Origin of the sequence: Caballeronia telluris, from assembly GCF_001544495.1 — a bacterium.
Lineage (GTDB): Bacteria > Pseudomonadota > Gammaproteobacteria > Burkholderiales > Burkholderiaceae > Caballeronia > Caballeronia telluris.
This window is the reverse complement of record NZ_FCNZ02000006.1, coordinates 173,015-230,685: the sequence shown is the minus strand read 5'-3', so window position 1 is coordinate 230,685 and position 57,671 is coordinate 173,015. Positions and strand designations below refer to the sequence as shown.

Genomic DNA, 57,671 nt, shown 5'->3' with positions numbered 1-57,671 from the left:
GCCAGGCGACGGTGATCGCGAACGGCGTCGCGGCCCATTCGAGCGCTTGCGAGAGCGCGTTCGTCAGATTTACCGCGGCCTGCTCGTTGGTATGGTTCGCCGCGATGGAAACGGTGATCGCCTCGTGCACGCAGACGGCCGCCACCGCGAAGCCGATCGCCGTGCAGGCGGCAAACGCCGGGCTCTTGCTCGCGTGCGCGGGCGTGAGGCTCAGGGCGCGCAGCCGCTCGATCAGCGGTTCGACGAAGAACGCGAGAATCAGGCCGATGAGGAGCGCCGCGGCGGCGTCGCGCAGCGTGAAGTGGCCGAAGACCGACAACATTCCCTGCCAGATGAACTCCGGCGCGGCCGAGCAGACCGCAACCCAGAGCGCGAAGAAGAACCCGTTCGATACTCGGCTGAGCGACAAGGCGGATCTCCAGGCAGGTGAACAGGCCGTTAGCGCATCAAGACGTCATCAAGTCGATGGAACCGGCGGCGGCGATGCCGCGACGACCGCCGCCTCGAGCGCGCGGGCCACGCGCGCGCGAAGGTCCGCATCGTCGGAAGTGCCCTGTCGCCCGAGCGCGTCTGCGACGCTCACCACCTTGTCGGCTTCGTAGTGCCGGCCGCTGCCGATCAGCGACTCGAAGTCGTTGGCGCGCCGGTTGATTTCGAGCGGATCCGCATCGACGAGCAATACCGCATGGGCGAGCACCGCGTAAAGCGGCTCGTCGCGCGTGCCCGCAGCCTGCGGCACGCGACGCCAGTATTGCGCAGTGCCGGCGATCTTGCGCGCATCGCCGGCCGGACCCCATGCGAGGTTGAAGCGGCCGTCGCAAAAGGAGCCTTCCACTTCCCGCCAGTTCGTCTCGATGCCGAGCCCGTGCAGCGCGCCGGCCAGGATCGCGCAGAGATGCAGATAGACGGCGTCGGCCATCGTGCCGATCGTGCCCGCGAGCGGATACGCGAGGCTCAGGTTCAGGATGCCCGGCCCCTGCGGCACCAGCCCGCCGCCCGACAGGCGCAGCCACACCGGACAGCCGCGCTGCGCGAAGGCGTCGCGGGCCGCGTCGAGCGTGGCGTAGCGCCGATAGCTGCGCGGCACCACGAGCGAAACCGGCGCCTCCCACAGATGCGCCACCGCGCGTCCCGCAGCCGCATGCGCAAGCAGCGCTTCTTCGGCGTCGAGCGGATTGCCGGCATCGGCGGCGGGTTTGACGATTTCGAAGGGCATCGGTCGGACGATAAGCGCGGCGAATGGACGAGATGCAAAGAGGCGAAGAGGCGAGCGGCCTTGGCCGATCGCCCGACACATCGAACATGGTAACGAAGAACCGCGCCATGCGGCCGCGTCTTTGCGCGCCGGCGCACGACGGCCGGCCAGAGAAAAGCGACGGACACGGCGGCGTGCCGTGTCCGTCGGTTCAGCGCAATCAGCCCGCCAGATGCTGTTTCAGCAGCGCATTGACGTCGTTGGCTTTTTCCATCTGGCTCATGTGACCGGCGTCGTCGAAGACCTTGACGGTCGCGCCCGCCGGCGCATTCGCGGCGTGCGCGGCGGGAATGATCCGGTCCTGCCCGCCCCACACGACGAGCACCCGCTTGCCCGTTCCCGCGAGCTTCGCGCCGGGCTGCTCGCCCTGCCGGCCGTTCGCGAAGAGACTGGCGCCGAGCGCGCCCAGCGCTTCGCTGACGCCGTCGAGCCGCTTGTACTTCAGCAGGTCGTCGAGCATCTGGCGGCTGACGAGCCCCGGATCGGCGAAGAGCAGTTCGACCACCGGTTTCAGGTCGCGCCGCGACTGCGCGCTGACGAAGCCCTCCGTATAGGCGTTGTTGACCTCCTCGCCCAGCCCCGCAGGCGAAATCAGCGCGACGGACGACACGCGCGCGGGCGCGTCGACGGCCATCTGCGCGGCGACCCCGCCGCCCATCGAATGGCCGACGAGATGCGCCGCTTCGATGTCGAGCGTGTCCATGAAGCGCAGCACGAACTGCGCGAGGTCTTCGAGCGTCGTGCCGGGCAGCCTGGGCGTCGACTGGCCGTGCGCGGGCAGATCGAGCGCGACGACCTTGTTCTTCTCGGCGATGGCGTCGAGATTGAAGAGCCAGTTATCGAGATCGCCGCCGAAACCGTGGATGAAGAGCACGGTTTTGTCGCCTTCGCCGCGGCTCGCGTATCGCACGCGGATGCCGTCGACTTCGACGAAGTGATACGCGGCGGCGGCTTCGTCGTCGACGCCTTCTTCGTCGACGGGCGTCACGTAGCCCGCCACGTAGGCGTCGATGTCGGCGTCGCTCACTTCGGCGGGCGCGAGCACGCCGAGCAGCGCCTTCACCGGCAGCACTTCGCCCGCCTGCGCGACCTTGCGGCGCAAGGTGCCCGCGTCGGGCGCCTCGACCGCGTTGGCGATCTTGTCGGTTTCCACGTCGAGGATCGGCAGGCCGACGCTGATCTGCGCCCCTTCGTCGACGAGCCACGCGTTCACCGTGCCTTCCTTCATCGAAAGGCCCCACTTCGGCATGACGATCGGAGTGATGTCGGCCATCAGTGTTTCCCTCCCTTCATGGTCTTGCGCGCGGCGTCCGCGATGTGCGCGGCGCTCGGAATGTACAGGTCTTCGAGCGTCGGCGAGAACGGCACGGGCGTATGCGGCGGCGCGACCATTTCGATAGCCGCCTTCAGCGCGCCGAACGCCTGCTGCGCGACCTGCGCCGAAATGTCCGTGGCGATATTGCAGCGCGGACTCGCTTCATCGACAACGACGAGCCGTCCCGTGTTCTCGACCGATTCCAGCACGGTGTCCATGTCGAGCGGCGAAAGCGTGCGCAAATCCACGATCTCCACTTCGATGCCTTCCTTCGCGAGCATCGCGGCCGCTTCGAGCGCGCGATGCACCATCAGCCCGTAAGTGACGATCGACACGTCCTTGCCGTCGCGCACGATGTTCGCTTCGCCGAACGGAATCGCGTAGGAGCTTTCGGGCACTTCGCCTTCGAAACCGTACAGGTTCTTGTGCTCGCAGAAGATCACCGGGTCGTTGTCGCGGATCGCCTGAATCAGCAGGCCTTTGGTGTCGTAAGGCGTGGAAGGACAGACGACCTTCAGCCCCGGAATGTGCGTGAAGAGCGGCGTGAGCATCTGGCTGTGCTGCGCAGCCGCGCGAAAGCCCGCGCCCACCATCGCGCGGATCACGACGGGCGTTTCCGCCTTGCCGCCGAACATGTAGCGGAACTTGGCGGCCTGATTGAAGATCTGGTCGAAGCAGACGCCCATGAAGTCGATGAACATCAGTTCCGCCACCGGCCGCATGCCGCACGCGGCCGCGCCGATCGCCGCGCCCACGTAGGCGGATTCGGAAAGCGGCGTGTCGAGCAGGCGGTCGCCGTGCTTGGCGTACAGTCCTTTCGTGACGCCGAGCACGCCGCCCCACGCGTCCTTTTCGCCGTCGGCGCCTGCTCCGCCGACGATATCCTCGCCGAGCACGATCACGCTCGGGTCGCGGGTCATTTCCTGATCGAGTGCTTCGTTGATCGCCATCTTCATGCTCAGTTTGCGGGCCATGATGGTTTCCTCTTTGCCGTGGGTTCAGTAGCTGACGTACACGTCGGTGAGCAGGTCGGCGGCGCTCGGCTGCGGCGCATCCTTCGCTTCCTGCACCGCGCGCTCGATCAGCGCGGCGACGTCACGGTCGATCGCATCGAGTTCCGCGCGCGTGATCACTTCCGCCTGCGTGACCGTGTGCGCGAACTTCTTCAGGCAATCCTTGTTCGAGCGGATATCGTCGAGTTCGCCGGGCGCGCGATAGGTCTGCGCATCGCCTTCGAAGTGGCCGTAGAAGCGGATCATCTTGCATTCGAGCAGCGCCGGTCCGCCGCCTTCGCGCGCGCGCCGGATCACTTCGCCCGCCGCTTCGTGGACGGCGAAGAAGTCGGTGCCGTCCACCGTCACGCCGGGAATGCCGAAGCCCGCCGCGCGGTCGACGTAGCTGTCCACCGCCGTGCCGTACTCGCGCGACGTCGATTCCGCATAACCGTTGTTCTCGATGACGAAGATCACCGGCAGGTTCCACACGGCCGCGAGGTTCAGGCTTTCGAGGAACGTGCCCTGGTTCGACGCGCCGTCGCCCGCGAAGGTGATGCCGACTTCGCCCTTGCCGCGAAACTTGGCTGCGAGCGCCGCGCCGCAGATGAGCGGCGCGCCCGCGCCGAGAATGCCGTTCGCGCCCATCATTCCCTTCGACAAATCGGCGATGTGCATCGACCCGCCCTTGCCGTTGCACGAGCCGCCCTTCTTGCCGTAGATCTCCTTCATCATCGCGACGGGATCGACGCCCTTCGCGATGCAGTGGCCGTGTCCGCGATGCGTGCTCGCGATGCGGTCGCCGTCGTTCAGGTGATGCATGATGCCGACGCCGGCCGCTTCCTCGCCGGCGTAGAGATGGACGAAACCGGGGATGTCGCCGCGGCCGAAGTCCACGTGCAGGCGCTCCTCGAAATCGCGGATCGTGCGCATCTTCCGATAGACGCTCAACAGCTCCTCCTTGCCGAGCGGCAGCGCCGCGTCCTGCTGCGTTGAACCGACTGTCATGTCTGTCTCCTTCGTTGGAAGTGGTGGGGCAGAAAACGGTTACGACGGAACGCGCGCGATCTGGCGCATCAATCCGGCGCGCGCGGCATACCGCATGCACGCGGCGACGTCGATGCTGGCGAATGCGCCTTCGCGCAGCGTGACGGTGACTTCGTCGCTCGCGGAGAAGGCCAGCTCGCGCTCGCCGTCGAGGGCGACGATGCCGGAGCGCTGGCGCACGCGTTGCGGGACGCCATCGCTAAGACGTTGCCAGCTCGCGATCGGCACGGCGCACATCAGGCCGGGCGCGATCGGCGCGCAGAGATCGAATTCGCCTTCGCCCGGCGCGGCGAGTTCGACGGCGAGGCCGCCCGGATCGTGGCGCCCGACGGGTTCGAGGAGTCCGGCGATGGCGGAGAGGCCAATCGCCTGCGGATCGGCGTAGGACACGTAGACGGCGGCGAGCGTGTCAATCTTCCACAGCGCGCGGGCGCCGATGAAATGCTCGTGCGAGATGACGGCATCGACGAGCGCGATGTCGCGGCGCACGTTGCCTTGTGGATCGCGGATCTCGATGTCGAGCCGCTTGTTGTGGACGAGCGCGTCGGTCGACGGGATGCGGCCCGCGGCGTAGAGACCGGCGGCGAGCCCGGCGATGGTCGGCTCGCGCATTTCGGGGAAGGCGTTGTTGGTGCCGGTCGAGAGGCCCGCGACCGGCACCGCGCCGCACTCGCGCACGACCGCGCGATGCGTGCCGTCGCCGCCGAGCACGACGATTGCCGCGACGCCCGCCTCCCGCATGAGTTGCGCGGCGCGGAAGGTATCGTCGACGCGGGCGGTCACCGGCATGTCGAGCCAGTCGACCGCGGCGAGCGCGGCGTCCGGACCCTGACGTCGCGACAGATGGCGTTCGAGCATGACCTTGAGGCCTTCGCGGTCGGGCATCATCATGACGCGCTCGATGCCGCACGCCGCCAGCGCGCTCAGGAGCCGCAGGACGATGTTGACGCGGTCGGCGAGTTGCAGGCTGCTCGCGTTCGCGATCACGCGACGAATGTCGCGCGCGGAAATCGGATTCGCGATGATGCCGACGAGCGGCGGCCGTACCGGCGCGGGGTTGCGCATGCGTGTCTCCTTTGTCGACCGGAGTTGGGGCTTTAGCGCCTACTCGGGTCACATGCAAGTTGTTGCGGTCTTGTTTGCGGCTTTACAAGGCAAGGGGTATGCCAATCGGTTATTGGCGTTCCAAGGCGGGAAAGTCGAGGGATTACCCGAAGAAATCGGGCTTGCTGAAGACGCCGCTGTGACAGGTGTCACAGCGGCAGGTGTATCGGGGGGAGTACAGGCGTAACGGCGTCAGTGCGCACCACCATCGCGCTGATTAGGCGAACGAATCCCAAACCGCGCCATGCGTCGATACAGCGTCATCCTGCTGACGCCAATCTGCCGCGCCACCGCGCTCAGGTTCCAGCTCGCCGCGCGCAGGTACTGCATTAACAGCATGCCTTCGGGCGGCAGCAGATGCGAATCGAACTCCGCTTCGGGCGTACTTAGCGCGGCGACCGCCGGCAATGGCGGCACCACTGGCTCAGCGAAGTTCTCCGGCAGATCATCGACGTCGATATGCCCGTCCGAGCACACCGCACGCGCATAGCGCAGCGCGTTGCACAGCTCGCGCAGATTCCCCGGCCAACGATGCCGATGCAGCCTGTCACGCGCCGATGGCGAAAGCGCGACCTTCCCGCCCGGCGCTTCTGCCAGAAGCTTCTGGATCAGCCAGTCGAGATCGCTGCGCTCGCGCAGCGGCGGCAGCGTGAAGCGCGCACCGTTCAGCCGGTAGTAGAGATCTTCGCGGAAGCGACCGCTCTTCATTAGATCGTCGAGCGGATGATGCGTCGCGGAAACCACGCGCACGTCGACCGACACCGGCCGCGACGCGCCGATCGCCAGCACTTCGCCCTCCGCCAGCACGCGCAAGAGGCGCGACTGCAGTTCGCGCGGCATGTCGCCGATTTCGTCGAGGAAAAGCGTGCCGCCGTCGGCTTCCTGGATCAGCCCGCGCTTGCCCTTCGGCCCCGCGCCGGAAAAGCTGTTCGGCAGATGGCCGAACAGTTCGCTCTCGATCAGCGTCTCCGGAATCGCCGCGCAGTTGACCGCGACGAACGGCCCGCCGCGTCGCGCGCTCGCCTGATGCAGCGCCTTCGCGAAATATTCCTTGCCGGAGCCAGTCTCGCCGTTGATGAGCAGGTTGATCGGCGAATCGACGAGCTTCGCCGCGCGTTCCAGTTGACGGTCGAGCGCGGCATCGCCGCCGGAAAGCGCGGCGAGCGGCGGCGGAATCTTCGCGGCATGCGCAGCGGGCGGGCCGCCCTTGGACGCCGCGCCCCGCTGCCAGAGCGGCGCGGGCGGCATCACGCTCAAGTACAGGAGCGCGCCGCTCTTCGCGAGCGCGAGCGCGCGCAGTTCGCTCGGACGCGAGTAGACGAAGCGGCCGAGGTCGTCGAGCCGCGCTTCGAACAGCGACTCGAACGCCGTGCCGATCAGCGAAGGCAGCGATGCGTCGCGCAGGCCGTGCTCGGCCGCCAGCATTTCGTGCGCGCGCCGGTTGTGCCCGACGACGCGTCCACTCGCATCGAGCGCGATCAGGAAATCAGGATCGACATCGAGGAATTCCGGCGCCGCGTTCAGCTTGAGAATCCAGTCCTGACGGTGTGCGCGCAGGAAATTGGCATTCTCGATGTGGCTCGCGTAGATGCGCACCAAGTGCAGCGCGAGGCTCTGGCTGTCGCGCGCCTGCGGCGAGGTCAGCGCGGATATGTCGAGGATCGCGGTCAGGCTGCCGAGCGAATCGAAAAGCGGCGCGGCGGTGCAGGTGAGCGGAATGTGCGTGGCGTCGAAGTGATCGACCTGATGGACCGTCAGTGCCTGGCCGGTCGCGAGCGCGGTGCCGACCGCGCAGGTGCCCGCGCCGTTCTCGCTCCATTGCGCGCCGAGGTAGAGACCGGCGCGGCGCAGGCTCGCGTCGGTGTTGGCGTCGCCGAGATAGTCGACGGTGACGCCTTGCGCGTCGGTCAGCAGCACGACGTAGCCAAGGCCGGCCACCTGGCTGTACAGCGTCTGAAGACCGTGGCGGGCGATGCGGGCGAAGTCGTCGATGCGCTGCTGGTGCTCGCGCAGCCGCGTCTGCGGCAGGATGCGTGCCTCCTGCATCCGCGACGGGTCGAGTCCGTACTGATGCACGCAGCGCCGCCACGACGACTCGATGATCGCCTCGTGCGTGCGCGCCGCGACCACCGGCGCATTGCGCGTGGTGGCTTCGACGACCGCCTCGATGTGCTTGCGTTGCCGCATGTCCATCGTGCTCTCCTTGGTGTCTCCTTTTCCGGCGCGGCGCGGGCGCTTCTTTCGAGCGCCTCGGTTGCCCGCATTCATCGTCCGGAACGGACTCCTACTGTATCCGAGTGCGTGATGCTTGGGCAAACCGCACCGCAGCACGCGTTTAATTCACACGAAAGCTTTCGCGTTCGTAATACGCGCCAAGCACGCGCCAAGCCTTTGATAGACTCGGGTCATCGCCGATGCGTGCCTGATAACTGGAGACAACGATGACGAAGATCGCGTTCGAGGACTTCGAGCGGCAGGTGGTGCAACACCACCTGATCAAGGGGAACGTCTACGAGAACGGCGCCGCGCTGGTGGAGCGGGCGAACCGGTGGATCGCGGAGCACGGCATCGACGTGCTGAACGTCGAGAGCCTCTCGACGTTCGGCGCCGGCGACGATACCAGCGTCAGTCACTGGTATTCGGGCATCCGGGTCTGGTACAAGTCGGAATAAGCAGCGGGACTCAGCCGCGCCCGACGAACGGCATCTTGGTCGCCATGACCGTGTGAAACAGCACGTTGGCTTCGAGCGGCAGATTCGCCATGTACAGCACCGACTGCCCGACGACGCGCACATCCATCATCGGCTCGGGCTTGATCTCGCCGTTCGCCTGCGGCACGCCCTTCTCCATGCGCTGCGACAGTTCCGTCTTCGCATTGCCGACGTCGATCTGGCCGACCGCGATGTCGTACTTGCGGCCGTCGAGCGAAGCCGTTTTCGTCAGTCCGGCGACCGCGTGCTTGGTCGCCGTGTAGGCAAGCGAATTCGGACGCGGTGCGTGCGCGGAGATCGAACCGTTGTTGATGATGCGCCCGCCCATCGGGTCCTGCGCGCGCATCACGCGAAACGCGTTCTGGATGCAATAGAACATCCCGTTGAGATTGATGTCGACGACGCCCTTCCACTGCTCGGGCGTCCAGTCCTCGAACGGGCCCGGCGGGTTGCCGACGCCAGCGTTGTTGAACAGCAGATCAAGCCGGCCGAAGCGCTCGACCACGGAGGCGAAAAGACGCGCGACCGCTTCCGGATCGGCGACATCGGTCGGGAATGCGACCGCGCGATCTTGCGCGGCCGCTTCGGCGACGACCGCTTCGAGCGGTTCCGTCCGGCGTCCGACGAGCGCGACGCGCCAGCCGTCGCCAAGCAGCGCGAGCGCCGCCGCCCGGCCGATGCCGCTGCCCGCGCCCGTGACGATCGCGATGCGTGAGTTCTGTGGGTTCTTGTTGCTTGCGTCAGTCATTGCCGAAGTCTCCAGGGGTGCGCACCGTGGTGCCAAAGACCCGACATTACCAAACGTGAGCGCAATTCACACGCAGATGGCCTCTACCGCTTGCCGCAAAACACGGCCGTGAGCACGAGCGGCACCACCTGATGCACGACGGCGTCGCTGCCCGACGCGCGCACGCGTTCCTCGACCGTCTCGGCCGGGCCCTGCACCACGACGCCATACGCCGATTCGGTCAGCGGCTGACCGGTGCCCTGCTTGAACATCGCGTCGCCGCGCTCGTAGCCGAGCACCGCGTACACGCGATAGCCGAACGCGGTGAGGTCGCTGCCGCGCGTCGGCCGGAACGCATTGACGGAGTTTGCTTCGACGCGCATCGGCGTCGCTTCGATAGATTGCGAGCTGACGAGCGGCGCGATGAAAGTGTGCGCGCTCGACTTGCAGTCGAGCGGACGATCGAGCGCGTGCCCGTATGCGGCGACCGGGAGGGTCGCCAAAGCGAGCGCGCCCGCGAAGAAAGTGAGGCCCTGATTCATGGCGGCTATGCGTCGAACGTTTTCTGACGAAACGAGGCGTCAGGATCGATGCAACAAGCGCGCCAATTTCAACTTTCGAAACGGCGCCGGAGACCTGGCGCGAGACTCGCCCGGACGATTCGCCGATGACGCGAGCCGGGCGGGTATCTTCAGCTTCCCGCGTTTGCCGCCCCGACGTCTGTACGGCAAACCTCAGTCCCTTTTTGCAATGGCGTCGTCACCGGATTGCAAACGCCTGCTCGTGCGCCGCTGACTTCGTCAGCTCACGCGCTCGCCGCGCTTGAAAGTGGCGCGCGGCACCGGCAACGCACCCGCCGCGACCACGCGCACGAAATCGGCGCGCAGTCCCGGCGCGATGGCGCCGCGATCGGTCAAACCCGCTGCGCGCGCGGGCGCCGACGAGACCGTCGCGATCGCGCGCGGCAGTGTCCAGCCGGCCTTCTCGACGAGTTCGAACGCGCCGATCAGGAGCGATGACGGCACGTAATCCGACGAGAGGATGTCGAGCAAGCCTTCCTCCGCGAGCGCGAGCGCCGACACGTTGCCCGAATGCGAGCCGCCGCGCACGACGTTCGGCGCGCCCATGATCGTCGCGATGCCGTGCGCGTGCGCCGCTTGCGCCGCCGCGCGCGTGGTCGGAAATTCGGAGAGCACGATGCCGTCGCGCGCGGCTTCCTCGACGTGCTCCACGAGCGTGTCGTCATGACTCGCGAGCGCCACGCCGAGCGACTTGCAACGCGCAACGATCTGCTCGCGATGCAGCGCGGCGAAACGGCGCTGATCGGCGGCGAGCGTTTCGACGACTTCGTTCGCGCGCTCGTCGGTCATCTTGCCGTTGCGCTCCTGATAGCGGCGCCACTGCACCGGATCGTGCCACTGTCGCTGTCCCGGCGTGTGATCCATCACCGACGCGAGTTGCAGGAGCGGATGCGCGCTCAACGAGTCGAAAATCTCGACGACATCGGGCGTCGCCAGTTCGCAGCGCAGATGCAGGAAGTGATCGGCGCGCAGGAGGCCGCGCCGCGTGAAGCTGTCGATCGACCGCGCGCAATTCGTCTGAATGTCGCGCTCGCGCAGGCTGTCCTGGCGCGAGCCGATGCCGAGCGCATCGAAGACGGTCGTGATGCCGGCCGCCGCCACCTGCGCGTCGTGCACCAGAATGGCCGCCTCGTGATTCCACAGCACGCCGGGGCGCGGCGCGAGATGCTTTTCGATGTTGTCGGTATGCAATTCGACGAGTCCGGGCAGCAGGTAATCGCCGTTCCAGTCTTCCGCCTCGCGCGCCGACGTGCCGCCCGGCGCGACCTCCGCGATGCGGCCATCCTCGATGCGCACCACGCCGATGAATTCTTCGTCGCGCGTCACGATGCGCGCATTGCTGATCAGCATGTCTGAAAGACTCCGGTGTTGTGTTCGACTTGCGCAGGCAGCGCTTCGAGCCTGACGGTTCGGGTCGCGACGCGCTCGCGCGTGTCCTCGTCGTGGAAGATGCCGACGATCGCCGCGCCCTTCTCGCGCGCCTCGACGATCAGGCCCGCGACCACGTCGCGGTTTTCCGCATCGAGTGAAGCGGTCGGTTCGTCGAGCAGCAAAAGCGGCTGCTCGGCGATCAGCCCGCGCGCGATGTTCACGCGCTGCTGCTCGCCGCCGGAGAACGTCGCGGGCGCGAGCATCCAGAGCCGGCGCGGTACATTGAGCCGTTCGAGCAGCGCGCGCGCACGCGCGCGCGCCTCCTCTTCGGCGACACCGCGCGAGATCAGCGGCTCGCTCACCAGATCGAGCGACGACACGCGCGGGATCGCGCGCAGAAATTGGCTGACATAGCCCATCGTCGTCGTGCGCAGGCGGATCACGTCGTGCGGCGCGGCGTCCGTCAGCGAGACATGGTGCGAGGGACGGCTGTCGTCGCGGATCGCGATGGAGCCGCTCGTCGCGAGGTAGTTGCCGTACATGCAGCGCAGCAGCGTGCTCTTGCCCGCGCCCGAAGGTCCGGCAAGCACCACGCACTCGCCGCGTGAGACGTCGAGCGATACGCCAGAGAGCGCCGCGATGCGCACGCCGCCCTGTTGATGAAGCGTGAAGCGCTTGGTGATGTCGCGGGCGCGCAGCATCAGCGCCGTGTTTTCGGCGAACGCGAGTTCGTGTGAAAAATCGGTATTGGCGTTCATTCGTCGCACCTCAGACGGGCAGCACGGACGCGACCAGCGTCTGCGTATAGGGATGTTGCGGATCGTCGAGCACCTGATCCGTGAGGCCGCTCTCGACCACGCGGCCGTCCTTCATCACCATCAGCCGATGCGCGAGCAGACGCGCCACGCCGATATCGTGCGTGACGATCAGCGCGGCGAGATGCAGCTTGTTCGTGAGCGTGCGCAAGAGGTCGAGCAGTCGCGCCTGCACGGAGACGTCGAGGCCCGCAGTCGGTTCGTCCATGAACACGAGGCGCGGACCGGTGACGAGATTACGCGCGATCTGCAGGCGCTGCTGCATGCCGCCGGAGAACGCGGAAGGCAGTTCGTCGATGCGCGCGGCATCGAGCTCGACGCGCGCCATCCAGTCGGATGCCGTCTCGCGCAACTTGCCATAGTGGCGCGCGCCGATCGCCATCAGCGGCTCGCCGATGTTCGCGCCCGCCGAGACGCCGTGGCGCAGGCCGTCGCGTGCGTTCTGATGCACGAAACCCCATTCGGTGCGCGAGAGAAGCCGCCGCCGCGCTTCGGGCAGCGCGATCAGATCGAGCGTTTCCGCGTCTTTGGTGCGATAGCGCAGCATGTGAGCCTGCGATGGCGTGCGCAGCGCGAGCGCGTTGAGCAGCGTGGATTTACCCGAGCCCGATTCCCCGACGATGCACAACACTTCGCCGGGATACAGATCGAGATCGATGTCGATGCAGCCGCCACGGCCGTCGTAGCGTTTGGTGAGGCCGCGTGCGGTGAGGAGCGGTGTCATGGCTTGCTCTCCACTTCATCGCGGCGGCTGTGGCAATAGTCGCTGTCGGAGCAGACGAACATGCGCTTGCCCGCATCGTCGACGATCATTTCGTCGAGGAAGCTTTCGCGCGAACCGCACAGCGCGCATTCGTGATCCCAGTGCTGAACGCTGAACGGGTGATCTTCGAAATCGAGGCTCTTCACTTTCGTGTAGGGCGGGATCGCGTAGATGCGTCGCTCGCGGCCCGCGCCGAACAGTTGCAAAGCGGGGTTCATGTGCATCTTCGGATTGTCGAATTTGGGGATCGGCGAAGGCGACGTCAGATAGCGGTCGTTCACGAGCACCGGGTAATCGTAGGTCGTCGCGATGCTGCCGTGCTGCACGATATCCTCATAATATTTCACGTTGATGAGACCGTAGTCGGCGAGCGCATGGAGCTTGCGGCACTCCATCACGCGCGGTTCGAGCTTGAAGAGCGGCTCGGGCATCGGCACCTGATAAACGATGATCTGTGCGTCGGTGAGCGGCGTCTCGGGAATGCGGTGGCGCGTCTGCACGATGGTGGCATCGCCGGTGTGCGTGGTGGTCGCCACCCCTGCGGTGCGCGCGAAGAAGCGCCGGATGTTGACCGCGTTCGTCGTTTCGTCGGAGCCCTGGTCGATCACCTTGAGCGTATCGTCGCGGCCGATGATCGCGGACGTCACCTGCAAACCGCCCGTGCCCCAGCCGTAGGGCAACGGCATTTCGCGCGACGCGAACGGCACCTGGTAGCCGGGCACCGCGACCGCCTTCAGGAGCGAGCGCCGGATCATGCGCTTGGTCTGCTCGTCGAGGTAGGCGAAGTTATAGCCTTCGGCCAGTTCGTTGGACTCCTGGCGGGCGTTCATGCGGCTTTCTCCTGTTCCTTGCGCTGTGCGCCGCGCAGACGCCGCAGCAATTCCAGCTCCGACTGGAAATCGACATAGTGCGGCAATTTCAGATGCTGCACGAAACCCGACGCTTCGACATTGTCGCTGTGATACAGCACGAATTCCGGGTCTTGCGTCGGCGACCCGACCGTCTCGCCGAGGTCCTCCGCACGCAGCGCGCGGTCGACGAGCGCCATCGCCATCGCTTTTCGCTCCGAGTGGCCGAACGCGAGCCCATAGCCTTGCGTGAACGCCGGCGGCACGTCGCCGCTGCCCGCGAACTGGTTGATCATCTGGCATTCGGTCACTTCGATATCGCCGATGTCGACGGCGAAGCCGAGTTCGTCGATGTCCATCTCCACCGCGACTTCGCCGTTGCGGATCTCGCCCGCGAACGGATGGCTGTGCGCATAGCCGCGCTGCGTCGCATAGCCGATCGCGAGCAGGAAGCCCTCGTCCGCACGCGCGAGATTTTGCAGGCGGGTCGTCCGGTCGACGGGGAACGTCAGCGGTTCGCGCGAAAGATCGCCGGGTTCAGCTGCATCGGGCGACGGCGCTTCCTGCTCGATCAGGCCTTCCTTGTCGAGCACCGCGAGCACGCGCGGCATGGGCTCTGCCTGTACCGCCGCCGTTTCAGAGCGGGACGTGTCGGCGCCTTCCGCGAGCAGCGTGAAGTCGAGCAGACGCTGCGTGTAATCGTAAGTGCCGCCGAGCATCTGGCCGCCAGGAATGTCCTTGAACGCAGCGGAAATGCGCCGCTCGATGGACATCGCCTCGGTATCCAGCGGCAGCGTGTAGCCGAAACGCGGCAGCGTCGTGCGGTAGGCGCGCAACAGGAAGATCGCCTCGACCAGATCGCCCGCAGCCTGCTTGATCGCGAGCGCGGCGAGTTCTTCGTCGTAGACCGAGCCTTCGCTCATCACGCGCGCGACGGCGAGGCGCAACTGCTCGCGAATCTGCGCGACCGAAAGTTCGGGCACCGACGGTTCGCCGCGACGCTTCGAGGCGAGCAAGTCCCACGAGCGCTCGATGGCCCGTTCTCCGCCTTTGACAGCGACGTACATCAGTTCACCTCCACGTGAGTCGTGCGCGGCAATCCGACGAGCGAGCCGCCGGCGACGAAGTAGCAATCGATGCCGCACGGGAAGAGCGCTGCGAGCGCGGCGCGTTCGTGCCAGAAGCGCGGCGGCAGGCCGTCGATGGCGACCGTGCGCGCTTCGCGGATACCCGGGCCGCGCCACGTGAGCGGCGTGCCTGCGTCGAGCGAATCGACCTGGATGAAGAGCGTCGCCGCGTTTTCCGGCGACTCGGGCTCACCCGCCGCGAACGAATCGAGCGACGGCATCGTGCGCGCGTCGTTCACGTATGCAAAGACCGCCTGAGCGCGATTGGCGGTCAGCGGCGCGCCCGTGTGAAAGCGCACGGCATCGCCGAGCGCACGGTCGTCGTCGTGCAGATACACGGGCGTCGAATAATCGGCGAGTGCGAGCAACGATGCGAACGCCGCCCGCTGAACGCGGGCGCGCGGCGCGGTTTCTCCGAGCGCCGCGTCGATCGACACGATGCTGCCCGGCCGCGCAAGTGCGTCGAGTAGCGCGCGAAAGACCGCCTGCGAATCGTGCACGACGTCGCGAAAGCCCGGCAACAGCGACGCCATGTCGATGATCATGCGATCCGTTCGATTCGTTCGATTGACTGCGTGCATCAGTCTCCCCTCACCATCGTGAAAAATTCGACCTTCGTGCGGGCGGCCTGCGCCTCCTTGTCCGCACGGCGTTCGGCGACGCGCGCCGCAAGCGGTGCGATCACGCGCTCACGCAGACGCGCCTCGAAGGCGGGCACCTGCAACAGCGCGTCGACGAGCGCGGCGAGTGTCGCGCGCTCCTTGTCGCGCCCCATGTGCACCGCGAAGCCGACCGGCGCGCTGCCGTTTTCCATGCGCAGACGCAGCGTCGCGCGCGTCACCGTGACTTCGCCGAGATTGAACGCATCGCCCGTTCCGCCGATGCGCCCGCGCACCATCGCAAGCCCGATCTCCGGCGCACGCAACCAGTCGAACGCGGGCGGCGCCGCTTCGAGCGCGGCATCCAGCGCGTCCTTCAACTGCTCGCGCGGCGCGCGCGCCAGCACCGCCATCCATTCGCGCCGCGCCATTCGGCCAGCCGCGTGCGGCGGCTGTGCAGACGTTTTCATCGCTTTCCTCGTCGTGGGTGACTCAGGTTCAACATGCGTTCGGATTCGTTTACCATACCCGTTGTTTCATCTGGTCGTCTAGACGTTTCCACATGCGGATATTTAGACTGCCCGACATGCGCCAGTTTCATATTTTCATCACGGGTGGCGCACTACAATGTGCAAGACGCTATTCAAACCGAGAGGAATGACACCCACATGACATCCAACGAAAACGCGGCGCCAGGGACAGCGGTCGAGCGCGGCGCGGGCGTCGCCGTCTGGCGCCAGATCGAGCAGATACTCTCGGCGGAAATCGCGGCACACGGCTTCGGCGACGAAGGCCGCCTGCCGAGCGAGGCGGAACTCGCGCGGCGTTTCGACGTGAACCGTCATACCGTTCGCCGCGCGATGCTGCGGCTCGCGGCGACGGGCCTCGTCAGCGTCGAGCAGGGGCGTGGCACGTTCGTGCAGCCCGGTGCGATCGACTACCGGATCGGCAAGCGCACGCGTTTCACCGAAAACCTGCAACAGCAGCATCACACGAGCGCGGGCGTCGTTCTATCCGCCGACAAAACCAAGGCTGATCCGACGGTCGCCAAGGCGCTCAGCATCCGCACGGGCGCACTCGTCTATCAGATCGAGTCGCGCCATGATTCCGACGGCGTGCCGATCACCTATGCGCGCAACTGGTATCCGGCCGCGCGCTTCGCCGATCTGCCCGCGACGATCGAATCCGCAGGCGGCATCACGGCGGCGCTGGCGGAATACGGCGTCGTCGACTACACGCGCAAATGGAGCCGCATCGGCAGCGTGCTGCCTTCGTCGGAGGTCGCGCGGCGTTTGCAGATCAATCGCCAGCAGCCGGTGATGTGGGTCGAGAACGTGGACGTCGACGAAACCGGCGTGCCGATCAAATACGGCATCACGCATTTCGCCGCCGATCGCGTGCAACTGATGGTCGAGCACGACGCATGAGCGAAGTCGCCCGGCTCGCCGTCGTGGGTCCGAACGCGCGCATCGCGCTCTACTACGCGCCGCCTGCGAACTCGCCCTGGTGGCACGCGGGCTGCGAATGGCTCGGGCGCGATCCGGAGAACGCGCGCGTTTTTCATCCGCCGGCGCCGCCCGAACTCGCGGCGCTCGGCCTCGACGTGCGCGGCCTGACCCGCGCACCGCGTCGCTACGGCTGGCACGCGACGCTCGTCGCGCCCTTCCGGTGCGCGGAAGGCGCGACGCCGCTCGACGTGCTCGCGGCCGCCCGCGAATGGGCGAGCCGCATCAAGCCATTTTCGATGGCGGTCGCGCCTGCCGAAATGGGCCGCTTCGTCGCGCTGCGTCCTTCGGCCACGCACGACGACCAGGCCGTGCGCGACATCGCCGCCAGCGCGCTTCACGCGCTGAGCGCGTTACGCGCGATGCCGTCCGAGGCCGAGCGCGAGCGCCGTATCGTCGAAGGCATGAGCGCGCAGCAGATCGCCATGCTGCGCGAATGGGGCTACCCGTTCGTGCTCGACGAATATCGCTTTCACATGACGCTCTCCGATTCGCTCGATGACGCCAGCGCGCGGCAAGCCATCGCGTCGCACTGGACGGCGCGCGTCGAAACGCTCGGCGCGCTGCCGCTGCACGGCGCGGCGCTCTTCGCGGAACCGCAACCGGGCGCGCCCTTCATGCTGTGGCAGCGCCTTCCCTTCGACACTTCACAGGACCCGGCATGAGCCAAGCAAACGGCGCGCGGTTGATTTACGTGATGGGCCCGTCGGGCGCGGGCAAGGACTCGCTGCTCGGCTTCGCACGCGAGCGCATCGGCGCACGCGTGATGTTCTCGCATCGATACATCACGCGCCCGGTGTCGGATGGCGAAAATCACATCGCCCTCACGCACGACGAATTCGCTACGCGCCTCGCGCGCGGGCTGTTCGCGTTGCATTGGGAAAGCCACGGGTTGCACTACGGCGTGGGCGTCGAAATCGACCTGTGGCTCGAACGCGGCATGCCGGTGGTCGTGAACGGCTCGCGTCAGCATGCCCACACGGCGCTCGCGCGTTATCCCGGCGCGCAGTTCGTGCAGATCGACGCGAGTCCCTCCGTGCTTGCCGCGCGGCTCGCCCGGCGCGGACGCGAAGACGCGCGCCAGATCGAGGCGCGGCTCGCGAGGCGCCCTTCCCTCGTGCTGCCCGACGAAGCGCATTTCATCACGATCGACAACTCGGGCCTGCTCGCCGACGCGGGTCGCCGGCTGCTGGAGACGATCGGCGCAGCGCAATGACCGCCGCCGCGCGCCGCGTCAGATGACGCGCTCTCGCACCCATGCGGAGCCCAGATCGATCAGCGAGACGATGACGATCACCATCAGCATCACGGCCGCGGTCTGCGCGTAGTTGAACGAGCGGATCGCCTCGTACAGCACCACGCCGATGCCGCCCGCGCCGACCATGCCCACCACCATCGCCGAGCGCACGTTCGATTCGAAGCGATACAGCGCGAACGAAATCCACAGCGGCATGACCTGCGGCAGCACGCCGTAGACGATCTCATCGAGACTGCTCGCGCCGGTCGCGCGCACGCCTTCAGCGGGCCGGGCGTCGATGGCTTCGACCGCTTCGGCAAAGAGCTTCGCGAGCACGCCGGTCGTGTGGACCCACAGCGCAAGCACGCCGGCGAACGGCCCGAGCCCGACCGCGACGATGAAGAGCATCGCGAACACCATCTCGTTGATCGCGCGGCACGCGTCCATCATGCGGCGCACCGGCTGCGCGATCCACACGGGCGCGATGTTCTGCGCCGAAAGCAGCCCGCACGGCACGGCGCACACGAGCGCAAGCGCCGTGCCCCAGATGGCGACCGCGAGCGTCACGATCATCTCGTGCAGGTAGACGCGCCATTCGGTGAAGTCGGGCGGGAAGAAGTCGCGGCCGAAGCGCACCATGTTGCCGGGATCGCGCAGCAGATCGAGCGGGCGCATGTCGGCGCTTTGCCACGACAGGCCGAGCACCGCGAAGAGCGCGATCCAGCCGAGCATCGACGCCCAGCTTCGCTTGGCGGCGCCAGCCGCTGACGGATTCCCGAGCCGGGATGCTTCGACGGAATTCATCACTTGGCCGCCACGGTGTCGAGTTCGGAGAGCTTCCGGTCGAGCGCCGCGAGTTGCGCCTTTTTATCGGCGTCGGACATGCGCGCGTCGTTCTGCACTTGCTCCTTCTTCTGGAACAGCGCCATCTGACGAATCGGCACGAGCTGTGCATCCGACGAGTCGGCGAAGCCCGAATAGCCTGAGATCGCATGCATGATCGCCTGCTCGCGCGGGTCCTTCTCGGCGTAATGATCGAAGAAGCTACGCAACTTGTCCTTGGTCGCCTGCGGCAGGTCGCGACGCCACACGAGCGGGTCCGAAGGAATCAGCGGCGACTTCCACAACACGCGCACTTCCTTGTACCGGTCCAGGTGCTGCGCCTTGAGCGTAGCCAGCATGTCGGTGTTGTTGGTCGCGACGTCGATCCTGTCGTTCACCACCGCGAGCATGTTCGCTTCATGGCTCGACGGCAGCACGCTCTTGAACGATGTCTTCGCGGACAACCCGTTCTTCGCCAGCAGGTAGTACGACGGGACGAGCGTGCCGGACGTCGAGTTCGGATCGCCGAAACCGAGATTGATGTCGCGGCTGTTCTTCAGCACCTGATCGACGCTCTTCCACTTGCTGTTCACGTTTGTGATCAGAAGCGAGTAGTAGCCGGCCTCGCCGCTCTTGTACTTCACTTTGGCAAATACTTCGCCATCCGAACGATCTACGGCTTCGATCGCCGACGCGTTGCCGAAGAAGCCGATCTGTACCTTGTTGAAGCGCATCGCTTCGATGATGCCCGCGTAGTCGGTCGCGAAGAACGCCTTGACGTCGAGTCCGGTCTGCTTGTTGAGATCGTCGATGAGCGGTTGCCAGCGTTGCTTGAGCGCCGACGAGGAATCCGTCGAGATGATGCCGAAGTTGAGCGTCTCGGCAAAGGCAGCATGCGAGACGAACGACGCGGCGAGCGCCGCGCCGGCGAGGAAATGGCGGAACGTTTTCATGGGATGAGGTCCTGTGAGAAGGCGGAAATCGAATCAGGAACTGGCGGCCGAGGCCGCCGAAGCGAACGCGGCGGAATGCGCGGACGCTTCATTGCTGCGCGATGGAACGCGCTCCGCGCGGCGCGCGTTTTCCCACGCGGCGTCGCGCTCGGCGGCTTCAGCATCGGTCAGCAGTTCGTCTGCCGCCGCGCCGTACAGATCGCGCAAGACGGCGGGCGTCAGGTGCTCGGTGGGGCCGTCGAAGACGACACGGCCGTCGCGCAACGCAACCGTACGCGCGCAATACTTCATCGCGACATCGACCTGATGCAGCGACACGACGACGGTCAACCCGTGCTCTTCATTGAGCGAGCGCAGCAGGTCCATCACGCGACGCGACGACTCGGGATCGAGCGACGCGATCGGCTCGTCGGCAAGCACGATGCGCGCGCGCTGCACGAGCGCCCGCGCCAGCGCGGCGCGTTGCTGCTGGCCGCCGGATAGCGTGCTCGCGCGCTCGTTCGCGTGCTCGCCGATCCCCATCGCCGTGAGCGACTGCATCGCGAGTTCGCGTTCGACCGCGGGAAAGCGCCCGGCGAGACGCCGCCACAGCGACACGCGCGAGAGCGCGCCGATCAGCACGTTGGTGCGCACGCTGAGCCGCCCGACGAGATTGAACTGCTGGAACACGAACGCGACGTCGCGCCGGATGCGTCGCACTTCGCGCACGATCCGGCCGTTCTGCTGGATCGGCCGCCCGAGCAGCGTGATGTGCGACGGCTCCAGGTCGGGCGCGGTGAAGCCCGCGATATGGCGCAGCAGCGTCGACTTGCCCGAGCCCGATGCGCCGATCAGCGCGACCATTTCGCCCACGCCCACTTTCAGGTCGATGGCGTCGAGTGCCTTGCGGCCGTTGCCGAACGTCTTCGAGAGACGCTCGATGCGAATTGCATCCATGATTTCCTCGAAATGGCGTCTAAGCGCGTTGATACGTTCGGGAGATTCTAGGAATGCAAGATGACGTGCCGGTGACGCTGGCAAGACGTCTAGATGAATACATGTGTCGGGCACGGACGGCGCGCGAAAAGACAAGCGCTGCGGGAGTGTTTATATTGGACGACCTTGCGGCACGCACGGCTTGCCGCACACCCTTCATAGCCCGAGGACCCGATGAACGATCTTTCCGACTTTCTCGTCACGAAGAAGTGGCCTGCCCTGCAACCCAAGGTGCTCCAGCTCTATTCGCTGCCGACGCCGAACGGCGTCAAGGTGTCGGCGATGCTCGAAGAAACCGGTCTGCCCTACGAGCCGCATCTGGTGCGCTTCGATGCGAACGATCAGATGACGCCCGAGTTTTTGTCGGTGAGCCCGAACAACAAGATTCCGGCGATCCTCGATCCCGATGGCCCCGACGGCAAGCCGCTCGCGCTCTTCGAATCGGGCGCGATCCTGATCTATCTCGCCGACAAGACCGGCCAGTTCATGCCGCAAGACGTCGCGCGCCGCTACGAGACCATCCAGTGGCTGATGTTCCAGATGGGCGGCATCGGCCCGATGTTCGGGCAGGTCGGCTTCTTCCACAAATTCGCCGGCAAGGAATACGAGGACAAGCGCCCGCGCGACCGCTACGTCGCGGAATCGAAGCGGCTGCTCAATGTGCTCGAGCAGCGCCTCGTCGGCCGCGAATGGATCATGGGCGACGACTACACGATCGCCGACATGGCCGTCTTTCCGTGGGTGCGCAATCTCGGCGGCTTCTATGAGGCGGGCGAACTGGTCGGCATCGCGAGGTTTCCGAACGTCACGCGCGTGCTCGACGCGTTTCTCGCGCGACCGGCCGTCGTGCGGGCGCTCGATATTCCGAAACGCAACTGAGCGCGTCGCGCGATGCGTTGAATCTTGTTGTCATGGTGACAGAGTTCACTGTCGGGATGCGACGCTGCGCCACGTTTTCGAAACCCGCGCCAGGCGTGTGAATTTCACGCTTCCTTGAATGCCGTCCGGCTCTTGAGCCACTGGTCGCGCGGCGTCCTGCGACGCTCGCGCCGCGTGCCGACTTTCGCGCGCATCTGATAAGTCGCCGGTGTCTTCTGTGCGTTGATCTGATTCCAGCCGCCGCCGGACGTCACGTCGAACGCGCTGATGTAGCCGCCCGGCGCGAGCGCGGGCACCGGCTTCTTCAAATGCTTGCCATAGTCGAAGCGCGTGCCCGCGGGCCGCGACGGCTCGAACCACGACGGAAACACGAAATCCGACACGGTCACGCCATCGATGTCGTAGCCGAGCGTGTCGGCCTCGCAGGCGTCGCAGACTTCGTACGCGTAGAGCACGCCTTGCGTCGCGCTCGGCTGCACGAATACGGTCAGGTTGATCTCGGGGTCCGCGAGCATTTCCAGCAATTCGTGGCTCGCAGTGACGGTCCACTTGTTGCCGAACTGCTGATCGGTCTTTGCGAAGACCTTGCCGAGCGGCAGGCCTTCGTTCGTCACATCGTGATAACCGAGCGCGCCCGCCTGATCCGAATTGTCGAGAATGCTGAGCCACCAACTACGCGGCGCCGGCTTGCCTTTCCTGCGCACGAAGCTCAGGTCGGCATCGATACCCCAGGCCGGTGCGAAGTGTTCGTGCACCTGTTTTTGCAAGGCCGGAAGCGCGGCCTTGACCTCGGAATCGGTCAGCACCGTGCTCGCGTTGATGATTGAAATCTTGATGTTCGCCATGTTGCCTCCTGTTGGGGACACTTCGGTCTCGGTTGCCGGATTCGTCGGAAGAGTGTGTCGGTCGGACGCAGCGTAGGTCGATTGAATTTGCATGCGTCCAACCGGAGTTATCCCACTTCGATTCCGCGATGGCATCCCCCACAACGCATGCCTACGGATGGAGCGCACGCGCTTGCGTCGCTTTTTTTGAATCGCTACTGTGGGTTGCGTTGATGCAGCTTGTATCGAATCCCTTCGTTCCAACACGCGTATTCGCGTTGCTGCCAACCGATCGTTCGTGCGGCGAAACTTCTTTCGCATCAGTGCTTTGGCGGAATCTCAGGCAGGATATCCACAAGCTTAGGCACAGGAACTGTGGACAACATCCACGGATGATCGCCGGCCGTATGTGCGTTCATGTCGCGTGCGGTCACGCGGTTTGCTAGTACATAGCCAGTTTGGCTGCCTTCGCGGCCCGCCCGCGCGAACACTATCCGCAGGCGACACCGCACTCTTGTCGCGGGGATCATCATGAAACCCTTTTCCGCTGATTCGCGGCATCACTGGTTCTGGTTCGCCGGCCTCTTCGCGCTCGCGTTCTCCGGGTTGGCTCAGGCGGAAGCCGCGTGCCCGAACTGGGTAGAGACGGCGTCCGGAAGCGCGTTCAATATCTCAGCGCTCATTGCCGACGCCGGATCGGCGAACGCCGCGCTCGATCGCGTACGGCGCGCGTTGTCGAAGGTGAACGCGGGCGGCGGATGCGCGATCTTCCGCGACCGTCCCGCTTGCGACGAAACCATGGCGCTCGCGAAAAAGGCGATCACGGCGCTCGAGTCGTGCTCGACGCCGACCGTGTCGAGCAACGTCGACCGCAAAATGCTGGAATGACAGGACGTGCCGATCCACCGCGCGCTTTTTAGCGCGCGACGAAAACGGGATTTGAGTCGAGGGAGAAACGCTCGTGAGCGCCGGGTCGGCTCACGAGCGGGAGACTGCTGACACTGGCGCCGCGTCCTGCGCGCCAGCGTTGTTCAACGATCGAGGAAGGGACGCAGTTTGTCGGCGCGGCTCGGGTGCATGAGCTTGCGCATCGCCTTGCTTTCGATCTGGCGGATACGCTCGCGCGTCACGTCGAATTGCTTGCCGAGTTCTTCGAGCGTGTAGTCCGACGCCGTGTCGATGCCGAAACGCATGCGCAGCACTTTCGCCTCGCGCGGCGACAGCGCGTTGAGCGCGTCGTCGATAGCGGCGCGCATGTTCGCGTGCACGGCGGCATCTGCCGGCGATGCCGCGCTCGAATCCTCGATCATGTCGCCGAGCGTGGCGTCCGCATCTTCGCCGACCGGCGTTTCGAGCGAAACCGGCTGCTTCGCGATCTTCAGGATGCCGCGGATCTTCTCTTCCGGCATTTCCATGCGCTCGGCGAGCACGGCCGGATGCGCTTCCTGCCCGGTCTGCTGCAGGATTTCGCGCGAGATGCGGTTGAGCTTGTTGATCGTCTCGATCATGTGCACGGGCACGCGGATCGTGCGCGCCTGATCGGCGAGCGAACGCGTGACCGCCTGACGAACCCACCACGTCGCGTAGGTCGAAAACTTCCAGCCGCGCCGATATTCGAACTTGTCGACGGCCTTCATCAGACCGATGTTGCCTTCCTGAATCAGGTCGAGGAACTGCATGCCGCGGTTCACGTACTTCTTCGCGATCGAAATCACGAGACGCAGGTTCGCCTCGATCATTTCGCGCTTCGCCTGACGCATCTTCGCTTCGGCGGCCGTCATCTGACGGTTGATCTTCTTCAGTTGCTGGAGCGGCAGCGAGACGCTCGCCTCGATGTCGATCAGCTTTTGCTGTTCCGCCTGGATCGCGGGCAGGCTGCGCTCGAGCGACGCGCCGTACTCGCGCGAGCCCGTCGCCGACGCCGCTTTCGTGGTCCAGTTCAGATCGGTCTCGTGACCCGGGAACGATTCGACGAATTTCTCGCGCGGCATGCCGCAACGGTCCACGGCGATCTGCAGAATGCGACGCTCGACGGCGCGCACTTGCGCGACTTGCTGCTGCACGTCGGCGCACAGGCGGTCGATCGTGCGCGCGGTGAAGCGAATCGGCGCGAGTTCGCGCTGAATCTCTTCGCGCACGCGGGCGAACGCGGCGGCGCCCTTCTCCGGCGTGGCGCTTGCTCCCGACATTTGCTCAAAGAGTTCGCGAACGCGCGCGAAGATCGCGAGGCTGTCGCTCGTCAGTTGCTTCAGGCGCGCTTCGTTTGCCTTGCCCGAATCGGCGCCTTCGAGGTCGCTGTCGTCGCTGTCGCTGTCGGAGTCGTCGCTGTCGGACGCATCGGCGTCGATCTCGGCGCTCGGCGTCGAATCGGCTGCCGACAGTTCTTCTTCGTCACCCTGCTCGTTCAGCCCGTCGACGAGTTCGTCGATGCGCACTTCGCCCGATTCGACCTGTGCTGCGTTGGCGAGCAGCGTCGCAACGGTCGACGGGCACGCGGCGATCGCCTGAATCATTTCATGCAGGCCGTCTTCGATACGCTTCGCGATCGCGATTTCGCCTGCGCGCGTCAGGAGTTCGGTTGCGCCCATTTCGCGCATGTACATGCGCACAGGGTCGGTCGTGCGACCGAATTCGGAGTCGACCGTCGACAGCGCGACTTCGGCTTCCTCGTCTGCCTGATCGTCCGACACGGCGGCCGGCGCGGCATCGTTCAGGAGCAGCGTTTCGGCGTCCGGTGCCTGCTCGTAGACTGCCACGCCCATGTCATTGAACGTGCTGACAATGGTTTCGATCGCGGCCGTCTGCGCGAAGTTGTCGGGCAAGTGATCGTTGATTTCCGCGTGCGTCAGGTAGCCGCGCTCTTTCCCCAATTGAATGAGCGCGCGCATCTGACGCTGCCGCTCTTCGTCCTGCAGTGCGGTGGACGCTGCGTCCAGCACCGGAAGGGCGGCCGCGGCCTTCCCTTTCGAAGCGCGCCGGGCCGGTGTTTTCCGCGCGGACACGACGACTTCCAGCCCTGAATCTTCCCGATCAAAACTTGCCATACTTTCTCCTCGACAGGTTTGCTCGGCGATGACGAGACCATCGGCTGTGGGGGCTGGGCGCCGCCTCTCGCAACCGCCCTGCGCGCTGGCGCGGGCAACTGCTACAGGCGTCTCGCCTCTTGCGCCGACATCACGGCGCGGCGAGGCGCCCCTCGACTTCCAGGATCGCAACGAGCAAAGAACGCGGCCCGCGAAATCGGGCGAGCCGGTTTGAAACCATACGCAAAAACGCGCAACCTTTAATTATAGCGGTACTTGCTGCGTCGCAGCAAGTAAAAAGTTAATCCGGTTCAGCGGAGTGGGACGAACTGACCGCGCGGTTTTGATCCGACCCCCAAGTTCAAAAGGCTCACGTATCAAGGCGCGCGTTTTGCGGAAACAACACGCGGCGGGCGGCCTCGTCCATTTCAGTCTTGAACTGATGCGCCGTACGAAGTGTCTCGGCGCGCGCAGCCGCGGGACGGAGATTGATTTCGTCGAACAGACGCTTCACGTGCGGCAATTTGTTCCAGGCTTCTGCGCCGAGAACGAACGGCACGACGCGGGCCCAACCCCACACCGCCATATCGACGATGGTGTAGTCGTCACCGAGCATATAAGGCTGCCGCGCGAGCCTTGCATCAAGTATGTTCCAGTGACGCCATGCTTCGAAATCGTATCGATTGACTGCGTAGTCTTTCGGCGCAGGCGCGAAGTGCTTGAAGTGCACGGCTTGGCCCGAATAGGGACCGATCCCGGTTGCGACGAACATCAGCCAGGAATACATCTGCGCGCGTTGCTCCGGGGCGTTGGACGGGAGAAAGCGACCCGTTTTCTCGGCGAGATAAAGCAGAATCGCGTTGCTGTCGAAAACCACCGCTTCGCCGTCGACAAGTGCCGGGGTCTTCGCGTTCGGGTTGATCGCTGTGAAGGCGGCGGCATGCTGCTCGCCCTTACGCGTGTCGACGGGCACGAGCTCGTACGGCAAGCCGGTTTCCTCGAGCATCAGCGCGACTTTCGCCGGATTCGGCGACGGGTGGTAGTAGAACTGAATCATGTGGGGACTCTCAGGTTGGTCGTGCGCGTTGGGCGCTTTTGCAGTTAATCATGGCATGGTTTGATACACCTAGCTTGGGGACCGCGAAGGAGTCTTCGAGGAAGGATCGCGGAACTTGGCTTCGGGCTTGGAAATTTGGAGAGCTGATGGAGCGATTGGATCAACGAGTCAGTCTGAGTCCTATGAAATCCGTGCTTATCCGCCCGTCGTCTTGGATTTGTTATTTCGCATAACTTAGTAGTAATTGACGACACTAGATCCCGCCGATTGGCGTCGGGTTTCGACCCGAAGGCATCCAATGTAGTCTCTTCCCCGGCTCGTGTCTGGAAATCTCCGAGACGCCGCAGATTGCCCCGCCTCATCACCCAGGTGAATTCGTACTTCGCGCTGCTCCACTTGCAGAGGACTCGTCGCGTTAAAGCGAGTTGCCGCGACTGCGGTGTCGTTGGGCAAATGTCGATTTGGAGCGCGTACGTTGCCTGCGTCTCGACGATCACAAGCTCCTTCACGTCAGTCTCGCGGGCAATAGTTGGCGGGCGCATGCGTGTTGCAGCAAACGCTTCATATCGCTCAAACTTTGGGCGATCGCAGCCGTGCGAACCGGCTTGGGCATCTGGCGCCTGACCGACTGGCCCTCCTCGGTCGCCGCGAGTTTGGACGTGAAGGCAGTTTCGCGCTGAAATGTCGCAGGTTCAAGAACGCCGCCTTCGAGCGCGGCGACGAATTCTTCCGCCCAGTTTCCGGTCCGCACGCGCGCCTTCATTTCGCGGCAGTGATGGACGGTTATTTCGGTTCCATCTTCGGAAAGCACGAAGCGCCTTTCGTTGGAACTGTCGAAGAAGATCCCGCCGGCATGGTGCTGAACCTCAGCTCGGATGCGCTCGGCTTTCGCGTTGGCCCGTTCGATTTCGACACGTGCAGCCACTTTCGCGCGAATGTGATGGGTGAAGTCGACCGGTGAGCGCAGCAGGGCGCGGAGGTAACTGATCGGATGCTGAGCGTGCTTCAGATGGTCCCAGGTGACTTCGACGACATCGGACAGCCGTTTCGATTGCAGGCGCGCTTCACGCATCAGCTTGAAAATCAAAAATTGATGAAAACCCAGGCTCAACAGGCGGTGAAGGTCCGCGGGAAGGCTCGCCGGTTGTCTCTTTTGAGTAGTAGGGTTTAGATCTTTATATATAGCGCCGTCTGCCACGCTGGCACACGGCACTCGCAAAGAAAGGCTCGTCGAATCGCGAGTGGCCTGAGCGGCCGACGTCGATGCCAGTGGATCTGCACGCGCTGTCGGTTCCTCGACAAGCCCTAGGAGCGCCGCCGCCTTCTCGGTGAGGTGAAGATACGCACGCCCGAATAGGCCAGCGTCGCCGTGCCGTTTCTGAGGCGGACGGGCGATAAAGCCTTCGCATTCGAGGTCGTCGAGGCTGCGGTAGAACGTGCGCATCGATTGCAGCGCGCGGCCGGTGAGAAGCTCACGGCGAGCGAAGATGGCTGCGAACGGGCGGTTTGCGTCGACGGTACGTGCCAGGGCTGCGAGCAACGATCGCGAACGAGCGGGCAGCGCGGCGATGTGATTCGCTCGGTGAGCGGCGCGAAAAATGATCCACGGGAGATTCGATCGATCGCAGGCGTACTCCTGGAGGGCCGCGTGATCTTGGCTTGAATTGTTCGATTTGGTTGCGCGAAGACGATCATCATCCTCGCCAGCAACGGGAAGTTGCGCGATAAGCATGTCCAGTCGTCCATTTCTGAAAAAATGGAAGTCAAACGCTTGACTGGCGAACGCTATTCGCTACACTTCGAGGTGTGCACTCGTGACCCGATTGGCGTCGGGAAGCGTAACGGGCGAACGACAGTTAAGCCCGATATTCAAAAGCCTTCGGTTGGCGCCGAAGGCTTTTGTCTTTCTGAAGCGGGTTTGGCTACATGGCTAATCTTTCCTAGATCTCATAACTGATTGATTCTTAAGAGAACTCTACTAGGTTCGAATTCCGTACGGCGTTGGGTGATTACTAAGTCTCTGATTTCATTCAAAACCTACTAGGCACTCAGTCGTCCGCAGCGTCAGTGAGAGATTGATTGATGAAGTCGGTGATGCGTTGGGCCCACAATTCAGCTTCCGCCGCATCTTTTTCGAAAAAACGAACGCCGACAACGCCACTGCGAGCCGACACTTCGCAGACCTTTCGCTTTCCCCGCTTGATGACGGTTGGCGCCGTCACGGTCGTGCGAAGTTTTTCCGTCGCAAGCGCTACTGCTCGATCCTGCGTAAAGCTCTCGTCGTCCACCAGCCTGCGGATGGCCTCGACGACCTTCTCGGCTTTCCCGGACTCTGCCAAAGCCGCGAGCTTCTGTGCGGCGTTGCTTCCCAGTCGTTCCGGCTTCTCCGCAAGCGCGGCCTTCGCAGCGTCAGGCAGCGCGTCGAACGAAAAAATTCGCGTGACGTGACTTTTGCTCAAGCCCGCGCTTTCCGAAATCTCGGCACGCGACAACCCGGATATCTCTTGCAGCCGTTTGAAGTTCCAGTACTTTTCGAAGTCCGTTAGCGACGGCGATAGTAGATTCGAAAAGAAAGCTGCAAACTCGATTTCACCTTCTTCGATCGATGCAATGTTCGCCCGGATGCTTTTGCGACCCAATTCGCGATAGGCCGCCACCCGATTGTGGCCGGCAACAATTTCGAACCGATCATCCGGAAGGGTGCGCACTAGGATTGGCGTCGCGAGCGCGTGCTGCGCCAGATTGTTCTTGAGTTCCTGGAACTGCTCCGGCGTCAGTTTGCGGCGGCGTCCGTTCACCTCGACGAGTGAATCCAGACTGACTTCGAGCGCTGCCTTTTCCTCGAGTTGGGATTCCAACTCCTTTATCCGGGCGTGCGCGGAGTTGATGCGGTTCTGTGCATCCATTAACCGGCCCGGTGACGTCCGAGGCTCCGAGTCGTTCGATTTTGGCGGAGTTGATTCCGCTGGCCTCGATCCAATGTTCGCCGTCTTGGCGAGTAGTCTGTCCCCGATGCCCATTTAATCCTCCGATTGATTCCACGAGCGGACGAACTGTGCGTCCAGATGCTCCGCCAGCCGATCAAGCGGTTCCTTGAAACGGTTGTATGCCGCCGTGCTTCCATCCGGTTTTGAAAGGTCGTACACCGTGGAAAGTTGCGCCGATGCGCCCTTAGGAACGGTCGATTCGGGTATCTCGAAAGGCAGCACTCGATCTCCGTAGGCCTTCTGCAGCCACCCGCGAACGACGCGAGAGACGTCGTCAGACTTGGCCTTCGTCATGATGACGTTGACGAAGTCGAAGCGCTTTTGCTCCAGCACGCCGGGCAGTTTCTTGGCAATATCGGCGAATAGGTGCCAGAACTGCGTCGAGCTGGCGAAGTCAAGCGCCTCAGGCGGGCAGGGGAGCAGAATCGCGTCGGATGCGAGGAGCGCGTTGATCGTGAGGTAGCTGAGCGCAGGCGGCGTATCGATGACGATGACGTCGTACTCCGCAGCAAGCGGCATCAGCCCCTTGCGCACGATTTCCCAAAACTCGAACGTGCTGTCGTTGAGAACCTTCGCCGGGATCTCGAACTCCGCGTCGAACAGCGACGACGACGCCGGAATCAGATCGAGGTTGTGCCAGTAGGTCTCCTGCACCGCGTAATGTAACGTCGACTGGTCGCCATAGATGAGCGGCAGCAGGGTCTGGTCGTCGGAAATTTCGGCGTCGGGTGCCCAGCCGCACAGCTGCGTGGTCGTGCCCTGCGGATCGCAGTCGATCACGAGCACCCGGCGGCCAAGGAGCGTCAGCGCCTGCGCGGCCGATACGGCCGTCGTCGTCTTCGCCACGCCGCCCTTGAAGTTGGCGACCGTCACGATGCGTCCGCGTTTACCCGGAGGCCGTCTTGGCCGCTCGGACGTGGCGTGAACCCACGTCAGCGTTTCCGCCAGCGTGAATTCCTTGCTCCGACCAGCGCCCTTCGACGTTCCCGGCGGCAGTTCGCCCTTCGTGGTGAGATACTGGAAGCGCTGCTTGTCCAGGCCGCAAAGCGACGCGACCTGCGAACTGGTGTAGGTCGGCGCATTCTTTCGCGGATACGGTTCCAGCATCGCATCGCGAATCTGGTTGAGGATGTCAGTGGCTTGGGCAGCCACTCCCAAGAGCGTTTCTATCGAAACGGATTGGTCGACTTCGGGAAGCCGAGCGCTTAGCATGGAATTCGCAGTCACTGGCGGGCCTGGGTAAGCAAATAATTCTTCGGTTTGTGTGGAAGATGCTGCAAACCGAAGAATAAACGTCGAACCGGTAAACCTCAAGTAAACTCTGAAGTGTTGTTTCGGCGGCGACGCGGCCGGCGGCGGCGCTTGGGCGGGATTTTGCCTCCCGTCCGCGGTAAACGCGCGGTTTACGCGCCGAGTTTGGATGCCGGACAATGAATTTGGATGGCTTCCAATACGGCGTCGACGCTTGGACTCGAGACCTTCCGACGCGGCACGTTCGAGGCCTCCGACATGCCTGAGGCCCCCGCCGTCCAGCAAGCCGTGAAACAACCGATATTTTTCTACGAATCTAGAAAATCGTTAAAAATCAATATGTTGCCCGATCATTCTAAACATGTTTCACGGAGCTGTGTCGACGGGTGCGTTTTCTGCGTTGGGTTTTGATGCCTCATTGACGATTTCGGGACTAGTTTGTCAAATCGTCGCGATCGGCACGGTATCTGTTATTTTCGTTACATCGTGCCCTCGGGACACCGCTGGCAAGTCTTCTCGATAAGCCGCAGGCCGAACCTATCGGCGCCGCGCTCGCATCGACCATGCGGCGCAAGCTGCCAGACCCGATGCTGGAGCCCGACCGAAAGAGCACCACCGATTCCGCCCACAAGCGCGAATCGTGCGCTTTCCCTGCACAGCAAGCACGCCACCCAAAGAAGCGCGCACGTCCAAACCCGCACCCACCGCATCAAAGTTGAGAATGATTCGCGTTTACGTTAAGTTGCGGATTGTCCTTCGACTGTGGAGCAACTTCATGTCTCAGATGCGCGCCCCGTTCGCACCTTCGAAACGTCCTGCCGTTTCACCGCGACCGCCGCTGATCACCGCGCGGCATGAATTCTGGCGCCCGGCTCCGGACAAGGCGTCGCCGAAAGCCCAGCCGTCTCTGCTCGACGTCGCCATTGCGAACCGGCAAATGCTAGTGAACGTGGCGCGCGGTTTCGTCGGTTGCGCGAGCCGGGCGGAGGACGTGGTCCACGACGTCTTCGTCCAGCTCATTGATTTTGCCGGGCAGGATGCGGTGCGCCAGCCGATGGGCTACATCGCGCGCATGGTGCGCAACGCGTCGATCGACGCCTGTCGCCGGCAGAGTCTCGAAAACACCTATCACGCCGACGAGCAAGACGGCCTCGACGTGCCCTCGCAGGAACTTACGCCCGAAGCCAAAGTGCAGGCGCGCGATACGCTGCGCCGCGTCTGCGACGCGCTCGCGCAATTGCCGGCGCGAAGCCGGACCGCGTTCGAGATGGTGCGGCTCTCCGAGGAAACGCTGCAAAGCACGGCGCGAGCGCTGAACGTGTCGCAGACGCTCGTCCACTTCATGGTCCGCGACGCGCAAAAACATTGCGCCGACTGCCTCGAAGCCTGCGACCGCAACGTCGCCTGTCCTGCGTTTCTCGGCGGCCGCGCCCGTCGCCGGTAAAAAAGCGCGCGCACCAAACGTCTATTCGATGAAGGCGGCGTTCAGAGTGCGCGCGGCCGCTCCCATTGAATCCCAAACCGACCAAGCCACCGACCATGACCCAGGCCCAACCATCTACGACCGCAGTCGCCGCAAACGAAGCAAACGATCTCGTCTACACCGTCGTCATCAACGACGAAGAACAGTACTCGATCTGGCCGACTTTCCGTGCCGTGCCAGCGGGCTGGCGCGAAGCGGGCGTGCGCGGCCCGAAGGCCGATTGCCTCGCGTACATCGAAACCGTCTGGACCGACATGCGTCCCGCGAGCCTGCGCCGCCATATGGACGACGCCGCGCACAACACCCGCGCGTCCTGACGGTCGCCGCCGACACGAGGACTTCGCATGACCCCACTTTCCGTCGCACCGCCCGCGCTCGGCGACCTGCGCATCGAACCCGGCTTGCCGACCGTCGTCGCGCCGCGCGCGGGCGCGGACCTGTCGCTCACCGAAGCTGCGCCGCTTCTGCAAGCGATCGTGGGCGATACGCTCGAACGCGCCGGCGGCGTGCTGTTCACCGGCTTTCGCGTCGAGTCGATCGAGGCGTTCCAGCGCTTTGCCGCCTCGTTCGGCGATCCGCTGATCGGCTACGAATTCGCGTCGACGCCGCGCAGCCAGGTCGAGGGCGCCGTCTACACGTCGACCGAATATCCGCCGCACCGCTCGATTCCGCTGCACAACGAACAGTCGTACACGCGCGAGTGGCCAATGCGCATCTGGTTTCATTGCGCGCTCGCCGCGCGCTCGGGCGGCGCGACGCCGATCGCCGACAGCCGCGAGATCTATCGCGCGCTCGATCCCGCGCTCGTCGCGCGCTTCGCGAAGCGCGAACTGCGCTACGTGCGCAACTTCGGGCAGGGTCTGGACTTGCCGTGGGAGCAGGCCTTCGGCTCGGCCGATCCGCGCGAAGTCGAGCGCATCTGCGCGGCGCGCGGTATCGCGTGCGCCTGGCGCGAAAGCGACGACGGCGAGCTACTGCTGCGCACCGAGGAGCGTTGCCAGGCGGTGGCGCGCCATCCGCGCACGGGCGAGATGGTCTGGTTCAACCAGGCGAATCTCTTTCACCTGTCCGCGCTCGACGAAGACATGCAGGAAGCGCTCGTCGATGCGGTCGGTCTGGAAAACGTGCCGCGCAACGTGTACTACGGCGACGGCGAATCGCTCGAAGCCGATGCGCTCGCCGAAATCCGCGGCGTGCTGGATCAGGAGCGCGTCGTGTTTCCGTGGCTGACCGGCGACGTGCTGATGCTCGACAACATGCTCGCCGCGCATGCGCGCGATCCGTTCGAAGGTCCGCGCAAGGTCGTCGTCGCGATGGCGAAGAGCTATCGGGAGCAGCCCGAGCGCGACGGGACGGCGCAACGATGACCGTTCGCGCCGCACTCGCCGCCCGTGCGCTCACGGTCGGTTATCGCGACAACGTCGTGCTCGACTCGCTCGACCTGCAGATCGCGGGCGGGCGCATCACCGCGCTGTGCGGTCCGAACGGCTGCGGCAAGAGCACGCTCTTGCGCACGCTCGCCGGATTGCAGCCCGCGCGCTCGGGGCAGGTCGACGTGAACGGCGCGCCGCTCGGAAGTCTGCGACGCCGCGCGCTCGCGCGCACGCTCACGATGCTCGCGCAGTTCAACCAGATTCCGGCGGGCCTGACCGTGCGCGAACTCGTGGCCTACGGGCGCTATGCGCACGGCGGCTGGCTGCGCGGGCTGACGCGCGCGGACCACGCGGCCATCGACGAAGCGCTTCAGGCCAGCGGTCTCGCGACAGACGCGTCGCGCGATGTCGCGGCGCTCTCCGGCGGCGAGCGGCAACGCGCGTGGATCGCGATGGCGCTCGCGCAACAGGCGCCGATCGTGCTCCTCGACGAACCGACGACCTATCTGGATATCCACCATCAGCTCGACATCCTGCGCGAACTGCGGCGTCTGAACCGCGAGCGCGGCCTGACGATCGTCTGGGTGCTGCACGACCTGAACCAAGCGGCGGCCTTCAGCGACGACATCGTGCTGATGCGCGCAGGCCGCATCGTCGCGCAGGGTTCGCCCGAAGCGATGCTCGACCCGCGGCATTTGCAGGACACCTTCGGCGTGCCGATGCTGCGAATCGCGCATCCGCAGACGGGCGCGCCGATGTGCGTCCCGGCTTACGACGGCGCGCCCGCGAGAGGCGAAGCGCTGATCGCGGAAGAATCGGGCAAAGCCGCATGACGACGCTCGCCACCCGCCGGCGGCTGCGTCGCGAAATGCCGGTTGCCGCCGCGCCGAATCGCGTGGGCACGCTGGGCGCCGCGCTCGTCCTCCTGATCGCGGCGCTGGCCGCGCTGCGTCTCGCGCCCGACATTCACGCCTGGCTCGCCGCGCCCGCCGGCACCGATGCAAGGCAACTCGCCGGCATCTTTCTCTTCGACCTGAACGCGCCGCGCATCGTAGCGGCGCTCGTCGCGGGCGGATGTCTCGCGGTGGCCGGCGCGCTCTTCCAGGCGATGACGCGCAATCCGCTCGCCTCGCCCGATCTGCTCGGAATCACGGGCGGCGCGCAACTCGGCCTCGTCGCCGCGATGATCGCGCCGTCGCTCGTGGGCGTCGCTTCGGTGCCGCTGCTTTTTGTCTGCGGCCTCGGCGCCGCGGGCTGCGTCGCGGCCGCGGCGGGCGGCTGGCGCGCGACGCCGCTCAGGCTCGTGCTCGCGGGCAGCGTCTGCATGCTGCTCTTTTCCGCGATCACGACGCTCCTGCTCGCGTTCTTCGAACAGACGGTCGTCGGCGCTTCGCTGTGGGCGAGCGGCAGCCTGTATCAACCGGGCGCCGCGGGCCTGAAGACCGCGCTCGGCTGGGTCGCCGTGCCGCTCGTCGCGCTGCCGTGCGTGATCCGGCCGCTCGATCCGCTCGCACTCGGCGACGACGCGGCCGCCGCCGCCGGCGTGCGCGTCGACGCGACGCGCCTCGCCGCGATGGCGGTCGCGGTCGGTTTTGCGAGCGTCGCGGTGAGCATCGCCGGGCCGCTGTCCTACGTCGGCCTGATCGCGCCGAACCTGCTGCGACAGGTGCGCGGCGCGAAGGCGTCGAAGCTCGGCGCGCTCGTGCCGCTCGCGGCGCTCGCGGGCGGCGCACTGGTGCTGGCAACCGACAGCGCCGTGCTCGCCCTCGACCTGGATTCGACTTTATCGACGGGCGTCGCGATTGCGTTCATCGGCACGCCGTTGATGCTCGCGATGATCCGCAGCGGCGCGGCGTGGTCGGGCGTGCTGCATGCCGGACAGGAGCGCGCCCCGGCGGCGGGCGGCACGCGTATCGTCCGGGCGCTCGCGGCGCTGCCGTGGCCGGCGCTCGCCATGATCCTGCTCGCGGCGGGCGGGGCGCTGGTGGCGGCGGGTGCGTCGCTCGGCGCAACGTGGATCGGCCCCGGCCGCTGGCTCGCGATGCTCGATCATCGCGACGACGTCGCGCGGATGCTCTTCGACCTGCGCGTGCCGCGTTTGCTATGTGCGCTGCTCGCGGGCGCGCTCCTGGCGGCGAGCGGCGTGCTGATGCAGACCATCGTGCGCAATCCGCTTGCCGGACCGGAAGTGCTCGGCGTGACGCAGGGCGCCGGTCTCGCGACGCTCGTCGTGCTGATGATCTGGCCGCTCGCCGGTCATTCGATGCTCGCGGTTGCCGCGCTCGCGGGCGGCGGCGCGACGCTCGTCCTCACGCTGCTGTTCAACCGGCGGCACCAGTACGCGCCGCTCGCGGTCGCGCTGACGGGCATCGTGATCGGCACGCTGTGGACGACGCTCGCGCAATGGCTCATCACGCAGCAAAGCGTGCAGCCGGCGCGCTTTGTCGTGTGGCTGATCGGCGGGACGTATGGACGCAGTTGGGGCGAAGTCGCGATGCTCGTGCCGTGGTGCGTGCTGGCGCTGCCGGTGTTCGTGCTGCTGGCGCGTCCGCTCGATCTGCTCGCGCTCGGCGACGATCAGGCCGTCGCGCTCGGCCTGCCGGTTGCCGTGTTGCGTCCGCTCGTCCTGACGGTGGCGACGCTCGCGGCGTGCGCGGCGGTGGCGGCGGTCGGGCCGGTCGGCTTTATCGGACTGATGGCGCCGCATCTCGCGCGTATGCTCGGCGCGCGCACGCACGGCACGCGCCTCTGGCTCGCGGCGGCGCTCGGCGCGCTCGTGCTGGCGGCGGCGGATGTCGCGGCGCGCACGCTGCTCGCGCCGCGCGAGATTCCGGCGGGCGTGTTGACCGCGCTGATCGGCGCGCCGTATCTGCTCGCGCTCCTGGTGACGGAAACCCGGCGCGACAAGCGGAGCGCACGATGAACGACGCGCCAGCGCGCGCGGCGCCACGTCTCGCGGATTTCGCGCCCGCAGCGATCGCGCCTTACCTGGAACACGTGTGGCTCGGCGTGCCCGACGATGCCGACAAAGCCGCCGACGATGCCGTGCGCATCCCGCTGTCGTCGCTCGGCGATCATCGCGACGCGTTGCTCGCTGCGATGGCCGGCCACTTTGGCGGCGACGCCGAATTGCACGCGCGCGCGCTGCTGTCGCAGTGGAGCAAGTATTACTTCGGGCTCGCCGCGCCGGCAGGCGTCGTCGCGGCGCGGCTGCTGCGCCGTCCGCTCGACATGTCGCCCGAGCGTGCGCAGCTCGTCCTGCGCGCGGGCATGCCGGCCGCGCTCCACTTTCCCGCCGATGCGCTGAAAGATCCCGTCGACGATCCCGCGCTCCGCTACGCCGGACTGATCGCGCATCTGCATGGCGTGATCGGGATGCTCGCGGGCATGACGAAGATCGCGCCGCGCGTGCTGTGGAGCAACGTCGGCAATCTGCTCGACTATCTGCTCGGCCAGTGTCCGCCGCCGCCCGGCGTTCGCGACGACGACGCGGCATGGCTTTTCGGTCCCGTCGATGCCGCAGGTGAACCCAATCCGCTGCGCATGCCGGTGCGCGAAACGACGCCGCGCTCGGCGCTGCTGCCGAACCCGTTTCGCGCGCGCCGCGTGTGCTGCGTGCGCTATGAGATTCCAGGAGAGACGCAACTGTGCGCAAGCTGCCCGCTACTGCTGACGATGCGCGACGACGAACTCGCGCTGCAGGACGTCATCCGATGAAACGCGCGGCGCATGCGGGCATCGCGATCGCGCTTGCCTGCGCGGCGCTCGCGAGCGGCGTGGCGCGTGCCGCCGAGCCGGTAGCGAACCCGACGCAGAACGCGCGCGAATGCGCGCCGCTTGCGAGCAACCCGACGGTGTCGCAGGCCAGCCGGACGATGCCGATCAAACCGAAGCGCATCGTCGTGCTCGAATTCATGTTCGCCGAGGATCTCGCCGCGCTCGACGTGACGCCGGTCGGCGTCGTCGATCCGCAGTATTACGCCGGCTGGATCGGCTATGACAGCGCGCGCTTCAAGGGCGTGCCGGAAGTCGGCACGCGCCAGGAACCGAGCCTCGAAGCGATTGCCGCGACGCGGCCCGATCTGATCGTCGGCGTGGGCTACCGGCATGCGCCGATCTTCGACGCGCTGGACCGCATCGCGCCCACGGTGCTCTTCCAGTTCAGCCCGGACGTCGAAAAGGGCGACCCGGCGGCGACCCAGCTCGACTGGACGCGCACCATCTTCCGCACGATGGCTTGTCTCACCGGACGCGAGACGGCAGCGCGCGCGGTCGAGGCGAAACTCGACGCGGGTCTCGCCCGCGACGCCGAACGGCTCGCCGCGGCCGGACGACAAGGCGCGCAGTTCGCGCTGTTGCAGGAACTCGGCCTGCCGGACCGCTACTGGGCTTACACCGGCAACAGCACGGCGGCGGGCGTGGCGCGCGCGCTGGGCGTGAACCTCTGGCCGTCCACGCCGACGCGAGAAGGCACGGTCTATCTGACGTCGGCGGATTTTCTGAAGCGGCCGGATGTGGCGGTGTTGTTCATCACGTCGACGGGCGCGGACGTGCCGGTCGACGCAAAACTCGATTCGCCCGTCTGGCGCTTCGTGCCGGCGCGAAGGGAAGGGCGCGTATCGCTCGTTGAGCCGAATATCTGGGGCTTTGGCGGTCCGATGTCGGCGTTGCGTCTGGCCGACATGATCACCGACAAGTTGCTGGCATTGCCGGCGGCTAAAGGAAGGTGAATTTCAGTCGAATTATGGCGCAGTGTCCCGTTTTGACCATTCAACGCGCACGTTCCGACATTCCGCCCGAACTATTGATCTGACATGATCAAACTGAATTAACCGCTGTCACCTCGCGATCATGTGGACCATCAGTCGACCCAAATCCGCTAAGGGACGCTCACGTTAATTCTATGAAAGAACAGTCCAAGCTTCGACCAGCAAGTCAACGCAGGCTAAGAGAGAAAGCTTCATGGATAGAGCATATCGTTCAAAGTGAAACTTCAGGCTTCTAGATGAGTAGAGCCGCGAGGAAGGGGGGCGGGTGAACAGTGCAGCGCGTTGCACGACCTGCTTAATGTCGCGAACGGCAAGGTAGGAGAACCTTGGGACTCCTGCGCAGTCATTTCTCCACACGACGTGTGGAAGAACGACAACGCAAGTGTCATCAAAGAATCGGGGGAATCCGTCGCTTGCGCGATCGCTTTAAGACGTTGAGCGCGTACCGGTGTGCGGCGCATGAGCGAGACGAACGTTGTCACGAGGTCCCGCTATGACGCGTGCTCGTCGCGATCCGAGAACCCCAGGTGCCGGCCATGGCGCGTGCTCGACATCGCATCGCCATGCCGGCCATCGCACTCAGAACGTATCCCAGCCGCTGTCGTTGCCTGCTTTTCCTATTACGCCCGGCATGGAGGCCAGCGCAGCCACCGGCCGGGCGGATACCATGGCTTTCCTGACCGCCGGCCGCGCGGCCGCCGCGCGAGGCGCCGGCAATTTCTCCGGCGATGCCGGTTCTTTTGAAGCGGACGCGCTCGCATCGGAATCCAGGTGGAAGAACGAAATCACCTCGCTCAGCTGCCGCCCTTGATGCTCAAGCGATTTCGACGCGGCCGCCGCTTCCTCCACCAGCGCGGCGTTCTGCTGCGTGACTTCGTCCATCTGCGTAATGGCCTGATTGACCTGCTCGATGCCCCGGCTCTGTTCCGTCGATGCAGCCGCAATCTCGCCCATGATGTCGGTCACACGCGAGACCGCATGCGTGACTTCCGACATCGTCTTGCCCGCCTCGTTCGCGAGCAACGACCCGTTCTGGATCATCTGCACGGATGCGCCGATCAGGTCCTTGATCTCCTTCGCCGCACTCGACGACCGCTGCGCCAGGCTGCGCACTTCGCTCGCGACCACCGCGAATCCGCGACCCTGCTCGCCCGCGCGTGCCGCCTCGACGGCCGCGTTGAGCGCGAGAATGTTGGTCTGAAAGGCGATCCCTTCGATGATCCCGGTAATGTCCGCGATCTTCGCGGAGCTTCCGTGGATGACACCCATCGTATCGACGACCTGACCGACCACCTCGTTGCCCTTGAGGGCCACCTCGGACGCGCTGGCCGACAGCGAGCGTGCCTGCTGCGCATTGTCGGCGTTCTGCTTCACCGTCGACGTCAGCTCTTCCATGCTCGCGGCCGTTTCCTCCAGCGATGCGGCCTGCTGCTCAGTCCGCGCAGACAGATCGACGTTGCCCGATGCGATTTCGCGGGAGCCAGTTGCGATACCGTCGGCGGCATGGCGGACCTGACCGATCAGCCGTACCAGGCTCGCCTGCATCTCGCCCATCGATGCGAGCACGCTGTCCGCAGGTGCATGCGCCGCACCGGGAACAGGGCTCAGATCGCCGGCGGCGACACGCTGCGTCATCTGGCCGAGCACGGACGGCTCGGCGCCCAGAATGCGCAAAAGGTCCCGCGTGATGAAGATGCCGGCTATCGCCGCTATCGCAACAGCGGCCAGCGCGATGCCGCTCAGAAGATTGCGCTGAGTGACGAAGTCAGCGCCGCTCTGTTGAACCATCAGCGTCGCACGATCGTGGGTCAAATCCCCGTAGTCGTTGGTCGCCTTGATTAACGCCGAAAGCAAGGGCCTGCATTTGGCATCGATTGCCGCAATGGCCGCCTCGCGCTGGTTGCTCGTCGCAAGGCGGAAGATGTCGAGGGCCACTGGTTGATATAGCGCTTCGATTCGCGGAATTTCAGCCGCGAAACTGCGGGCCTTGTCGCTCATGTCGGTAGCCTGGGCCACCAATGCGTTGAACGCCGCAATACGGGTCTGCACCCGTTGCTGGGCGTCAATCACGGCCGTCTTTTCGTGCTCGACACTCTCGGGCGTCGTCACGAGCACGAGGTTGCGCACCGCCATCGCGCGGTCATTGACTGCCGCGCGGATCGATCCAGCCAACTCGGCGCGTGCGTTGATGCCTTCGACAAAGTCCGAAAAGCGTTCGTTGGCGTCGTTCAGTTGTTTCAATGCCATGCCGGACACGACGATCACGACGCCCGCGAGGGCGCCGAAACCGATCGCGAGCTTTGCCTTCACAGACATTTTGCTGGACTTCATATTTAATCTCCTTGTCTGCATGAGGAGTGGCGCTTGCCGGGGATCGGTCGATCTTTAAGGGGTCAAGCTTCCGGTCTCATGCATCAGGATTGACGGCTCGGCATGCGGCGTTCTACATAGTGGGAAACCCTTGAACATTGGATATATTAAGCTGTCCCTAATTGATGGGAAAGAACGTATTTAAATATTTCAGTGATACCAAGCCAACTTTCTTCCTTATCACCCCACCGTCCCGTTCCCCGCTTCGCCTATCACCGCCAGCCTGGCACCGGCCCCGAACGTTTCGTTCACCACCTTCCCGTTCTCCAGTTTGAGCACGCGATCGGCGAGCCGGAAATAGCGGTCGTCGTGCGTGATGACGATCACCGTCTTGCCGCGCGCGCGCAGTTCCGGCAGCAGTTGTTCGTAGAACACCGCCTTGAATGCCGGGTCCTGGTCGGCGGCCCATTCGTCGAAGAGATAGAGCGGCCGGTCTTCCAGATACGCGATCACGAGCGCGAGGCGTTTTCTCTGCCCCGTCGATAGCGCGCGCGTCGAGAACGCGCCGTCCACGACCTGCACCTTGTGATCGAGCGCGAGCTTTGCGACAAGCGCATTGGCCCGCGCGTCGGCGTCCGCGTGCGACGCGTCGTTCGGATCGACGATGCCGAGCAGCGCATCGAAGAGGTGAAAGTCGTTGAACACCGCCGTGAAGCGCTCGCGATACGCGGCGCGCTCGTTCGCCCCGACCGGCGCGCCATCGACTTCGATCACGCCGCCTTCCGGCTCGTAAAGACCCGTCAGCACCTTCGCGAGCGTGGTCTTGCCGCTGCCATTTCCGCCGACGATGAACACCAGTTCCCCCGGCCGGAACGTCAGATCGACGGGACCGATGCGGAACATGCGCTCGTCGCGTTCATGAAAATACGAATGCGTGACGCCGCGCAGCGTGAGCGTCGAGAAGGGCGCATGCGCGGCGCGCGCTTCGGCCGGCGTCGGCGGCGTCGCAGCGACGTCGCCGAATTCGCTCATCACGTTTTCGATCCGGTCGAGCGACACGCGCGCCGCATTCACCGTCGGCAGGTTGTTGAGCAAGCCGTCGAGCGGCACGAGCATGAACAGGAACACGATCACGTAGCCGGCGGCCGCGGGCGTATCGGCGCGCACGCCCAGCGACGGCCAGAACGCCGCCGCGCCGAGAAACGCATAGAACAGGAAGATGATCCAGCCGACGCCGACCGCATAGGCGCTGAACGCGCGGCGCCGATGGTCGCGCACCTCGCCGATCGCCGCACCCAGTTGTCCCTCGACGAACTGTTGCGAACGCGCCCGATGCAGCTTGAGCTCCTTCGCGCCCGCGAAGAGCGCGCCGAGGTAACCGAAGAGCTTGTCCTGCGCCTTGCCCGCCGCTTCCAGCGAGGCGATCGCGCGTTTGTCGCCGGTGTGATAGCCGAGCGAGCCGGTGACGATCGCCGTGAGCGCGAGCAGGCACACCGGCCACGACAGCCACGCGAGATACCCGAGGCAGCCGAACACGATCGAACCGTGCATCACGATGTTTGGCAGCGCGAAGAAAAGCATCGAGACGTTGGTGGCGTCGTCGGTCAGCACCGACTGCACCGGCGCCGCGCCGATGCGCTCGACATCGCGCAGTTCCGCCGCCGCCACCCGCCGCGCGACGTGCTCGCGCAACTGCGCCATCGTGTCCTGCGAGAGACGCGCGAACAGCACGCCGGAAATCACGCGCGTCATGAGCGCGACGATCGCGCAGAGCGCGAAGCGCCAGGCGAGCGCGCTGTCGGCGGACGAGGGCTGCGAGAGCGCGCGATTGAGCGTCGCGACGAGCATCACGCTCGCGATGCCGTTCAGCACGCACGCGGTGAGCGCGAAGGCGAACGCGCCGCGCGAGCGTTGCAGCAGCGCGAGGATCAGGTGCGCCGCGGGCTTGGGCGGCGCGGCGGAACGGGAGGAATACGGGGCGTCGGAACGCTCGTGGGCAACGGTCATCGGCAATGGGTCACTGGAAGGAAAGAGCGGGCGCGGGAATGCACCTCCTTCTCGATAGACGTTTGGGCGCGGCGAATGTTTAGCACTTCATCAAAGACGACGCGCGGGTAGCGCGCAGAAATCGCGCTGTCATGGGCTCGCGCGGGATGCCGCGAAGAAAACGGTAAAAATTCTTCCGCGCGATTCGTCATCCCAAATGAAGCCGCAATTCCTGCGGCGCTGCGTATTGGCCGAGCCAGATCCGAAGGACTTCATGTTCATGACGCGTTTCCCGACTGCATTGCATCTCCGTATCCTGGCGCTCGCGCGTCTTTGTCCCGAAGCGCCCGCGCTGACGTTCGGTTCGAATGCCGAAGCAAGTCTCTCGCGCGGCGAACTCGATGCCCGCGCTGCACGGCTTGCCGCGCGTCTCCTTGCAGCGGGCGTGACGACGGAGGTGCGCGTCGGCGTGTGCGTCGAGCGTTCGTGCGACCTGTTCGTCGCGTTGCTCGCCGTGATGAAGGCGGGCGGCGTCTTCGTGCCGCTCGATCCGCGTCATCCGGCCGCGCGTCTCGACTGGATCGCGAAGGACGCAGGCCTCGTGCACGGTATCGTCGATGCATCCGCCGATGCCACGCTGCGCGCGCGCTTCGCGCAGTGCTTAACGGTGCCGGACGATGCCGACGCATCCGCGCTGCCGCTCGCGCAACAGGACGTTCATCCGCGCGCCGCGGCTTACATGATCTACACGTCGGGTTCGACGGGCACGCCGAAGGCGGTGGTCGTCGAGCATGGTCCGCTTGCCGCGCATTGCGATGCGCTCGCTGCCGCGCTGCCGATCCGGCCGGACGATTGCCTGCTGCATTTCGCGTCGGTCAACTTCGACGCGGCGCACGAATGCTGGCTCGCGCCGCTCGCGATGGGCGCGCGGATTGTCGTGAGCGAGGCGCCGCCCTTTGCGCCCGACGCCGCGCGCGCCTTGATCGAACGCGAGCACGTGAGCGTCGCGGCGTTCCCGCCGGCGTATCTGCGCGAGTTCGCGACGGTGGCCGAGCGGCTCGGCGTGCCCGCGTCGCTGCGGGTGCTGGCGTTCGGCGGCGAAGCGCTGTCGCGCGAAGCGTTCGCGAACGTGCGCCGCGCGTTCCCGGCGGTGCGTCTCGTGAACGGCTACGGGCCGACCGAGGCCGTCATTTCGCCGATGCTGTGGTCGGTCGAACCGGGCGTGACGCCCGATCTCGCCGATGACGACGCCTACGCCGCGCTGCCCATCGGACAGCCGATCGGCCCGCGCGTGGTCCGGCTCGACACGACGCAGCGGCACGCCGGCGAAGGCGAACTGCTGCTCGGCGGCGCCTGCATCGCGCGCGGCTATCACGGCCGCGCCGCGCTGACGGCCGAGCGCTTCGTGCCCGATGCGTCGGGCGAGCCGGGCGCGCGCATCTATCGCACGGGCGATCTCGCGCGCGCCCGCGCCGACGGCGCATTCGATTATCTCGGCCGACTCGACGACCAGGTGCAGATTCGCGGCGTGCGCGTCGAGCCGGCGGAGATCGCGGCGTGCTTGCGTGCGCATCCCGCGGTGCGGGATGCCGCCGTGCTCGCCGAATCGTCCGGTGGCCGCACGCAACTCATCGCGTGCATCGCGGCCGATGCGTGGGACGAAGCGGCGTTGAAGACCTATCTCGCCGCGCGTTTGCCCGACGCGTGGCAGCCGCATCGATTCGTGCGGCTCGACCGCCTGCCGTACACGCTGAACGGCAAGCTCGACCGCGACGCGCTGAAGACGCAAGCGTCACAGGCTGCGTCAGCGTGCGCCGCGAACTACGTGCCGCCGCAAACCGACACCGAGCGCCGCCTCGCGCAATGCTGGCAGCGCATCCTGAACGAACCGGCGCCGCCCGGCCGCGCGGATCGCTTCTTCGAACGCGGCGGCGATTCGCTCGCGGCGATGCAGTTGCAGGCGGCGATCCGCATCGAATGGCGCTTGAACCTGCGGCTCGACGCCCTGTTCGACGACCCGTCGATGGCCGATCTCGCCGCGCTGATCGATCGCAGCGACAAGGAAGAAGCGTCGCTCCGGATCGCATCGTCCGCGACGCCGCGCGACGCTGCGGATTTCGTCGATCGTCCCGCGTCGTTTGCGCAGCAGCGCTTCTGGGTGCTCGCGCAGACCCGCGACGCGGGCGCGGCGTATCACATCGCCGGACACTGGGACATTCGCGGCGCGCTCGATGCCGACGCGCTGCAACGCGCGCTCGACTGCGTGATCGAGCGGCATGAAGCATGGCGCACGACGCTCGTCGAAAGCGACGAGGGCGTCGTCGTGCAGCGCATTCATTCGCGCTTGCCGGTGAAAATCGCATTCGCCGATCGGCGCAATCGGCACGCGAACGAACTCGCCGCCGAACACGCGAGCGCGCCCTTCGACTTGTCGACAGGACCGCTGCTGCGCGCGATGCTCGTCGCCCTCGCGGACGATTCGCATCGTCTGATGCTCACCGCGCATCACGCGATCACCGACGGTTACAGCTCGCGACTCGTCTTCGAGGAACTCACCGCGGCGTACACGGCGTGCGTGGCGGGACGAGAACCGGGACGCGCACCGTCGCTGCCCGCGCTGCCAATCCAGTACGCCGACTACGCGCAATGGCAACGCGAACTCGTCGCGGGCGAGGAAGGCGAGCGCCAGCTCGCGTACTGGCGCGAGGCGCTTCGCGCCGCGCCCGACGCGCTCGCGCTGCCCGGCGACCGCGTGCGTCCGGACGCGCGCGATCATCGCGGGGGACGCGTCTCGCTGCGCCTTTCCGCCGACACGTCGGCGGCCGTTCGCGACCTCGCGCGGCGCGCCCATGCGTCGCCGTTCACCGTGCTGCTTGCCGCCTTCGACGCGTGGCTTTATCGCCTGACGGGCGCAAACGATTTCGCTGTCGCGGTGCCGGTTGCGCATCGTCAGCGGCCCGAGACCGCGCCGCTCATCGGCCTCTTTTTGAACACGCTGGCGTTGCGCGCGCGGATCGCGCCGCGCGAGCCGTTTGCCGCGCTCGTCGATGCGGTGCGCGCCACGTCGCTCGACGCGTTCGCGCATCAGGACGTGCCGTTCGATCAGGTGCTCGACGCGGTGAAACCGCCCGTCCGGCGCGGCGACGAATGGCTGCGGGTCAAATTCGCGCAGCAGTTCGACGCCGAATTGAAGGCGGCGTTACCGGGCGCGTCGGCGGTCGCGACGCCGGGTCCCGATCTCGCCGCGCGCTTCGATTTCGCGCTCGATTTCACCGACGATCCGCGCGGCATCGAACTCGTCGCGGCCCATGCGCTCGACTGCATCGACAAGCCGACCGCCGAAGCGTGGCTGGCGAGCTTCGCGACGCTCATCGCCGATGCCGTGCGCGATCCGCAGCGCCCGGTCGCGCTACTCGATTGCGCCGATGCAAGCGCGTACCGCGAAGCCCGGCAGGGCCGCGCGCTGCCGCTCGCGGCGCACGACGTGCTCGCGCTCTTCGCGCAGCACGCAGCCGCGACGCCGCACAAGATCGCGCTCGCCGACGCCACCACGCAATTCACGTTCGCCGAACTCGACGACGCCTCGAACCGCGTCGCGCTGGCGCTCATCCAGCGCGGCGCGCGGGCCGAAGCGGCGGCGGTCGTGTGCATCGAGCGGTCGGCGCGTTTCGTCGTCGCGTTGCTCGGCGTGCTGAAGTCCGGCGCCTGCGCGGTGCCGCTCGATCCCGCGATGCCGTCCGCGCGCCTCGTTGCCGCCGTCAAAGCGTGCGGCGCGCGCTGGGCGCTGGTCGCGCGCGACAGCGCTCCGGCCGCGCTGGGCGACGCGCAGGTGCTGGATGTCGATTTGCTCGCCGACGACGCGTCGCTCGCGAATGCCGCCGCGCGCCGCGTGCCGATGTCGCCCGAACAATGCGCGTATGTCATCTTCACGTCCGGTTCGACGGGCACGCCGAAGGGCGTCGCGGTCTCGCATCGCGCGCTCGCCGATTACGTGCAGGGCCTGCTCGACGAACTCGCGTTCGCGCCCGGCGCGTCGATGGCGATGGTCTCCACCGTCGCCGCCGATCTCGGTCACACGACGCTCTTCGGCGCGCTTTGCTCGGGGCGCACGCTGCATCTGCTGCCCGCGCATTGCGCGTTCGATCCCGACCAGTTCGCCGCCGAGATGCGTGCACGCGAAATCGGCGTGCTGAAGATCGTGCCGAGTCACCTTCATGCGCTGCTGGAAGCCCAGCATCCCGCCGACGTGCTGCCTTCGCACGCGCTCGTGACGGGCGGCGAACTGCTGCCGTGGACGCTCGTCGATCGTGTCGCGGCGCTGAAGCCCGGCTGCCGCGTCATCAATCACTACGGTCCGACCGAGGCCACCGTCGGCGCGCTGACCTGCGATACGTCCGATATGTCCACGCTCGCGCATGAGGAACGCGGCGCGCACGGCGTGCCGCTCGGACGTCCGTTGCCCAATGCCTGCGCGCTGGTGCTCGACGCGAACGGCGCGTGCGTGCCGCCGGGCGGCATCGGCGAATTGTGCCTGGGCGGTCCGGGCGTCGCGCGCGGTTACGTCGGACGCCCGGCGGCGACGGCGGAGCGCTTCGTGCCGCATCCGTTCGCCCACGGCGAGCGGCTCTATCGAACGGGCGACCGCGTGCGCCTCCTCGCCGACCGGCGCATCGCGTTTCTCGGCCGGCTCGACGATCAGGTCAAGATTCGCGGCTATCGCGTCGAACCGGGCGAAGTGAGCGCGGCACTCTGCGCGATCGACGGCGTCGCGCAGGCCGAAACGCTCGCGCTCGAACAGGACGACGGCCGCCTGCATCTCGCCTCGTTCGTGACGCTGAAGGCGCAAGGCCAGAACGATGCGTCGTTGCGCGAAGCGCTCGCTGCGCGTCTGCCGGATTACATGGTGCCGGCCGTGCTCGTCACGCTGGATGCGCTGCCCGTGACGGCCAACGGCAAGATCGACCGCGCCGCGCTGCGCGCGATGGCGGCGGCGCCCGCGTCCGTTCAGTCGTCCGGCGATGCGCCGCGCGGCGCGTCCGAGGAAGCGATCGCGGTGGTCTGGAAGGACGTGCTGAAGGCAGAGCAGGTCGGTCGCGACGAGAACTTCTTCGAACTCGGCGGCGATTCGATTCTCGTGCTTCAGGTGATCGCGCGGTTGCGCAAGCGCGGTCTGCGCTTCACGCCGAAGCAGCTTTTCGACGGACCGACCATCGCGCAACTCGCGCGCGTCGCCACGTCGACGGATGCGGCGGCGCCGCGCGCGCCCGCCGTATGGAAAGCGGTGGAAACGGCGACGCTCACGCCGGCGCAACTGCGCTTCTTCGCGCTCGACATGCCGAAGCGCGGCCACTGGAACCAGTCGATCGAATTCGATACGGCGGCGCCGTTCGACCTCGACGCCTTCGCGCGCGCGTTCGACGCGCTCCTCACGCATCACGACATCTTTAGTCAGCGCTTCGAATTCAGCGATACGTGGCGCGTCGTGCAGGCGCAAAAGCCGTTCGAGACGCTGCCGCTGACGGCCGTCAGCGCACGCGACGAAGCCGACGCGCTCGCGCAGTTCGACGCCTTGCAGCGCGCGCTCGACATCACGCGCGGCCCGCTCGTCTGCGCGCTGGCGGCGGCGCTGCCGGACGGACGCACGAAGCTGTATCTCGCGATTCATCATCTGATCATGGATGGCGTGTCGTGGCGCGTGCTGCTCGACGATCTCGACAGCGCTTACCGCGCCGCCTGCGAGCGACGTTCCGTGCGTCTCCCGCCAACGGGCACCCGCGTACAGGACTGGGCCGCGCGGCTCGCCCGCGCGGCGCGCGATCCGCAGTCGCCGTTTGCGCACGAATCGTCCTATTGGACGACGCTCGCAGAAGGCGACGACCTCCCGCTCGACCATCCGCAAGCGCCTGCGACCAACGCCGACGCCGCCGTCGTAGAACAGACGCTCGACGCCGGTCTCACGCGCGCCGCGCTCAGCGAAGCGAACGCGGCGTACCGGACGCAGACGGTCGAATTGCTGATCGCGGCGCTCGCGCATGCGCTCGGCGCGCAGGCGGGGCGCGGCGCGTGCCGTCTCGAACTCGAAGGGCACGGCCGCGAAGCGCTCTTCGACGAGCTCGACGCGAGCCGCACGCCCGGCTGGCTCACGAGCCACTTTCCGGTGGCGCTGCCCGTCGAGGCGTCGCCTGCCGGCACGCTCGCGGCGGTCAAGGACGCGTTGCGCGCGGTGCCGCACAAGGGCCTCGGCTTCGGCGTGCTGCGTCACTACGGCGACGACGCGACGCGCGCCGCGCTGTCCCGCATGACGCGTCCGCGCGTGACGTTCAACTACCTCGGCCAGTTCGATGCACCGCGCGACGCCGCGCTTGTGCCGCGCTTTGGCGGAGCGGGCTGCGAGCGCGACCCTGAAGGCCCGCTCGGCAACGCGCTCGCGATTCACGCCTATCTCGACGCCGATGGCCCGCGCACGCTGAAGCTGCATTGGGTCTATGCCGCGACGCAGTTCGACCGCGCGACGATCGAAGCGCTGGCCGCGCGCTTCGCGAAGGCGCTCGGCGACATCGCGGCGGCGTGCGCCGCGCGTCTCGCGAAGACTGGCGCCGGCGCCACGCCCGGCGACTATCCGCTCGCCCGCCAGGCCGGTCTGACGCAGGCCGCGCTGGAGCGCGTGCCGCTCGACCTGCGCGTCATCGACGACATTTATCCTCTCTCGCCGATGCAGCAGGGCATCCTGTTTCATTCGCTCTTCGCGCCGGAGCAGTCCACGTATGTGAACCAGCTTGTGACGACGCTCGTCGCGCCGGACGTCGAGCGTCTGCGCGCCGCGTTCGATGCCGCCGTGCCGCGCCACGACATCCTGCGTACCGGCTTCACGCCTGACGAAGACGCGCCGATGCAGATCGTCCACCGGCAGGCGCGCATGCCGTTCGACGTGCTCGACTGGCGCGGCCATCAAGCCGATCTTCCGGCAGCGCTCGACACGTGGCTCGCCGCCGACCGCGCGCAGGGCTTCGACCTTGCCGCGCCGCCGCTGATGCGCGTCACGCTGATCCGCGTGACGGACGACGAATGGCGTCTCGTCTGGACGCGGCATCATTTGCTGCTCGACGGCTGGAGCACGGCGCGGCTGTTCGCCGAGGTGCTGCGCGACTACATCGAGCCGCCGCGCGTGCAGCCGTTCGCGTTGCCCGCGAAGACGCGCTATCGCGACTTCATCGCGTGGCTGGCCGCGCGCGATAGCGACGCCGACGAGGCGTTCTGGCTCGGACGCCTCGCGCGCCTCGACGAACCGACGCGCGTCGCGCAACGCGACGCGGATGCGCCGCAAGCGCAGAACCGCACCTGGCGCGCGACCATCGACGCCGCGACGCTCGCCCGCGTGACCGACACCGCCCGCCGTCTGCGCGTGACGGTCAACACGCTGGTGCAGGGCGCATGGGCGCTCGCGCTGCAACGCACGACGCATCGGCTGTCGGTTGCGTTCGGCGCGACGGTGGCGGGCCGCCCGGATTCGCTCCCCGACGCGGATGCCGTGCTCGGGCTTTTCATCAATACGCTGCCGGTCATCACGGCGCCGCTGCCGCAGCGCGCGGCGAGCGCGTGGCTGCGCGAGTTGCAGAGCGACAACGCCGCCGCGGCCGAGCACGCGCATACGCCGCTCGCGGAAATCCAGCGCTGGGCGGGGCAGGGCGGCGGCGCGCTGTTCGACACGCTCGTCGTCTTCGAAAACTATCCGGTCGACGAAGCGTGGGCGGGCCGCGACGAGCGCGCGCTGAAGATGCGCGACTTGCGCAACATCGAAGCGACCGACTTCGCGCTGACGCTCGTGATCGAGGCCGGCAACGCGATGACGATCGACTACGCCTACGACGCCATGCGTATCGACGAAACGCGCGTGGCCGCGCTGCATCGCGCGCTGGCGGCGTGTCTCGATGCGTTCGTGGCGAACCCCGACGCGCCGCTCGGCACGATCTCCATCGCGACCGCTGATACCGAGCGCTACAACGCGACCGCGCGCGCGTGGCCCGCCGCGCAGCAAGCCGCGCTGCATCGACAGTTCGAACAAGCCGCGCGAGCCACGCCGCAAGCGGTCGCACTCGAATTCATCGACGCTACCGGCGCCGTGCAGCAGATGCGCTACGCCGAACTCGATGCGCACGCGGACCGCGTCGCGGCCGCGCTCGTCGCGCTCGGCGTGAAGCCGGACACGGCGGTGGCGCTCTGCGTCGAGCGCTCGTTCGAGATGGTCGTCGCGCTCTTCGGTGTGTTGAAGGCGGGCGCGGCCTATCTGCCGATCGATCCGGATTATCCGGCGGAGCGGATCGCCTACCTGCTCGGCGACGCAAAGCCCGCCGTCGTCTTGACAGAGCCGCATGTGCGCCCGCGCGTGGAAGCGGCGACGCCCCGCGAAGACGTGCGCGTCTTCAATATCGACGACCTGATGCGAAGCGGCGCGACGCTCGACGCGCCCATCGAAGTGAACGCGCAGCAGCTCGCCTACCTGATCTACACGTCCGGTTCGACCGGCAAGCCGAAAGGCGCGGGCAACACGCACGGCGCGCTGGCGAATCGCATCGCGTGGATGCAGGACGCGTACCGGCTGACGAACGACGACGTCGTGCTGCACAAGACGCCGTTCGGCTTCGACGTCTCGGTGTGGGAGTTCGTCTGGCCGCTCGCGACGGGCGCGAAGCTCGCCATCGCGGCGCCGGGCGATCACCGCGACCCGGCGCGTCTCGTCGCTGTCATCGAGGCGCAGCGCGTGACCACGCTGCATTTCGTGCCGTCGATGCTGGCGGCGTTCGTCGCGCATCTCGACGAGTTCGGCGCCGCCGCGCGCTGCGCGAGCATCGAGCGGATCGTCGCGAGCGGCGAGGCGCTCGCGCCCGAACTGGCCGCGCGCGTCGCCAACGTGCTGCCGAACGCGCGCCTGTACAACCTGTACGGCCCGACCGAAGCGGCCATCGACGTGTCGCATTGGACCTGCGACGGGAGCGATGCCGACGCGGCCTCGGTGCCCATCGGCCATCCGATCGCGAATCTCCAGCTTCACGTGCTCGATGCGGCGCTGCATCCGTTGCCGCCGGGCGCGACCGGCGAGCTGTATCTCGGCGGCGCGGGACTCGCGCGCGGTTATCTCGGCCGCGCTGCGCTGACCGCCGAGCGCTTCGTGCCGGACCCGTTCGTGCCGGGCGCGCGTCTCTATCGCACGGGCGATCTGGCGCGCCGGCGCAGCGACGGCGCGCTCGACTATCTCGGCCGGATCGACACGCAAGTGAAGCTGCGCGGCCAGCGCATCGAGCCGGGCGAAATCGAAGCGTTGCTGCTCGCTGCCGAAGGCGTTCACGACGCGGTCGTGATCGTGCGCGACGAGCAACTGATCGGCTACGTCGCGCGCGGTGCGCACGGCGCGCTCGACGTTCCGGCGCTCTTCGCCGCGCTGCGTGTGCAATTGCCTGCGTACATGGTGCCCGCGCAACTGGTCGAGCTGGACGCGCTGCCCGTCACGCCGAACGGCAAGTGCGATCGCCATGCGTTGCCCGCGCCGTCGCGCGAAGCGAAGGCGGTCGATGCGCCGCGCACGCCCACCGAACGCGAACTCGCCGCGATCTGGCAGCGCGTGCTGCGCGTCGAAACGGTGAGCCGCGACGACGATTTCTTCGCGCTCGGCGGCCATTCGCTGCTCGCCACGCAGGCGAACGCGCAGGCGAACCTGCTCTGGTCGCTGATGCTGCCGCTGCGCGCGCTCTTCGACGAACGCACGCTCGAACGCTGCGCTGCGGCCATCGACCGCGCGCTGGCGGAACGCGGCGGCAAGAGCACGCAAGACACCGCGAGTGCGATCGACGCGCTGCTCGGCGAACTGGAAATGAAATAGGACAGACGATGACGACTGCAAGCCCCGACCTGCTGACGCTCGCGACGCGTTTCGCGCAGTTGCCCGAGCCGCAGCGCAAGGTGTTCCTGACGAGGCTCGGCGAAGCGGGCATCGACTTTCGCCTGTTGCCGATTCCGCCGCGCGCCGAGCGCGCCGCGAGCGTGCCGGCTTCGTTCGCGCAGACGCGCCTGTGGCTGCACGCGCGCATGATCGACGAGCCGGCGGCGTATCACATCACCGAGCGGATGCGGCTGAGCGGCGCGCTCGACGCCCACGCGCTGCGCGCGTCGTGCGATGCGCTGATCGCGCGTCACGAGGCGCTGCGCACGACGTTCGGGGAAGGCGCCGACGGCGTGCTGCAAACGGTCCACGCGCCGATGCGCTGTCCGTGGCACGCCGTGGATGTGAGCCCGTTGCCGGCGTCCGGGCGTGAGGCGCGCGCCAGCGCACTCGCACTCACCGACGAAGCGCGGCCCTTCGACCTCGCGCACGCGCCGCTGATGCGCGCGCACCTGATTCGCCTCGACGCCACGACGCACTGGCTCTCGCTCACGACGCATCACATCGTCTCGGACGGCTGGTCCGCCGACATCGCGCTGGCGGAACTGGCGTCGTTCTATCGCGCGTACGCGAAGGGCGAGGCCGTTTCGCTCGCGCCGCTGCCGATCCAGTACGCCGACTACGCGCTCTGGCAGCGCCGCTGGCTCGACGCGGGCGAGCGCGACCGCCAGCTCGAATTCTGGCGCGCGCAACTCGACCCGGCCCGCGACGTGCTGATGCTGCCCGGCGCCGCGCCGCGTTCCGCGCAGCGCAGCGCACGCGGCGCGCGCCACGTCTTCACGCTCGATGCCGCGATCGCCGCACGCGTGCGGGCGTTCGCCAATGCGCGACGCGCGACGCCGTTCGCCGTCTTGCTCGCCGCGCTCAATGCGCTGCTCGCGCGCGCATCGGGCGAATCGCCTATCCAGATCGGCGTGCCGTCCGCGAACCGGGAGCGCGGCGAGACGGCGGGCCTGATCGGCTTCTTCGTCAACACGCTGACGCTCGCGACGCGCGTCGACTCGAACGCGCCGTTCGCGGCGCTGGTCGACGCGGCCCAGCAGACGCTCATCGACGCGCAATCGCATCAGGACGTGCCGTTCGAGCAGGTCGTCGAGGCGCTCGGCGTCGTGCGCAGCGCGAGCCATCATCCGCTGTTTCAGGTGATGGCCGCGTTCGGCGCGCGGCGCGCGCTGCCGTCGTTTGCCGATGTCCGCGCGACCGAACTGCCGTCCGGCACGCCGTTCGCGAAGTCCGATCTCACCGCGAATTTCGAGGAGCGCGCGGACGGCTCGATCGACGCGGCCTTGATCTACGCGCTCGATCTCTTCGACGCCGACGCCGTCGCGCGGCTCGCGAAGCGCTTTGTCGAACTGCTGGGGAATGCGCTCGATGCGCCCGAGGCGCTCGTCGGCGATCTGCAATGGCTGCCGCACGACGAACGCGCGCAGCTCGATGCGTGGAACCGCAACGCGCCCGCCGACGTGCCGGCGTTCGTGCCGGTGCACGAGCGCATCGCGCGGCACGCGCGGGCGCGGCCGGAGGCGCGTGGCGTCGCGGATAGCGACCGCTCGCTCACGCGCGGCGAAGTCGATGCGCGCGCGACGCGCATCGCGCAGCGTCTCGTCGAGGCGGGCGTGAGCGCCGAAATGCGCGTCGGCGTGGCGCTCGGACGCTCGGTCGATCTGCTCGTCGGGTTGATTGCCGCGCTGAAGTCGGGCGGCGCGTTCGTGCCGCTCGATCCGAGCCATCCGCGCGAACGCCTCGCTCAGATTCTCGACGACGCCGGCATCGTCCATATCGTCACCGAGCGCGCGAGCCTCGCTTCGCTGCCCGTGCCCGACAACGCGCGCGTCTGGCTCATCGACGACGATGCCACGTCCGCCGTCGATCTCCCCGCCGTCGCGCCGACGCAGGCCGCGTATGTCATCTACACGTCGGGTTCGACGGGCAAGCCGAAGGGCGTGATCGTCGATCATGGCTCGTTCGCGCTGCATTGCGCCGCGATCGCCGAGCGCTATGGCGCGACCGAAAACGACGTGTTCTTGCTGTTCCAGTCGGTCAATTTCGACGGCGCACACGAAGGCTGGTTCTCGCAGTACATCTCGGGCGCGGCGGTCGCGATCACCGCCGACACGCTCTGGCCGCCCGCGCTGACCTGCCGCCTGATCGCGCGCGAGGGCGTGACGATGACCTACGTCCCGCCCGGCTGCGCGACGCAACTCGCCGAATGGGCGCTCGCGCACGGCGCGCCGCCGACGCTGCGCTCGCTCACCGTGGGCGGCGAAGCGACCTCGCGCGAAGCGTTCGCGCTGATGCGCCGCGCGTTCCCGAAGGCACGCATCGTCAACGGCTACGGGCCGACCGAGACCGTCATCACGCCGATGCTGTGGATGTTCCATCCCGGCGACGATCCCGCGAAACTCGCCGACAGCGCCTATCTGCCGATCGGCACGCTGGTCGGCGCGCGCACGGCGCATGTGCTCGACGCGCGGCTCAATCCGCTGCCCGTCGGCGTGACGGGCGAGCTGTATCTGGGCGGCGAGGGCGTCGGCGTTGCGCGCGGCTATCTCGACCGGCCCGCCATGACCGCCGAGCGCTTCGTGCCCGATCCATACGGCGTGCCGGGCGCGCGTCTGTATCGCACCGGCGACCTCGTCAGGCGGCGCGCGGACGGCGTGTTCGACTTCATCGGACGCGTCGATCATCAGGTGAAGCTGCGCGGGCTGCGCATCGAACTCGGCGAGATCGAGGCGCAACTGGCCGCGCACGACGACGTGCGCGAAGCCGTCGCCGTCGTGCATGGCAAGGGCGCGCAGGCGGCGCTCGTCGCGTATGTGGAGTTGACCGACGCGGCGGGCGAGCGCGCGAAAAGCGGCAACGCAGCCGATGCCGCCGAACTCGACGCGCATCTGCGTCGCACGCTGCCCGACTACATGGTGCCCGCGCATATCGTCGTGCTCGACGCGCTGCCGCGTAACGCGAACAGCAAAGTCGACCGCGCGGCGCTGCCGGCGCCCGCGCGTCGCGAGCGCGTGTACGAAGCGCCCGCGCCCGGCGTGGAAGCGGCGCTCGCCACAATCTGGCGCGATGTGCTCGATATCGGCCGCGTCGGCCGCGCGGATCATTTCTTCGAACTCGGCGGACATTCGCTCGCGGCCGTGCGGGTGGCTACGCGCGTCGCGGAAGAACTCGGGCGCGACGTGCCCGTGCGCACGCTGTTCGAGGCGCCGGTGCTGGCGCTTTACGCGCAGCGCGTGGCGCGCTCGCAGGCGAGCGAAATCGCGCCGGATGCCGTGGTGCCCATGTTCCTGCCCGACGCGCAAGGCGTCCTGCCGCTCTCCGCCGCGCAACTCGGCTTGTGGTTCCTCTGGCGCGCGCAGCCGGAGAGCGCCGCGTACAACATTCCGGTCGCGTTGCGGCTGCGCGGTCCGCTCGCCGCCGATGCGCTGCGCGAGGCGCTCGCGCACGCCGCCGCGCGTCATCCGGCGCTGCGAACGCGCTTCGTCCAGCGCGCCGGATCGTTGCCGGGCCAGCGCATCGCGCCGGTCGCGCTGTTCGAACTGCCGGTCGTCAACTTGTCTCCCGAGCGCGACGAGGCCGCACGTCTCGCGCACGCGACGAAACTCACCGACGACGACGCCCTCGCCCCGTTCGATCTCGGCGCCGCGAGGCCGCTCTGGCGCGCGCGCCTGATCCGCCTCGCCGACGACGATCACGTGCTGTCGCTCGTCGTGCATCACATCGTGTCGGACGGGCATTCGATCGACCTCTGGCTCGACGATATTCGCGCGACCTACGTTGCGCTGGCATCCGGCGCCGCGCTGGCAAAACCGACGCCGCCCGCCGACCTTCCGGTGCTGCCCGCGACGGCGCCGCCCGCGCGGCTCGCATTCTGGCGCGCGGCGCTCGCGGACCTGCCCGCGACCGCGTTGCCCGCACCGGTGACCGGTCGCGATGCGAAGCCCCGATGGTCCGCGAGCCGCATCGCGTTCGAATTCGACGACGCGCTCGTGCGCCGCGCCCGCGCGATCTCGCTCGCCGCGCACGCGACGCTGCCGATGCTTCTGCATGCCGCGCTCAACCTCGCGCTCTACCGGACGACGGGCGCGGACGACCAGCCCATCGGCGTGCTCGCCTCGACGCGCGAACTGACGGGCGACGCCGCGCGCCATGCGTTCGGGCTCTTCATTAACGCGGTCGTCGTGCGCACGCGAATCGCGCGCGAGGATTCGCCCGCGGCGATCCTCCACGCCGTGCGCGACGCGGCGCTCGCCGCCTACGCGCACGCGGACGTGCCGTTTGCCGATGTCGTCGCGGCGCTCGGCGCGCCGCGCGCCGGCAGCGGCAATCCGCTCTTCCAGGTGATGTTCAACTATCTGCGCCCGACAGGCGCTGCCGGTCGCAACTGGGCCGGCCTCGCGCTCGACGAGTTCAACGACGTGCGGCATCGCGTGGTGTTCGAACTGGAACTCGACATCGTCGAGCATCCGGACGGGCGCGTGACAGGCGCGTTCTCGTATGCGAACGAACGGGTCGACAGCGCATTCGCCGAGGCGCTGGCCGAGCGTTATCTGCGGGCCGTCGCGCAGTTCGTCGATGCGCCGCATGAAGCGCTCGGAGCGGCCGAGGCGCGCTTCGTCGCGACACCGGACGAGCCAGCGCCGCTTCCCGAAAAAGCGGACGAAGCCGAAGAAGCCGACGCCGTGCGGTTGGCCGAAGCTCTCGCGGCGCTCTGGTGCGATCTCTTCGAGGACACAAACCCGTCCCTTCACGACGACCTGTTCGAAGCAGGCGCCACGTCGTTCGACGTCGTGCGCTTCGTCGACGCGGCGCACAAGGCGGGCTTCGCCATCGCGATCGACGATGTCTTCGCGGCGCCGCATTTCGTCGGCCTCGGCAGGCGGCTCGCCCATCGGAAGCTCGCGGACGGGACGCGCGACGTGCCGGCCGTCAACCAATAACTCCTGAGACACCTGACAGAGATCTGAGACATGAAGAGAGAAACAGTATTCGATCTGATCGGCATCGGCTTCGGGCCGTCGAATCTATCGCTTGCCGTGCGTCTT

43 protein-coding genes (2 of these 43 running past the window's edge) are annotated in these 57,671 nt (G+C 66.5%); 16 read left to right on the top strand and 27 right to left on the bottom strand.

The window, feature by feature from the left end; translation table 11 throughout:
- The 7 genes from AWB66_RS10315 to AWB66_RS10285 form a co-directional block, all read right to left on the bottom strand.
- Nucleotides 1–409 carry the 5' end (the start) of a hypothetical protein gene (locus AWB66_RS10315; RefSeq protein ID WP_087630192.1) on the bottom strand. Its footprint begins 422 nt before the window's first position, so 409 of the gene's 831 nt are visible here — the first part of the coding sequence; the start codon lies at nt 407–409; its stop codon lies off the left edge, out of view.
- 48 nt (nt 410–457) lie between these two features.
- Complete coding sequence (locus AWB66_RS10310; RefSeq protein ID WP_087630191.1) at nt 458–1,216, bottom strand: lipoyl protein ligase domain-containing protein; 759 nt, start codon at nt 1,214–1,216, stop codon at nt 458–460.
- A 199-nt stretch (nt 1,217–1,415) separates the two neighbouring features.
- Complete coding sequence (locus tag AWB66_RS10305) at nt 1,416–2,528, bottom strand: acetoin dehydrogenase dihydrolipoyllysine-residue acetyltransferase subunit (protein ID WP_087630190.1); 1,113 nt, start codon at nt 2,526–2,528, stop codon at nt 1,416–1,418.
- On the bottom strand, nt 2,528–3,544 hold the full coding sequence (locus AWB66_RS10300; RefSeq protein ID WP_087630189.1) for an alpha-ketoacid dehydrogenase subunit beta: 1,017 nt from the start codon (nt 3,542–3,544) through the stop codon (nt 2,528–2,530). Before AWB66_RS10300 ends, AWB66_RS10305 begins: the two co-directional genes overlap by 1 nt.
- A 24-nt stretch (nt 3,545–3,568) precedes the next feature.
- The gene (locus AWB66_RS10295) at nt 3,569–4,570 is read right to left on the bottom strand and encodes a thiamine pyrophosphate-dependent dehydrogenase E1 component subunit alpha (RefSeq protein ID WP_087630188.1); all 1,002 of its coding nucleotides are present in this window, start codon (nt 4,568–4,570) and stop codon (nt 3,569–3,571) included.
- Between the two features lie 39 nt (nt 4,571–4,609).
- Nucleotides 4,610–5,674: an ATP-NAD kinase family protein gene (locus tag AWB66_RS10290; RefSeq protein WP_087630187.1), complete on the bottom strand. Its 1,065-nt coding sequence runs from the start codon at nt 5,672–5,674 to the stop codon at nt 4,610–4,612.
- A gap of 231 nt (nt 5,675–5,905) precedes the next feature.
- Nucleotides 5,906–7,906 (bottom strand): sigma-54-dependent Fis family transcriptional regulator, encoded by a 2,001-nt coding sequence (locus AWB66_RS10285; RefSeq protein WP_087630186.1) that lies wholly within the window; start codon nt 7,904–7,906, stop codon nt 5,906–5,908.
- 248 nt (nt 7,907–8,154) lie between these two features.
- Here AWB66_RS10285 and AWB66_RS10280 point away from each other — a divergent pair, with 248 nt between their 5' ends.
- Nucleotides 8,155–8,385 carry a hypothetical protein gene (locus AWB66_RS10280; RefSeq protein WP_087630185.1) on the top strand — a complete coding sequence of 77 codons (231 nt, stop codon included), beginning with the start codon at nt 8,155–8,157 and terminating at the stop codon, nt 8,383–8,385.
- A gap of 10 nt (nt 8,386–8,395) precedes the next feature.
- Here AWB66_RS10280 and AWB66_RS10275 read toward each other — a convergent pair whose 3' ends face one another.
- From AWB66_RS10275 to phnG, 9 genes are all read right to left on the bottom strand, one after another.
- The gene (locus AWB66_RS10275; RefSeq protein WP_087630184.1) at nt 8,396–9,172 is read right to left on the bottom strand and encodes an SDR family oxidoreductase; all 777 of its coding nucleotides are present in this window, start codon (nt 9,170–9,172) and stop codon (nt 8,396–8,398) included.
- Nucleotides 9,173–9,255: 83 nt separating this feature from the next.
- On the bottom strand, nt 9,256–9,693 hold the full coding sequence (locus tag AWB66_RS10270; protein ID WP_125469705.1) for a hypothetical protein: 438 nt from the start codon (nt 9,691–9,693) through the stop codon (nt 9,256–9,258).
- 258 nt (nt 9,694–9,951) lie between these two features.
- Nucleotides 9,952–11,082 carry an alpha-D-ribose 1-methylphosphonate 5-triphosphate diphosphatase gene (locus AWB66_RS10265; RefSeq protein WP_087630183.1) on the bottom strand — a complete coding sequence of 377 codons (1,131 nt, stop codon included), beginning with the start codon at nt 11,080–11,082 and terminating at the stop codon, nt 9,952–9,954.
- A complete protein-coding gene (gene phnL / locus AWB66_RS10260) occupies nt 11,076–11,861 on the bottom strand; it encodes a phosphonate C-P lyase system protein PhnL (RefSeq protein ID WP_087630182.1) in 786 nt (261 codons plus the stop codon). Before phnL ends, AWB66_RS10265 begins: the two co-directional genes overlap by 7 nt.
- 10 nt (nt 11,862–11,871) lie before the next feature.
- Entirely contained in the window at nt 11,872–12,642 is a 771-nt protein-coding gene (phnK, locus tag AWB66_RS10255) for a phosphonate C-P lyase system protein PhnK (protein ID WP_087630181.1), read from the bottom strand.
- Nucleotides 12,639–13,511: an alpha-D-ribose 1-methylphosphonate 5-phosphate C-P-lyase PhnJ gene (locus AWB66_RS10250; protein ID WP_087630180.1), complete on the bottom strand. Its 873-nt coding sequence runs from the start codon at nt 13,509–13,511 to the stop codon at nt 12,639–12,641. Before AWB66_RS10250 ends, phnK begins: the two co-directional genes overlap by 4 nt.
- Nucleotides 13,508–14,596 (bottom strand): carbon-phosphorus lyase complex subunit, encoded by a 1,089-nt coding sequence (locus AWB66_RS10245; RefSeq protein ID WP_087630179.1) that lies wholly within the window; start codon nt 14,594–14,596, stop codon nt 13,508–13,510. The genes AWB66_RS10250 and AWB66_RS10245 overlap by 4 nt, the downstream gene beginning before the upstream one ends.
- Complete coding sequence (gene phnH / locus AWB66_RS10240; RefSeq protein WP_235021072.1) at nt 14,596–15,201, bottom strand: phosphonate C-P lyase system protein PhnH; 606 nt, start codon at nt 15,199–15,201, stop codon at nt 14,596–14,598. The genes AWB66_RS10245 and phnH overlap by 1 nt, the downstream gene beginning before the upstream one ends.
- A gap of 35 nt (nt 15,202–15,236) precedes the next feature.
- Nucleotides 15,237–15,725 (bottom strand): phosphonate C-P lyase system protein PhnG, encoded by a 489-nt coding sequence (gene phnG / locus AWB66_RS10235; protein ID WP_087630177.1) that lies wholly within the window; start codon nt 15,723–15,725, stop codon nt 15,237–15,239.
- 198 nt (nt 15,726–15,923) lie between these two features.
- On the opposite strand from phnG, the gene phnF reads away from it, so the two are divergent.
- The 3 genes from phnF to phnN are packed head-to-tail and all read left to right on the top strand — an operon-like array spanning nt 15,924 to nt 17,976.
- On the top strand, nt 15,924–16,682 hold the full coding sequence (gene phnF, locus AWB66_RS10230) for a phosphonate metabolism transcriptional regulator PhnF (protein WP_087630176.1): 759 nt from the start codon (nt 15,924–15,926) through the stop codon (nt 16,680–16,682).
- The gene (locus AWB66_RS10225) at nt 16,679–17,425 is read left to right on the top strand and encodes a DUF1045 domain-containing protein (protein WP_087630175.1); all 747 of its coding nucleotides are present in this window, start codon (nt 16,679–16,681) and stop codon (nt 17,423–17,425) included. The genes phnF and AWB66_RS10225 overlap by 4 nt, the downstream gene beginning before the upstream one ends.
- Complete coding sequence (phnN, locus tag AWB66_RS10220) at nt 17,422–17,976, top strand: phosphonate metabolism protein/1,5-bisphosphokinase (PRPP-forming) PhnN (RefSeq protein ID WP_087630174.1); 555 nt, start codon at nt 17,422–17,424, stop codon at nt 17,974–17,976. Before AWB66_RS10225 ends, phnN begins: the two co-directional genes overlap by 4 nt.
- Before the next feature lie 18 nt (nt 17,977–17,994).
- On the opposite strand, the gene phnE is transcribed toward phnN, so the two are convergent.
- Genes phnE through phnC form a run of 3 tightly spaced genes read right to left on the bottom strand, consistent with a single transcriptional unit; the run spans nt 17,995 to nt 20,708 of the window.
- Complete coding sequence (gene phnE / locus AWB66_RS10215; RefSeq protein WP_087630173.1) at nt 17,995–18,801, bottom strand: phosphonate ABC transporter, permease protein PhnE; 807 nt, start codon at nt 18,799–18,801, stop codon at nt 17,995–17,997.
- Nucleotides 18,801–19,772 (bottom strand): phosphonate ABC transporter substrate-binding protein, encoded by a 972-nt coding sequence (gene phnD, locus AWB66_RS10210; protein ID WP_087630172.1) that lies wholly within the window; start codon nt 19,770–19,772, stop codon nt 18,801–18,803. The genes phnE and phnD overlap by 1 nt, the downstream gene beginning before the upstream one ends.
- Nucleotides 19,773–19,805: 33 nt before the next feature.
- A complete protein-coding gene (phnC, locus tag AWB66_RS10205; RefSeq protein ID WP_087630171.1) occupies nt 19,806–20,708 on the bottom strand; it encodes a phosphonate ABC transporter ATP-binding protein in 903 nt (300 codons plus the stop codon).
- 213 nt (nt 20,709–20,921) lie between these two features.
- Between phnC and AWB66_RS10200 the strand changes: the two genes are divergently transcribed.
- The gene (locus tag AWB66_RS10200) at nt 20,922–21,626 is read left to right on the top strand and encodes a glutathione S-transferase N-terminal domain-containing protein (RefSeq protein WP_087630170.1); all 705 of its coding nucleotides are present in this window, start codon (nt 20,922–20,924) and stop codon (nt 21,624–21,626) included.
- A 104-nt stretch (nt 21,627–21,730) separates the two neighbouring features.
- On the opposite strand, the gene AWB66_RS10195 is transcribed toward AWB66_RS10200, so the two are convergent.
- The gene (locus AWB66_RS10195; RefSeq protein WP_087630169.1) at nt 21,731–22,471 is read right to left on the bottom strand and encodes a hypothetical protein; all 741 of its coding nucleotides are present in this window, start codon (nt 22,469–22,471) and stop codon (nt 21,731–21,733) included.
- A 510-nt stretch (nt 22,472–22,981) separates the two neighbouring features.
- On the opposite strand from AWB66_RS10195, the gene AWB66_RS10190 reads away from it, so the two are divergent.
- Entirely contained in the window at nt 22,982–23,338 is a 357-nt protein-coding gene (locus tag AWB66_RS10190) for a hypothetical protein (protein WP_235021071.1), read from the top strand.
- A 143-nt stretch (nt 23,339–23,481) separates the two neighbouring features.
- On the opposite strand, the gene rpoD is transcribed toward AWB66_RS10190, so the two are convergent.
- The 5 genes from rpoD to AWB66_RS10165 all read right to left on the bottom strand — a co-directional run bounded on the left by rpoD (nt 23,482) and on the right by AWB66_RS10165 (nt 30,729).
- Nucleotides 23,482–25,494, bottom strand: a complete 2,013-nt coding sequence (gene rpoD, locus AWB66_RS10185) for an RNA polymerase sigma factor RpoD (RefSeq protein WP_087630168.1) — start codon at nt 25,492–25,494, stop codon at nt 23,482–23,484.
- Nucleotides 25,495–25,843: 349 nt separating this feature from the next.
- Nucleotides 25,844–26,530: a glutathione S-transferase family protein gene (locus AWB66_RS10180; RefSeq protein ID WP_087630167.1), complete on the bottom strand. Its 687-nt coding sequence runs from the start codon at nt 26,528–26,530 to the stop codon at nt 25,844–25,846.
- Between the two features lie 505 nt (nt 26,531–27,035).
- The gene (locus AWB66_RS32910; RefSeq protein WP_125469704.1) at nt 27,036–28,262 is read right to left on the bottom strand and encodes a replication protein O; all 1,227 of its coding nucleotides are present in this window, start codon (nt 28,260–28,262) and stop codon (nt 27,036–27,038) included.
- 316 nt (nt 28,263–28,578) lie between these two features.
- On the bottom strand, nt 28,579–29,436 hold the full coding sequence (locus AWB66_RS10170) for a ParB/RepB/Spo0J family partition protein (RefSeq protein WP_235021070.1): 858 nt from the start codon (nt 29,434–29,436) through the stop codon (nt 28,579–28,581).
- A gap of 114 nt (nt 29,437–29,550) precedes the next feature.
- A complete protein-coding gene (locus tag AWB66_RS10165; protein WP_087630164.1) occupies nt 29,551–30,729 on the bottom strand; it encodes a ParA family protein in 1,179 nt (392 codons plus the stop codon).
- A gap of 814 nt (nt 30,730–31,543) precedes the next feature.
- Between AWB66_RS10165 and AWB66_RS10160 the strand changes: the two genes are divergently transcribed.
- From AWB66_RS10160 to AWB66_RS10130, 7 genes are all read left to right on the top strand, one after another.
- Nucleotides 31,544–32,212, top strand: coding sequence for an RNA polymerase factor sigma-70 (locus AWB66_RS10160; RefSeq protein WP_087630163.1), 669 nt, complete (start codon nt 31,544–31,546; stop codon nt 32,210–32,212).
- Nucleotides 32,213–32,307: 95 nt separating this feature from the next.
- Entirely contained in the window at nt 32,308–32,568 is a 261-nt protein-coding gene (locus AWB66_RS10155; RefSeq protein ID WP_087630162.1) for an MbtH family protein, read from the top strand.
- Between the two features lie 27 nt (nt 32,569–32,595).
- On the top strand, nt 32,596–33,618 hold the full coding sequence (locus AWB66_RS10150; protein ID WP_087630161.1) for a TauD/TfdA family dioxygenase: 1,023 nt from the start codon (nt 32,596–32,598) through the stop codon (nt 33,616–33,618).
- The gene (locus tag AWB66_RS10145; protein ID WP_087630160.1) at nt 33,615–34,457 is read left to right on the top strand and encodes an ABC transporter ATP-binding protein; all 843 of its coding nucleotides are present in this window, start codon (nt 33,615–33,617) and stop codon (nt 34,455–34,457) included. The genes AWB66_RS10150 and AWB66_RS10145 overlap by 4 nt, the downstream gene beginning before the upstream one ends.
- Complete coding sequence (fhuB, locus tag AWB66_RS10140; RefSeq protein WP_087630159.1) at nt 34,454–36,547, top strand: Fe(3+)-hydroxamate ABC transporter permease FhuB; 2,094 nt, start codon at nt 34,454–34,456, stop codon at nt 36,545–36,547. Before AWB66_RS10145 ends, fhuB begins: the two co-directional genes overlap by 4 nt.
- A complete protein-coding gene (gene fhuF, locus AWB66_RS10135; RefSeq protein WP_087630158.1) occupies nt 36,544–37,341 on the top strand; it encodes a siderophore-iron reductase FhuF in 798 nt (265 codons plus the stop codon). Before fhuB ends, fhuF begins: the two co-directional genes overlap by 4 nt.
- Complete coding sequence (locus AWB66_RS10130) at nt 37,338–38,354, top strand: ABC transporter substrate-binding protein (protein ID WP_087630157.1); 1,017 nt, start codon at nt 37,338–37,340, stop codon at nt 38,352–38,354. Before fhuF ends, AWB66_RS10130 begins: the two co-directional genes overlap by 4 nt.
- Before the next feature lie 618 nt (nt 38,355–38,972).
- On the opposite strand, the gene AWB66_RS10125 is transcribed toward AWB66_RS10130, so the two are convergent.
- Both AWB66_RS10125 and AWB66_RS10120 read right to left on the bottom strand, forming a co-directional pair.
- Complete coding sequence (locus AWB66_RS10125; protein ID WP_087630156.1) at nt 38,973–40,724, bottom strand: methyl-accepting chemotaxis protein; 1,752 nt, start codon at nt 40,722–40,724, stop codon at nt 38,973–38,975.
- A 219-nt stretch (nt 40,725–40,943) separates the two neighbouring features.
- Nucleotides 40,944–42,710: a cyclic peptide export ABC transporter gene (locus AWB66_RS10120; RefSeq protein ID WP_087630155.1), complete on the bottom strand. Its 1,767-nt coding sequence runs from the start codon at nt 42,708–42,710 to the stop codon at nt 40,944–40,946.
- A 259-nt stretch (nt 42,711–42,969) separates the two neighbouring features.
- Between AWB66_RS10120 and AWB66_RS10115 the strand changes: the two genes are divergently transcribed.
- The 3 genes in view from AWB66_RS10115 to AWB66_RS10105 are tightly spaced (at most 30 nt apart) and all read left to right on the top strand, a layout consistent with a single transcriptional unit that may run on beyond the window.
- Complete coding sequence (locus tag AWB66_RS10115; RefSeq protein ID WP_087630267.1) at nt 42,970–52,563, top strand: non-ribosomal peptide synthetase; 9,594 nt, start codon at nt 42,970–42,972, stop codon at nt 52,561–52,563.
- A gap of 8 nt (nt 52,564–52,571) precedes the next feature.
- Complete coding sequence (locus tag AWB66_RS10110) at nt 52,572–57,566, top strand: non-ribosomal peptide synthetase (protein WP_087630154.1); 4,995 nt, start codon at nt 52,572–52,574, stop codon at nt 57,564–57,566.
- 30 nt (nt 57,567–57,596) lie between these two features.
- Nucleotides 57,597–57,671, top strand: partial view of a lysine N(6)-hydroxylase/L-ornithine N(5)-oxygenase family protein gene (locus AWB66_RS10105; protein WP_087630153.1) — the 5' end (the start) only. Its footprint extends 1,296 nt past the window's final position; the window shows 75 of its 1,371 coding nt (coding positions 1–75); the start codon lies at nt 57,597–57,599; the stop codon falls past the right edge of the window.

Bases quoted from the DNA above. Each gene is read 5' to 3' on its own strand.
- AWB66_RS10145 (WP_087630160.1), top strand. From the start codon at position 33,615: ATGACCGTTCGCGCCGCACTCGCCGCCCGTGCGCTCACGGTCGGTTAT.
- AWB66_RS10120 (WP_087630155.1), bottom strand. From the start codon at position 42,710: ATGACCGTTGCCCACGAGCGTTCCGACGCCCCGTATTCCTCCCGTTCC.
- AWB66_RS10160 (WP_087630163.1), top strand. From the start codon at position 31,544: ATGTCTCAGATGCGCGCCCCGTTCGCACCTTCGAAACGTCCTGCCGTT.
- phnN (WP_087630174.1), top strand. From the start codon at position 17,422: ATGAGCCAAGCAAACGGCGCGCGGTTGATTTACGTGATGGGCCCGTCG.
- phnC (WP_087630171.1), bottom strand. From the start codon at position 20,708: ATGGATGCAATTCGCATCGAGCGTCTCTCGAAGACGTTCGGCAACGGC.
- AWB66_RS10245 (WP_087630179.1), bottom strand. From the start codon at position 14,596: ATGTACGTCGCTGTCAAAGGCGGAGAACGGGCCATCGAGCGCTCGTGG.
- AWB66_RS10165 (WP_087630164.1), bottom strand. From the start codon at position 30,729: ATGCTAAGCGCTCGGCTTCCCGAAGTCGACCAATCCGTTTCGATAGAA.
- phnH (WP_235021072.1), bottom strand. From the start codon at position 15,201: ATGATCATCGACATGGCGTCGCTGTTGCCGGGCTTTCGCGACGTCGTG.
- phnF (WP_087630176.1), top strand. From the start codon at position 15,924: ATGACATCCAACGAAAACGCGGCGCCAGGGACAGCGGTCGAGCGCGGC.
- AWB66_RS10180 (WP_087630167.1), bottom strand. From the start codon at position 26,530: ATGATTCAGTTCTACTACCACCCGTCGCCGAATCCGGCGAAAGTCGCG.
- AWB66_RS10200 (WP_087630170.1), top strand. From the start codon at position 20,922: ATGAACGATCTTTCCGACTTTCTCGTCACGAAGAAGTGGCCTGCCCTG.
- AWB66_RS10170 (WP_235021070.1), bottom strand. From the start codon at position 29,436: ATGGATGCACAGAACCGCATCAACTCCGCGCACGCCCGGATAAAGGAG.
- AWB66_RS10155 (WP_087630162.1), top strand. From the start codon at position 32,308: ATGACCCAGGCCCAACCATCTACGACCGCAGTCGCCGCAAACGAAGCA.
- phnG (WP_087630177.1), bottom strand. From the start codon at position 15,725: ATGAAAACGTCTGCACAGCCGCCGCACGCGGCTGGCCGAATGGCGCGG.
- AWB66_RS10115 (WP_087630267.1), top strand. From the start codon at position 42,970: ATGACGCGTTTCCCGACTGCATTGCATCTCCGTATCCTGGCGCTCGCG.
- AWB66_RS10265 (WP_087630183.1), bottom strand. From the start codon at position 11,082: ATGCTGATCAGCAATGCGCGCATCGTGACGCGCGACGAAGAATTCATC.
- phnD (WP_087630172.1), bottom strand. From the start codon at position 19,772: ATGAAAACGTTCCGCCATTTCCTCGCCGGCGCGGCGCTCGCCGCGTCG.
- AWB66_RS10300 (WP_087630189.1), bottom strand. From the start codon at position 3,544: ATGGCCCGCAAACTGAGCATGAAGATGGCGATCAACGAAGCACTCGAT.
- AWB66_RS10195 (WP_087630169.1), bottom strand. From the start codon at position 22,471: ATGGCGAACATCAAGATTTCAATCATCAACGCGAGCACGGTGCTGACC.
- rpoD (WP_087630168.1), bottom strand. From the start codon at position 25,494: ATGGCAAGTTTTGATCGGGAAGATTCAGGGCTGGAAGTCGTCGTGTCC.
- AWB66_RS10305 (WP_087630190.1), bottom strand. From the start codon at position 2,528: ATGGCCGACATCACTCCGATCGTCATGCCGAAGTGGGGCCTTTCGATG.
- AWB66_RS10225 (WP_087630175.1), top strand. From the start codon at position 16,679: ATGAGCGAAGTCGCCCGGCTCGCCGTCGTGGGTCCGAACGCGCGCATC.
- AWB66_RS10290 (WP_087630187.1), bottom strand. From the start codon at position 5,674: ATGCGCAACCCCGCGCCGGTACGGCCGCCGCTCGTCGGCATCATCGCG.
- phnL (WP_087630182.1), bottom strand. From the start codon at position 11,861: ATGAACGCCAATACCGATTTTTCACACGAACTCGCGTTCGCCGAAAAC.
- AWB66_RS10280 (WP_087630185.1), top strand. From the start codon at position 8,155: ATGACGAAGATCGCGTTCGAGGACTTCGAGCGGCAGGTGGTGCAACAC.
- AWB66_RS10270 (WP_125469705.1), bottom strand. From the start codon at position 9,693: ATGAATCAGGGCCTCACTTTCTTCGCGGGCGCGCTCGCTTTGGCGACC.
- AWB66_RS10285 (WP_087630186.1), bottom strand. From the start codon at position 7,906: ATGGACATGCGGCAACGCAAGCACATCGAGGCGGTCGTCGAAGCCACC.
- AWB66_RS10250 (WP_087630180.1), bottom strand. From the start codon at position 13,511: ATGAACGCCCGCCAGGAGTCCAACGAACTGGCCGAAGGCTATAACTTC.
- AWB66_RS10150 (WP_087630161.1), top strand. From the start codon at position 32,596: ATGACCCCACTTTCCGTCGCACCGCCCGCGCTCGGCGACCTGCGCATC.
- AWB66_RS32910 (WP_125469704.1), bottom strand. From the start codon at position 28,262: ATGCTTATCGCGCAACTTCCCGTTGCTGGCGAGGATGATGATCGTCTT.
- AWB66_RS10275 (WP_087630184.1), bottom strand. From the start codon at position 9,172: ATGACTGACGCAAGCAACAAGAACCCACAGAACTCACGCATCGCGATC.
- AWB66_RS10190 (WP_235021071.1), top strand. From the start codon at position 22,982: ATGAAACCCTTTTCCGCTGATTCGCGGCATCACTGGTTCTGGTTCGCC.
- phnK (WP_087630181.1), bottom strand. From the start codon at position 12,642: ATGACACCGCTCCTCACCGCACGCGGCCTCACCAAACGCTACGACGGC.
- fhuF (WP_087630158.1), top strand. From the start codon at position 36,544: ATGAACGACGCGCCAGCGCGCGCGGCGCCACGTCTCGCGGATTTCGCG.
- fhuB (WP_087630159.1), top strand. From the start codon at position 34,454: ATGACGACGCTCGCCACCCGCCGGCGGCTGCGTCGCGAAATGCCGGTT.
- AWB66_RS10130 (WP_087630157.1), top strand. From the start codon at position 37,338: ATGAAACGCGCGGCGCATGCGGGCATCGCGATCGCGCTTGCCTGCGCG.
- AWB66_RS10110 (WP_087630154.1), top strand. From the start codon at position 52,572: ATGACGACTGCAAGCCCCGACCTGCTGACGCTCGCGACGCGTTTCGCG.
- phnE (WP_087630173.1), bottom strand. From the start codon at position 18,801: ATGAATTCCGTCGAAGCATCCCGGCTCGGGAATCCGTCAGCGGCTGGC.
- AWB66_RS10125 (WP_087630156.1), bottom strand. From the start codon at position 40,724: ATGAAGTCCAGCAAAATGTCTGTGAAGGCAAAGCTCGCGATCGGTTTC.
- AWB66_RS10295 (WP_087630188.1), bottom strand. From the start codon at position 4,570: ATGACAGTCGGTTCAACGCAGCAGGACGCGGCGCTGCCGCTCGGCAAG.
- AWB66_RS10310 (WP_087630191.1), bottom strand. From the start codon at position 1,216: ATGCCCTTCGAAATCGTCAAACCCGCCGCCGATGCCGGCAATCCGCTC.